Here is a 57671-nt window from a genome sequence, read left to right as displayed (position 1 = left end):
TGTTGAAAAAAGTATTGTTCATAATCCGAATAAAAATACTATTCAAGATATTTGTAAGTTTTTAGATGATAGAAAAATTCCCTATAAAATTTACAGACAAACTTTTGAATTTGGTCAACCGTTAAAAGATGATGAAGAAGTTATTAAGTACTTAAATAAATGGTATGGCGAAAAAGGAATTAATTTGATATCTAATGTAAAAGATATAGATTACAATTACAATGGGGAAATTTTTACAAAATATTATTGTAAACCTAAAAATACAGCCATTGTAGTAGTGGAAAAGGAGGAAATATGAAAAAATTTAAGAGAATTTTAGCTCTTTGTTTAACTTTCGGACTTCTTTTTACAGCTTGTTCGAAACCTGCTGAAAAGAAAAATGAACAAACAGAGACAAAGAACGAAACTAGAGTTTTTAAAGATGACTTGGGAAGAGAAGTTACTTTAAAACAAAACATTACAAGAGTTGCTCCATCAGGAAATCCTGCACAAGTTATGTTGCATATTTTTGAGCCAAATAAACTTGTTGGGGTAGCATCAAAATTTTCAAAGAGTACAGAAAAGTATATTACCGATGAGTTGAAAAAATTACCTGAATTTGGAGCGTTCTATGGAAAGAAAGCCAATCTTAATATGGAAGCTGTTGTAAATGCAAAACCTGATGTAATAATTGATATGGGTGAAAAGAAAAAAGGAATTGAAGAAGATTTAAACAAGCTACAAGAACAATTAAAAATCCCTGTAGTTTTCATTGAGTTAACTCTTGACAAATTACCTGAAGCTTTTGACAGACTTGCTGAAGTTTTAGGTAATAAAGAAAGAGGAAAAGAACTTTCTGAATATATCAAGAAGACATATAAGGAAATTGAAGCAAATAAGGCAAAGATAAAAGATGTTAAAAAAGTTTACTACGGTGGAGGAAAAACAGGACTATTTGCAAATGCAAAAGGATCTATCCACGCTGATATTATTGAATTTATCGGTGCTCAAAATCCAATTACCGTAGAAAAAGTTAAAGGCGGTTCAGGAAATGAAATTCCTTTTGAAAAATTATCAGAAGTAAATCCTGATTTCTTGATTTTTGAATCAAAAGAATTAGCTGAACAAATTAAAGGAGAAGAAACTTTTAAAACTCTAAAAGCTGTAAAGGAAAATAAAGTTTTCTATACTCCTAGTGGTCCATATAATTTCTTCGGAAGACCACCTGCAGTTAATAGAGTAATTGGAATGAAATGGCTTGGAAATTTAGTTTATCCTGAAGTTTATAATTATGATATTAAAAAAGAAGTAAAAGAATTTTATAAATTATTTTATAATTATGAATTAAAAGACGAAGAAGTAAAAAATATTCTAGGTAGGTAAAAAAAGAAAGACTGTGTTTGTTGCACAGTCTTTTCGTTTAAACATTAAATCTAAAGTAAACTACATCTCCGTCTTGCATAATGTACTCTTTACCTTCAAGTCTTACAAGACCTTTTTCTCTTGCAGTAACCATACTTCCAAGTGAGATTAAGTCATCATAATTTACGATTTCTGCTCTGATGAAACCTCTTTGAATGTCTGAGTGAATTTTTCCGGCAGCATTAACGGCGCTTGTTCCGATTTTTATAGTCCAAGCTCTTGTTTCTTCAGGGCCTGCTGTTAAGAAACTCATAAGTCCTAAAAGGTTGTAGCTTTCTTTTATAAGCTTTGAAACACCACTTTCAGAAATTCCTAAATCATTTAAAAATTCCACTTGTTCATCATCTTCAAGTTCAGAAATTTCTTTTTCTATTTGAGCACTTATAACTACGATTCCAGAATTTTCATTTTTAGCAAAATCATCTAAAATTTTTACATATTCGTTACTCTTTCCTTCATCAATCATATCATCTTCATTTACATTTGCAACATAAATTATAGGCTTTACACTCAAAAGAGAAAAGTTTTTTAAAATTGCTTTTTCAGCGTCATCAAAAGTTAAAGTTCTAATAGATTTTCCTTCTTCTAAAACAGGTAATATTTTTTCTAAAAGGTCAACTTCTTCTTTAAAACTTTTGTTTCCCTTTAAAGATTTTCTAGCTTTTTCTAATCTTTTTTCCACAAGTTCTAAATCGGATAGAATAAGTTCTAAGTTAATAGTTTCAACATCTCTTAGTGGATTAACTTCTCCGTCAACATGAACGATATTTTCATCTTCAAAACATCTAATCACTTCTACGATTGCATCAACTTCTCTAATATGAGATAAGAATTTATTTCCAAGACCTTCACCTTTACTTGCTCCCTTTACAAGACCTGCAATATCATAAAATTCAATAACAGCAGGAATTGTCTTTTTTGAATTGTAAAGCTCGGTTAATTTATTTAATCTTTCATCAGGTACATTTACAAGACCTACATTCGGGTCAATAGTACAGAAAGGATAATTTGCCGATTCGGCTCCGGCTTTTGTAATTGCGTTAAATAATGTACTTTTACCAACATTTGGTAATCCAACTATTCCTAATTTCATTATAATCTCCTTTAATATAAACTACCATTTATTATATCATATTTATGACATTGTTGCTATGGATACAAATTAATTTTTATTATTTGAATGTATATTTAATTCGTGTTATAATATTAAGAAGATATGTGATATGATAATAGGAGGTTTTATGCTAGAGGTTAGTGCTGGTGGAGTTGTTATTCATAATGGCAATTTTCTTTTGTTAAAGAAGTTTAGCAATGAATGGGTTTTACCAAAAGGAAGACTTGAAGATAATGAAACTAAAGAAGTGGCAGCTGTTAGAGAAGTGCAAGAAGAATCTGGAATACTTGGTAAAATTGTAAAGTATTTAGGTTTTGTAAAATATGATTACCAACATAATGACGGTGAAAAAGTGAAAAAAACAGTTCATTATTTTTATATGGAGCCTGAAGATTTGAGCTTGAATCCACAGAGAGAAGAGGGCTTTGTAGAGGCGATATTTTTACCTTATGACAAGGCTATAAAATTAGTAAAGCATGATGCTGAAAGAAATATGCTAAAGAGTGCGAATTATTTTTACGAAAAGAGAAAAAGAAAATAATGGCATTTTCAACTGATTTAAAAAATGAACTTTCAAGAAGAGAAATAGTAGAAAAAAATTCTGCTATTTCTGAACTTTCTGCTTTTATAAGGACTAATGGAACGATTGTTTTTAGTAATTTTTCCTTTACGATTAGATTTGAAACTACAAACAATTCAATCATAAGAAGAATTTTTAAGCTTTTTAAATTTCTATACTCTTATGACGGAAAGATAATAGTTTCAAAAATTTCAAACTTAAGAAAAAACAATGTATATAAAATTGTAATTGAAAATGAAGAAATTTCAAAGAAGTTTTTAGAAGATACTTACTTTTCAGACCTTGATAGTCTTTTCTTAAAAGATGAGCTTTATGAAGATATTACAAAAAGTAAAGATTTTATTAAAAACTTTTTATGTGGAGTTTTTTTAGGTGCAGGCTCAATAGCAAATCCGGACAAGAGTTACCATTTGGAATTTACTTTAAATTCAGATGAATTATCCAAACTTGTTATAAGATATTTAAAAGTATTTGGAATAAAAGCGAAAAGTCTTGAGAAAAAGGGGCAATATATTGTCTATGTAAAAGATAGTGCGATGATCTCTGATTTTCTTTCGCTAATTGGAACGGTAAACAGTTTATTCAAATTTGAAGAAACTAAGATGATAAAAGAAATAAAGAACAATACAAACAGACTAACAAATTGTGAAACGGCAAATTTAGATAAAACTTTAAATACTTCATTTACACAAATTGATGCAATAAATACAGTTTATAAAAAATATGGAAAAGAAAATTTGGATAAAAATTTACTTGACTTATGTGAATTAAGATTAAAAAATCCAACTTTTTCATTAAAAGAACTTGCAGAAGTTTTAAACATAAGTAAATCCGGAGTAAATCATAGATTCAAAAAGATAATAGATATGGCGAATAAAATTTAATTTATTAGCCTTTTTTATGCAAAAAATATTCACATTCCATATATACATATATATAATGGTTACGATATTATTTTTATTTAGGAGGATTGCTTATGATGGCAGAGTTTAAAAAACGTATTGTATCTATAATGTTGGTAGTATTAGTTGTCTTGGGTATAGTAGGGGGATATTATTTTACTCATAGAGATAATGGAAAACCTAAAATTACAAATGAAACTGTTGGAGTACAAATTAAAGAATTAAAAGAATTATCTACAATTCAATATAAGTATAAGGAAGTTGTTAGTAGAGAAGACTGGAATACATTATTCAATTTTAAATTACCTTTTACTAAATCTAGTTTTATAGTTAGTTATACTGGAATATTGAAGATTGGAATTGATTTAGCAGAAACGAAGATAAATGTTGATGAGGGCAGTAAAACAATAAAAATTACTTTACCTGAATCGAAAATTTTATCTAATGAGTTGGATTTTAAATCTTTAAAGGTCTATGATGAAAAGAATTCTATATTTAATCCAATTAAGGTTGAAGATTATACAGAGTTTACTCAAGGTGGTAAGGAAAACGCTGAAAAGGATGCAAGAGAAAGTGGCGTTTTTGAGCAGTCAAAAGAAGTTGCAAAAAAAATTATTACAGAAATGTTAAATACAACCAAGGAAATAAAAGAAAATTATAAAATAGTATTTGAATAAATTAAAAGAGAGACTTTGTATATTAAAGTCTCTCTTTTGTGCTAAATAAACTGAACTATTTCTTTTTTATTTCCATTTTTAAAGTCGTCAAATGAAAAACTGTTTACATTTTTTGAATTTGTATATTTTAAATGATATTTTAAAGTTTTTGCGTTTGACATTGAGTAGTATAATGTTATATTTTGTGAGCTTTCTGAAATGTTTTCTAAATCTTTTTTTGTTATTGTGAATTTTTTTAGTGAATCAAATAAAATATCTTCGTTACTTTTTGAAAATTCATTTTGTTTTAAATTTTCCAACTCTATGTATGCTCTTATGAATCTTTTTGTTGGCGTGTGAATATTTCCTTTTAATTCTCTTTTTTCTAAATATTTTTGTAAATTTTTTATATGTTTTTCAAATCTTGGACTGTTTGTCATTATGTTATATTCATTTTCATAAACTTCTAAATTTCCGTCTTTTATTTCCATAATCAAACTTTTATTATCTTTATCTGTAAACATATAGTGGTAATGTCTTGAATAATTCGTTTCATCGACAAGAGATTTTTCTACGATATGTATCTTTGGAGCAAGTGCTTTTATATCTTCTAAAGTTTCACAATTTGTCAAAAATACATTTAATATCTTTGTTGATGTTAAATTTAATCTTGTATTGTCAGGCTCTTTTTTGAAATTAATTACATTTCTAAAAGAGTTGGTGCAACCCAAAAGACCTTTTTCATTTATTCCATCTATTAAATGGTCGTAATCTCTAAATGTTGTTCCCATAATTTTGTATTTTGTATATAATTTGTTTCCAAAAATATCTTCTTCATAATTATAATTGCTTGGGAAAAATTTAAATTCATATCTGTGATAATCTCTTAAGTCCATTGTTCTCCCGAGCAATGTTTCTCCATTTCTAAAAATAGAAAAAGTTGTGCACATAAAATCACCTCCTATGTATTATACCAAAAAAGTGGAACAAACCCAAATAAATTTGCCTTTTTTTCTAAATTAGATTAAAATATATGTATGTATTTTATGAGGTGATATGTTGAAAGAAATTAAACTTTTTTGGAAAATTTTAAAAAATAATAGATTAACTTATTTTCTTTCTATGATTTCTACAATTTTTATACAAATTTTTTCGGGGCTTACTCCGATTGTTATTATGATTACAGTTGACTCTATAATCGGAAATAAGGAGTATAAGTACGATATTTTAAGGAGAGCTGTTGACTTTATAGGTGGTAGAGATTTTTTAAGAGAAAATATATACATATTGGCTTTTGTAATAGTTATTTTAACAGGAATTAGCTGTATTTTTATTTTTTTAAGGAATTATTATTCAAATGTCGCTTGTGAAAATTTGATTTTTAATTTAAAAGAAAAAATGTATAATAAATTTTTAAATTTGGATATAAGATGCTTAAATGATTATTCTACTGGAGATTTGATTCAAAGAAGTTCTTCTGATATTGAAACGGTTAGAAAACTTTTTGCAACTCAGCTTGTAAATGCTTTTGGCTCTGTTGCAACAATTATTCTGGTAATTATAGTTATGTCTTTGATTAATTTTAAACTTGCGACTATAAGTATAAGTCTTTGCGTTGTTATTTCCATTTTGTCTTATGTTTTTTATGGTAAAATTGGAAAAATTTTCAAAAAAACAGATGAGGCTGAAAGTGAACTTATGGTATTCATAAAAGAAGTTTTATTCAATACTAGAGTTATTAAAGCTTTTAATCGTGAAAAGTATATTTTAAATCTTTTTAGAGAAAAAAATGAAACTTTTAATATTATGCAAAATACTTTTATGAGGACTTTTGCAAAGTTTAGGGCTGTAAATGACTTTTTAACTTTTTTACAACTGGCGATAGTTTTGGTTGTAGGTGGTTATGAAACAATTACAGGCAAAATGAATTTTGGAGATTTGATTGCTTTTGTTATCTATATTAATATGATTGTTTGGCCTATTAGACAGATTGGGCAGTTGCTTAGTGATATGGCGAAAGCAAGTGTTTCGATTTCCAGAATTTATGAAGTTTTGGATTTACCTGAGGAAGATTATGAATGTGGAATAAGTGATGTTTCATTTTCTGAAAAAATAGAATTTAAAAATGTATCTTTAAAAATTAATGAAAATTTAGTTTTAGATGATGTAAGTTTTGTAGTAAATGCAGGGGAAAGTTTAGGAATCATAGGAGCAACCGGAAGTGGCAAGAGTATGATAGTCTATCTTTTGCTTGGACTTTTTGAGGCTACAAGTGGAGAAATTTTAATTGACGGAATAAATATAAATGAGATAAATAAAAGGTACATTAGAGAAAAAATTTCTGCGATTATGCAAGATAGTGAACTTTTTAATATGTCAATTATGGATAATGTAAAAATTGTTGATGACAATATAGGGGAAGACTCTGTTTATGGGGCGACTAATATTTCTTCAATTCACAACGAAATTTTGAATTTTTCTTCAAAATATGAAACCATAGTTGTCGATAATGGTGTAAATCTTTCTGGTGGACAAAAACAGAGAATTTCCATTGCGAGAAGTTTGTTAAAACCGTTTGAAGTGTTGATTTTAGATGACAGTTTAAGTGCTGTTGATATGAATACGGATTTGAAGATAAATAATGCTTTAAAATCAATGGATAGAAAATTTACGTCAATTTTTATTTCACATAGAATTTCAACGATAAATAATTGTGATAACATAATTGTTATTAATGAGGGAAAGATTGTTGAAAGCGGAAAGCATAATGAATTGATACAAAAAAATGGAATGTATAGCAAGATAAATGAAATTCAAAGTAAGGAATATGATGTAAATAATGGATAAAAAGAAAATTGTAAATATAAATGTTTTTAGAGATTTAATAAAATTTTATAAAATTGAATATAAAAAACTTTATATGTTGATGTTTGTAGTTGTAATTGCAGGTGTTTTACAAGCAGTTGTTCCTTTGTCTATAAAACTACTTACAGATGATTTTATAACAAGACAGAACTTAAAAGGTTTTGTTTTAGCTGGAATTGCATTTTTTTCGCTTGTAATAATTTCAACTCTTGCAATTTACAGTTTTTATGTTTTAGGTGGAAAACTGGAATATAAAGTTTCAAAGGAAATTAGAAAATCCGTTTTTGAAAAAATTGAAAGATTTTCATTGACAACAGTAAAGAGATATGAAACGGGTGAATTGATTTCAAGATTGACTTCAGACGTTCAAAAACTTAGCGAAGTTTTTAGTTGGGGAGTCATAGATGCTTGTCATAGCATTATTGTTTTGTTGTTTTCTGTTTCGATTATGCTTTATTTAAGCTATACATTGACTTTAATGCTATTTTTAATGCTACCTGTAATTTATATAGTTACGATGATTTTTCAAAAAAATATTTTGAAATTTCAAAGAAAAGTAAGAGATTATAATTCAAAAATCATTAAAAGTTATACAGAGTCTTTAAGCTATATAAAGACAATTAAAGCTCTTGGAATTGAAAATAAAAAGCGAAGAGAATTTTTAAGTTTCAATGAAAAATATAGAAAATATAATTTAAAATCTATATTAATATCTGCAATTTTTGTTCCTATAGTTATGTTTGTTGCAAGTATTGGTGTAGGTTTTGCATTTAATTTTTCGTCAATTTCAGTTATGAAAAATGTAATGACATACGGAGCGTTTTTAAGTTTTTTAACTTATAGTTTTCAAATATTTGAGCCTTTTAAAATGCTCGCTCAAATTTTTACAGATTTAAAATCTGCACAGGCATCAGCTGAAAGAGTTTTTCAAATTTTGTATGAAGAAGATGAAGTTTTACAAGAAAAGAAAAACAATTTGGAATTTGAAGGAAATATTAGATTTGAAAATGTAAATTTTCATTATTTTGATGATGAAAAATTAATTTTAAAAGATTTTAATTTTGAAATAAAAAAAGGTGAAAGTGTTGCTTTTATAGGAAGTACGGGAAGTGGAAAATCTACAATAGTAAATTTGATTTGTAAATTTTATGATGTAACTTCTGGAAATATCTATCTTGACGGAATTGATTATAAAAATGTTGATAAAACTTTTTTGTATGACAATCTTGGATATGTTTTGCAACAGCCACAACTTTTTTCCATTTCAATAAAAGAAAATATAAAATTTGGAAATGTAAATGCAAGTGATGAGGAAATTTTTGAAGTTTGTGATTTGCTTGGAATAAATGACTTTATAAATAAGTTACCAAATGGAATTGATACAATCATTGGCGAAAATGGGTATAGTATATCCAACGGTCAAAAACAATTAATCTCTTTTGCAAGAGCTTTGATAAAAAATCCGAAATTATTGATATTAGATGAGGCAACTTCTTCGATAGATACTGAAACGGAAAAAATCATTCAAAATAAGATGAAAGAAATTTTAAAAGGAAAGACGTCTATAATTGTTGCACATAGATTGTCAACGATTAAGGATTGTGATAAGATTGTTTTAATTGAAAATGGGATTATTCTTGAACAAGGAACTCATTTAGAATTGATAAATAAAAAGGGAATATATTATAAAATGTATATTTCTGAAGAATTAAAAATATAGGAGGAACAATATGAGTAGTGGTTGTAGTTCAGGTGGTTGTTCTGGTTGCTCAAGTGCATCAAGCTGTGGGGTATCAGAAGAATTTGAAAGCTTGTTGGTTGAACAAAATCAATTTAGCGACATAAAAAAAGTTATAGGTGTAATTAGTGGTAAAGGTGGAGTTGGAAAATCTTTAATCACTTCTATGCTTGCGAGTGGAATGATGAAAAGAGGAAAAGAAGTTGGTATTTTAGATGCCGATATTACTGGACCATCAATACCAAAATCTTTTGGGATTGACAAAAAAGCTAGAATAGATGAAAGAGGAATCATTCCTTCAACAACTGAAAATGGAATTAAAATAATGAGTATAAATTTATTACTTGAAAAAGAAACAGACCCTGTTATCTGGAGAGGACCTGTTATCGCAGGAGTAATAAAACAATTTTGGACAGATGTTGTTTGGGAAAATGTAGATTATATGTTCGTTGATATGCCACCAGGAACAGGTGATGTGCCACTAACAGTTTTCCAATCACTACCTGTTGATGGAATTATAATTGTAACCTCACCACAAGATTTGGTTTCTATGATTGTGGAAAAGGCAGTTAAAATGGCAAGAATGATGAATATTCCAATTATAGGAATTGTTGAAAATATGAGTTACTTTAAATGTCCTTGTTGTAACGAAGAATTAAATATATTTGGAGAAAGCGACTTACCTTACATATCAAGAAAATTTGGACTTACAAATGTTGCAAAAATTCCACTTGATAAAAAAATACCTGAAATGGTTGATGAAGGGGAAGCCGAAAAATTAGATACAGATTGCTTAACAGATATATTAGATGCAATAGAAAAATTATAGATAAAGTGTGTTCTTAACGGACACACTTTTTTAGGTTCAATAACTAATAAATACTGACTAAATATTTTAAAAAGCACCTAAAACGTCACCTCGACAAAACGTAGTGCTTGGAGAGGTCTTCAAGCAGGTACTTTATTTAACTTTAGTAATTTTAATTAGTGTTTAGTATCAAAATTGAAATTTACTCTTTTTTTTGGTATAATTACTTTAAAGATTAAATGAAAAAGGGGTTTTTATGGAGCATTTTAAATTGAATTTGGAAAGTGATTTTAAATTTGATAATATTGTTGTAGCTCTGGGAAATTTTGATGGTTTTCATATCGGTCATCAAAGTTTGATTTCTGAATTAAATAATATAAAGATTAAAAAGGGATATAAGACTGTTGTTTTTCTTTTTGAAAGCCATACTAAGGATTTTATTTTTAATCAGAGTTCAAGTAGGATAATGTCCTTTTATGATAAATTAAAAAGGCTTGAAAGTTTTAATATAGATTATGTTTTTAGCATTGAGTTTTCTGAAAAGATTAAAAATTTAACTCCATTAGAATTTTTGGAGTTTTTAACTGAAAACTTAAATGTAAAACATATCGTTGTTGGAAGTGATTATAGATTTGCAAAAAATCGTGGGGGAAATACTGATTTTATTAAATCATATATGAATAATAAAAATTTATCTTGTACTATTGTTGATAAGATAAGTTTAGATAATATGGAAATTAGTAGTACAAAAATTATTGAATACATAAGAAATGGAAATGTTGAACTTGTAAAAGATTTGCTTGGTAATTTTTATTCTATAAAGGGTAAAGTTGTTTCTGGTTTTCAAAGAGGGAGAAATCTAGGTTTTCCTACTGCAAATTTGGATATTTCTTTTAATTATGTTATTCCAAAAGAGGGAGTTTATTTTACAAAGACGATAGTTGATGAAAAAGAACTTTATAGCTTTTCAAGTATTGGTTACAATCCAACTTTTGATAATAAAAAATCTACAATAGAATCACATATTTTTGATTTTGATGAAGATATTTACGGAAAAGATATTGAGCTTTGCTTTTTAAAAAGATTAAGAGATAATATTAAGTTCAATTCAGTTGATGAACTGATAGAACAATTAAAAAAAGATGAAATTATATGTAGAGAATTGATTAAAAATATAAAATAGGAGATAAATATGAAACAAATTTTAGTTACAGGAGGAGCCGGATATATTGGCTCTCATACTTGTATAGAACTTTTAAATGAAGGATATGATGTAGTAATAATTGATAATTTTTACAACTCAAGCGAAAAAGTTTTAAGAAGAATTGAAGAGCTTAGTGGCAAAAAATTCAAATTCTACAAAGGTGATATTAGAGATAAAGAAATACTTAGAAAGATTTTTTCAGAAAATGATATTTATGGGGTAATACATTTTGCAGGACTTAAGGCTGTTGGAGAATCAGTTGAAAAACCTATAGAATATTATGATAATAATATTAACGGAAGCATAAAACTTATAGAAGTTATGAGAGAATTTAATGTAAAAAATTTAATTTTCAGCTCTTCTGCTACTGTTTATGGAAAGCCGAAGTCTGTTCCTATAAAAGAAGATTTTTCACTTTCTGTTACAAATCCTTACGGAAGAACAAAATTATTTTCAGAAGAAATTTTTACGGATTTGTATATTTCCGATAATGATTGGAATATTGTTCTTCTTAGATATTTTAATCCGATTGGAGCTCATAAGAGCGGTAGAATAGGTGAAAATCCTAATGGAATTCCTAATAATTTAGTTCCATATATAACTCAAGTTGCAGTTGGTAAATTAGACTATGTTAGAGTTTTTGGAGATGACTATGAAACAAAAGATGGAACAGGTGTAAGGGATTATATTCATGTTTTGGATTTAGCATTAGGTCATATAAAAGCAATTAAAAAATTTGAAGACAGTAAAGCTGTTAGAATTTATAATCTTGGAACAGGTGAAGGTTATAGTGTTTTTGATATGATTAAAAATTTTGAAGAAGTTACAGGGAAAAAGATAAAATATGTAGTTACTCCGAGAAGAAGCGGAGATATTGCAGAATGTTTTGCTGATTCTACTAAGGCAAAGGAAGAACTTGGTTGGGAAGCTAAATATGGAATAAGAGAAATGTGTGAAGACAGTTGGAGATGGCAATTAAATAATCCAAATGGATATGAGGATTAAGGAGGTTTATAACGATGGACACCAAGAGTGTTTATTCTGAAAATAATATTATTAAAGCGCTTTTGCATTTTGCAATTCCAGGAATTTTGAGTATTTTGATTGCAGAGCTATACAATATGGTCGATACTTTTTTCGTTGGAAAATATGTTGGAGCAAATTCGATAGGCGCTTTGAGCGTTGTTTTTCCTTTGCAAAGACTCGTTATTGCAATTTCAATTTGTCTTGGAATTGGAGTTTCAAATTTAATATCAAGAAGGCTTGGAGAAAAGCGTTCAAAAGAAATAACTAAATATACAACGGCTGTAACAGGACTAACTTTGATTATAATTTTTTTAGTTACAACAATCTCTCTTTTGTTTATTAAGGATATTTGTATGTTTTTAGGAGCAAGAGATGAAATACTCATACATTCAGTTGGATATTTAAGAATAGTTATGTTTGGGAATGTTTTTTTAGCATTTACAACAGTCTTTGGTTATATGAATATTGCTTATGGAAAGATGAAAGTTATGTTGTTTTCTTCAAGCATCGGAGCTTTTATAAATATAGTAATCGACTTTGTTTTAGTTAAACATTTTAATATGGGCGTTGAGGGTGCAGCAATTGCTACCGTTTTTAGTCAAATTATTTCTTTTGTATTTGCATTTTTCTATGTAAAAAAATTGCAAAGAGAAAATGGTTTTAGTTTGATCCCGAGATTTGATATAAAAATTTCTTGCAATATTTTAGCAATAGGTTTTTCTTCATTCATAATAGAGTTTTCGGATGCGATTTTGATTAGTGTGCTTAATCATTTGCTTTTACCGGTTGGTGGAAATGATGCAATTATTTTAGTTGGCGTAGTTACAAAGGTATCTATGTTTATGTTTGTGGCTATGATTGGAGTGAGTAGTTCAATTCAACCATTAATTTCTTATAATTATGGAGCAAAAAACTTTTTTAAAATGAAAAAAATTATAAAAACAGGTTTTGTATTAGTTTTTTCTCTATCTACGATAATCTGGATATTTATGATTTACAATGTAAAATTTGTTATAAATTTATTTTTAAAAGATGAAAGGCTTTTAGAGATAGCTACTAAAAGTTTTAAATATGTTATCTTAGTTTTTCCACTTCTTAGTTTTTATTATATTTGTATATACTTTTTCCAATCTATCGGTAAGGAAAGATACAATTTTTTATTATCGATTTATAGAGAAACACTTTTATATATTCCAATAGTTATAATTATGGTAGGTGAATTTGGAGTTTTAGGAGCATGGATTAGTTATCCAATAGTTGATGCTATTTCAGCTGTAACGGGTTTTATATTGCTTTTTAGAACTCTAAGGAAGATAGAGGTTTAAGGAGGTTTCTTATGGACTTAATGAAAATTAAAGAAGATTTACAAATTTGTATGGACGAGCTTATTGAAAAGGCAAAGTTTGAAGAGGGCGATATTTTTGTTTTGGGTTGCAGTACAAGTGAAGTAAAAGGAAAACATATTGGAAAAGATACAGATATTGAGGTTGGCAAACTGATTGTTGAAACTATAAAAGAAAAATTGGATAAAATAAATGTGAATTTTGCAGTTCAATGTTGTGAGCATTTGAACAGAGCGTTGGTTGTTGAAAAATGTGTTGCAAGAAAAAATAATTTTGAAATAGTAAATGTTGTACCACAAAAAAATGCGGGTGGTGGAGTCGCAACCTCAGCTTATGAATTATTTAAAAATCCGGTAGTTGTAGAAAAAATAGTTGCGAAAGCAGGACTTGACATAGGCGACACTTCCATTGGTATGCATGTAAAATTTGTTCAAGTACCGGTAAGATTATCAATAAAAGAAATAGGGAATGCTCATTTAACGGCATTGACTTCAAGGCCAAAATTAATTGGTGGAAGTAGAGCGGTATATCAATAATAATTAAAAAAAATAAAGGCTATTCGCTTTAAAACGAATAGCCTTTTTCTATATAACTATTTAGAATAGTTTGGAGCTTCTTTTGTTATTTGAACATCATGTGGGTGAGATTCTATAAGACCAGCACCTGTCATTCTAACAAATTGAGCAGTTTCTCTTAAAGTTTCTAAGTCTTTTGCTCCTGTATATCCCATACCTGCTCTAATTCCACCAACGATTTGGTAAATTGCATCTGCTAATGTTCCTTTGTAAGGAGTTCTTCCTTCAATTCCTTCTGGAACAAGTTTTTTGCCATCTTCTTGGAAGTATCTATCTTTTGAACCTTTTTCCATTGCGGCAAGAGAACCCATACCTCTATAAGTTTTGAATCTTCTTCCTTGGAAAATTTCAAATTCTCCTGGTGATTCGTCAGTACCTGCAAGCATTGAACCTAACATTACAACATTTCCACCTGCAGCAAGTGCTTTAACAACATCTCCTGAATATTTTAATCCACCATCAGCGATGATTGTTTTTCCCATTTCTCTAGCAACAGTTGCACAATCATATACAGCTGTAATTTGAGGAACACCAACTCCTGCAACAACTCTTGTTGTACAGATTGAACCTGGACCTACACCAACTTTAACAACATCTGCACCTGCCTCAAAAAGAGTTCTAGTTGCATCAGCTGTTACAACATTACCTGCGATAATATCAAGTTCAGGATATTTTTCTTTGATTTCTTTAACTTTTTTAACAACTCCCATTGAATGACCATGAGCAGTATCGATAACCACAGCATCAACTCCAGCGTTTACAAGAGCCTCTAATCTTTCAAAAGTATCAGCACCTGTTCCAACTGATGCAGCTACAAGTAATCTTCCTTGAGCATCTTTTGCAGAGTTTGGATATTTAACAACTTTTTCAATATCTTTAATAGTTATTAATCCAGTTAAAATTCCCTTGTCATTTACAAGAGGTAACTTTTCGATTTTGTGATTTCTTAAAATTTGAGCAGCCTCATTTAAAGTAGTATTTGAAGGAGCTGTTACAAGATTTTCTTTTGTCATTACAGTATCAATCTTTACTGAATAATCTTCTAAAAATCTTAAATCTCTATTAGTCAAAATTCCAACTAATTTTTTTTCTTCTAAAGAATTTACAATAGGGACACCTGAAATTCTATATCTTCTCATTAAGTCCTCAGCCTCTTGAACTTTATGTTCCGGAGTTAAGAAGAATGGGTCATTTATAACACCGCTTTCTGAACGTTTAACTTTTCTAACTTCTTCAGCTTGTTGTTCAATAGGCATATTTTTATGTATTACCCCAAGACCACCTTCTCTTGCCATTGCTATTGCCATTTTGTGTTCTGTTACAGTATCCATTGCAGCAGAAACAACCGGAATATTTAATTTGATTTTTTTAGTAAGTTGTGAAGATAAATCAACGTCCTTTGGTAAAACTTCACTTCTTGCTGGAATTAAAAGTACATCATCAAATGTTAAGCCTTCTTTTTGGAATTTTGTTTCCCACATATTATTTTTTCTCCTCCTGATAAAATTATTTTTTGTCCTAATTATTTTTTTGAAAAATTTAAAAAGCAATCAAATTAAAATTTATCAAAAAATATATTAACATATATTATACAACAATAAAAAAAAAAATCAATTAAAAAACGGCAAAAAATAAAAAAAATTTTAAAAAAATTTTATTTTTGTTCAAAATTTTAAATTTACAGCAATTTGAGATTAATTAATAGCAACAATATTTTTAGAAAAATACTTGACAATGTTATATTAATATTGTATAATATCAAGGTACTTATGAGTTAAGATTATTTTGTTTTTTATTGATTTATATTTCAATATTATCAAAGAAAAAATTGAATATTATATGCCCAGATAGCAAAAAGTCGGTATAAGGAAGTGGCAAAAACAACGAAGTTGTTTTTAGGCAATGCCTTAGTTTAGTGCGAAGCACGAGAGAATGAGCTATCAAAGGTAAAAATAAAAATTATGTAAAAAGTGAACGTATCAAAAAAAAAGAATAATTTATATGCCCAGATAGCTCAGTCGGTAGAGCAGAGGACTGAAAATCCTCGTGTCGGTGGTTCGATTCCGCCTCTGGGCACCAAATATGCGGGAGTGGCTCAGTGGTAGAGCATCGCCTTGCCAAGGCGAGGGTCGCGAGTTCGAATCTCGTCTTCCGCTCCATTTCAATTTGGCGACATAGCCAAGTGGTAAGGCAGAGGTCTGCAACACCTTCATCTCCAGTTCAAATCTGGATGTCGCCTCCAAGGTCTCTTATGAGACCTTTTTTTGTTATTTAGTTTTTTGTTTTGAAAGGAGTATGTTATGAAATTAAAAACTCTTTTAGAAGATTTAGAAATTTTAGAAGTAAAAGGTAATTTAGATATTGAAAAAGAAATTGAAAAAATAGAATATAATTCAAAAAATATTTCAGGAAATGATATTTTTGTAGCGATAAAAGGATATAAAACAGATGGACATATCTATATAGATTCAGCTAAGGAAAAAGGCTGTTATGCTTGTATAGTTGAGGACTTTGTTGATACAGATATAATTCAAATTAGAGTTAAAAATTCAAGGTCCGCTCTTTCAAAAATTTCTCATAATTATTATGGTAAGCCGAGTAAAGATTTAGATGTTATTGGAATTACTGCTACAAATGGTAAGACTACAACAAGTTTTATGCTTAAAAATATTTATGAAGAGGCAGGACTTAAGGTTGGAATTATTGGAACGGTTTTTGTAAAAATTGATGATTTTATGATTCCGTCTTATTTAACAACTCCTGAAAGTTTAGATTTACAAAAGTATTTGAGTATTTTTAGAGAAAAAAATGCTGATAAGGTAATTATGGAAGTTTCTTCTGCAGCTTTAGAGTTGGATAGAGCAAAGGATGTTGATTATAATATTGTAAGTTTCCATAATTTAAGTAAAGAACATATGGAGCAACATGGTAGCTATGAGGCATATAAAAGAGAAAAGTCCAAGTTGATAACTGAGGCTAAGGAGCATCAAATAGCTCTTTTGAATTTTGATAATTTGGAGATAAAAGAATTAGCCTCAAAAACTAAGGCTAAAGTTTTTTCTTTATCATTGGATAGTTTAGAAGAAAATTTTTCAATGAAAAATCTAGACTTATCAACTGGTCGTGGTAAATTTGATTTTATCATAAATAGAGATATTGAAACTAAAAACGGAATTTTGAAAAAAGGTGAATTTTATATTGAATTAAATACAGCTGGTTTTAGTTCTGTTATGAATTCAATGGTGGCGATAGGAATTGCTCTTTTGGACGGAATAAGTATTCCAACAATTCAAAGTGCTTTGAAAAAATTTAGAGGCGTTGAAAGAAGATTTGAAATTATTTTTGAAAAAGATTTTAAAATAATTGATGACCATTTTGCAAATGAAGTTAATATCGATGTAACTCTTGAAACACTTTGTAAAATGAAGTATAACGATATAAAATTTTTATACGCAATAAGAGGAAATCGTGGAGTTGAACTTAACGAAGAAAATGCTTTAAAAATTATCGAATGGAATGATAAATTAAAATTAAAAGAAATATATGCAACTTTAAGTAAAGATACGGTTACTTGGAAAGATGAAGTTTCTAACGAAGAAAGAGATATATTTTTAAAAATTATGAACGAAAACAATATAAAGGTTCATTTGTTTGATACTTTAAAAGAGGCTGTTGAAACTGTTATTGACCTTGCACAAAAAGACGATGTTGTTATGTTTGCAGGTTGTCAAGGAATGGATAAGGCAGGTAGAATTGGACTTAACTATATTTTGGAAAAAAACAGCTCTTATGATAGAGAGGAAATTTTATTTCCATTAAAGGATAGAATTGTTTAAAATTTGTAAAATGAGATATAATATGTTACAATAAAATTTACAGTAAAAAAGAAATTTTGAATTATTCTTAAGGAGAAAATATGTGTGGATTTGTAGGATTTTATAGTAAAGATATAAAAGACGAAAATATAATAAAAGAAATGAATAGTCAGATAGTTCATCGTGGACCTGACAGTGATGGCTATTATTTTGATAAAGGAATTAATTTTGGTTTTAGAAGACTTAGTATAATAGATTTAAATGAGGGATCTCAACCAATTTTAAATGAAACTGATGATATTGCTATAATTTTTAATGGAGAAATTTACAACTACCAAGAAATTAAAGCTGATTTATTAGAAAAAGGATATAAATTTAAAACAAATACGGATACAGAAGTAATTTTGCATGGTTATGAAGAATATGGCGAAGAAGGTATTTTAGCTAAACTAAGAGGTATGTTTGCTTTTACTATCTGGGATAGCAAAAAAGAAAAACTTTTTGGAGCAAGAGACCACTTTGGAATTAAACCATATTATTACACAATGATAGACGGAGATTTTGTTTTTGGCTCTGAAGTAAAATCATTTTTGAAATATCCAAAATTCAAAAAAGAAGTAAACGAAAAAGCTCTTAAACATTATCTTGTTTTTCAATACAATCCTTTAGAGGAAACTTTTTTCAAAGGGGTAAAGAAACTTAGACCCGGACATTATTATATCTTTGAAAATGGAAAGTTGGAAATAAAAAGTTATTACAATATAAGTCTTGACTATAAGGAAATGACTTTTGATGAGGCTGTAAGTAAGATTGAAAAAGAAGTTGAAGAGTCAGTTAGATACCATAAGATTAGTGATGTTGAAGTTGGTTCTTTCCTTTCAGGAGGTGTTGACTCAAGTTATGTAGTTGCGACTGCGATGCCAAATAAGACTTTCTCTGTCGGCTTTGACAACAAAGGATTTGACGAAACTGTTTATGCAAAGGAGCTTTCTGATAGTCTTGGAATAGAAAATTATTCAAAAATAATTACTCCGGACGAATTTTTTGAAGGAATAAATAAAGTTCAATATTATTCAGATGAACCACATGCAAATCTTTCATCTGTTCCACTATACTTTTTATCAAAACTTGCAAGAGAACAGGTAAAGGTAGTTTTATCCGGAGAAGGCGCTGATGAATTATTTGCAGGATATAATGAATATGAAGAGGCACTTCCACAAAGAATTTATAAAAAATTACCATTTTGTTTAAGAAGTAAATTATACAAAAAATTCAAAGACAAAAAACATTTTAGTGGTAAAACTATAATTATGAAATATGGACAAAAGGTTGAAGACAGATATATTGGACAAGCTGATATAATGTCTGATGAACAAGCCAATTCAATTTTGAAAGAAAAGTATAAAAATTCTGAAACTTCAAGAGATTTAACTAAAAAATATTATGATAAAGTTAAGGATATGGACGATGTTTCAAAAAGATTGTATCTTGATATGAATATGTGGATAATTGATGATATTTTGCTAAAGGCAGACAAAATGACTATGGCAAATTCTATCGAGCTTAGAGTTCCACTTTTGGATAAAAAAATGTGGGAACTTGCAAGGTCAATTCCTGTAAAACATAAGGTAAACGGAACAACTACAAAATATGCTTTTAGAAAGGCTGCTAAAAACAAATTGCCGGAGGATTGGGCGAAGAGAAGAAAAGCAGGTTTCTTAGTTCCTTTTGTAAATTGGATTAAAGAAGAAAAATATTATAATATAGTTAAAGAAGTTTTCAATAAAGAATTTGTCGGTGAATTTTTTGATGTTGAAAAGATAAATACACTTATTGACAATCACTTTAATAATGTAGAAAATAATGGACGTAAGGTTTATACAATTTATACATTTTTAAAATGGTATGAACAATATTTTAATTAAGAGGTAGAGTTATGAATAAAGCGGTTGTTTTAGGCTGTAATTATTATATAGGACTTAGTATGATAAGATGTTTGGGTCGTGAGGGAGTTCATGTTGTTGCTTGCGATTATGATTTTGAAACTTATGGTGCGAAGTCAAAATATATTTGTGAATTTCTTAAAGTTTATGATTTGAATAAGAATGACGAACAAACTTTTTTAGATTTAATTGAATATGGTAAAAAGCAAGATGAAAAACCGGTTATATTGCCATCACATGATAAATATGTAGAGTTTATAGATAAATATTATGATGAGCTTGAAAAATATTATTTGATTAGTCAAGTTAGGGGTCTTAATACTAAGTTGATGGATAAGTGGATTTTATACGATATTGCCAAAGAAAACGGAGTAAAAATTCCTACTACAATTAATGCAAATGATGAAAAATTAGTTGAAAAAGTAAAAAATGAAGTTGGATTTCCTTGTATCATCAAGCCTGTTGATACTGTAAAGTTTACTAAGGTCTTTAGAAATAAAGTTTTTATCTGTAATAATGTTGAAGAAATGGAAAACGGAATAAAAAAAGCGAAAGACAATGATATAGAAATTTTTATTCAAGAAATTGTTCCGGGTTTTGATGATTGTATGTTGACTTATGATTGTTATATTGATAAAAATGGAAAAACTACTCATTATATGACTGCTCAAAAACAAAGACAATGGCCGATAAACTTTGGAGCATCTTGTTTTACGATTCAAAAGTACAATCAAAAATTAATTGATATTTCAAAGCCTTTTTTAGAAAAAATCGGTTATAGAGGTTTTGGAGAAATAGAATTTAAAAGACACGAAAAAACGGGAGAAATCTATCTGATAGAAATAAACGCAAGGACTACTAATTTTAATAATTTGATTTATAAAATTGGAATAAATACGCCTTACATTGCATATCTTGATTTAACCGGAAATTTAAAAGAAAGTGATTGTAAATATATCGACTATGATACAAACTATGCTTTTATTTACGGCTTTGAAGATATGGTTGCAATTTGGCGTTATAAGAAAACTAAACAAGTTGGAATTTTAAAATCTTTAAAGATTTCATTTTCAAGTAAATGGGCTCCTGCAATTTTTGCTATTTATGATTTGAAACCTTGGTTTTTCTTTAATAAAATTCTATTAGGAAAAGTTTTTAGAAAAATATTTAGGAGGAAATAGTGTATAAACTGGGTGTTATTGGAGGTATGGGACCTTTAGCAACTGTTAATTTTTATGAAAAAATAGTTTTAAATACAGATGCACATAAGGATAACGAACATATTAATTTGATTGTATTAAATCATTCAACTATGCCTGACAGGACAAAATGTATTATTGAAAATAGAAAAACTGAATTTTTAGATGCAATAAGAAAAGATTTTGAAACTCTTGAAAAAATTGGAGTTAATACAGTTGCTATTCCTTGCAATACAAGTCATTACTTTTATGATGAATTTAAAAATTTTACAAATTTAAAAATCATAAATATGATTGAAGAAACTATTTTAGAAATAAAAGATAGAGGAATAAAAAAAATAGCTGTATTTGGAACACTTGGGACACTAAATTCAAAAGTATATGAAAAGTATGCCGATAAATATGGAGTTGAAGTTAAAGAAATTTCTTTGGAAGATAAAAATTCCGTTATGGATATAATCTATAATATCAAAGAAACAAATAATTTAGAAAATACAGATTTTATTGAAATTTTAAATAGATATTGTGATGATGAGACTATTGGAATAATAGCTTGTACTGAACTAAGTCTTTTAGATATTGATAAAAAAATAAATACAATTGATGCGCTTAATGTTCTTGTGAATAAAAGCATTGAACTAAGTGGAGCGAGTGTAAAAAAGTAATTTAAAAGGAGCATTACGCTCCTTTTTTTATGTGTTTACTTAATTCTGTTTTTAATAATTCTGTGTATTCTTTTGCGCCTTTTTCATTCGGGTGAGTAGCATCTTTGTAAAAAATTTCTTTTTTGTTTTTAGCAACAGAATACCAGTCTATCATTTTAACATTTTCCATTTCATCTGAAATTTCTTTTATCGTTATATTTACTTGTTCTTCCCAAGGTTCAGGAACAACGCAGTTAATTAAAAAGATTTGTCTTTTTTCTAAAGATTTTAAATATTCTTTAAACTTTTCTTTGTCTATTTTGTAATTAGTTCCTAAGTGGATTACAACAATATCTTTTATATTATTCTTTTTATTTAAATCTTCTAAAACTTTTGGTAAATCCCAAGCTTGCCTACTAACCTTTGCATCTATAACAGAATTTTTAAACTCTTCCTTCATTTTATCGGCAGATGATAACATTACACTATCTCCGATAAATGTAATACTTTCTTTTGAAATATCTACTTTATTTTCTTCTTTATCTTTAGCTACTTCTCTTACAACTTTTTTGTCAGGAATTTCTAAATAATTTTCTTTTTCTTCATTATTTTTTTGTATATTTTCAAGTTTATTCTTTAACTCATCAATATCATTTGATTTTTGTGAAAGAGATAAAATGGAAGTAGAAAATATTATAAAAATCGCTAAAATGCCAACAGATGCAAAAAGATTTTTATTTGTTATATCTTCTTCACATTTTTTATTTATATACCTTAAATAATTCTTTTTACCTTCGAAAACTCTATAACTTATTTCTGCGAAAATAATTGAAAATATAAATTCAATAACAACTAAATATATAACAGAAATTTTACTCCACTTTAGAAAATCTCCTATAAATATAGTTATAGGGTATTGCCACAAATAAAGGCTATAACTTCTTCTTCCAACTACTGTAAAAGGAGTTAAACTTAAAAGTTTATTCATTATATTGTCTTTTAAAAGTATAAAAACTAAAAACAGACCAATAAGTAATGAGTAAAAATACATACCGAATTTATAAACTATATCTAATTTTGCATCCAGTATTATTGAAATATAAATTATAAAAGAAAATAGCATTACAGAAAAAATATTTATACCGATATTTCTTACTTTTGAAAATTCTAAATTTTGTACTTTTTTTCTTGGATATAAACAGCCAAACAATGAGCCTATTAAAAAACTGAATGCTCTAGTGTCTATTCCATAGTAGATTCTTGAAACATCTGTATTTGGACTATATAGTAAATACATTGTTAGAGCAGATAGTATAGATAGAATAAAAGTTATAATAGCTATATTTTTTCTTTTTAATTTTAAAGTTCCATAAAGTGTTGAAATCAAGATTGGCCATATTAAATAGAATTGCACTTCAAGACCCAAAGACCAAAGATGAGTAAATGGATTTGGATTTCCATGTGATTCAAAATAAGATAAGCCATGTATTATTTGGTAAATGTTGTTTATTCCAAAAAGTGAGCTGAATAAATTTCCAACATATCCATTTAGCATATCATTAAAGAAACATAATACTAATAAACTTACTATGCTAAGCATCGGTAACAAAGGAGTATATAGTTTTATAATTCTTTTTTTCCAAAAGTTTAAAATATCCAGATGAATATGTTCGTCCATTTCTTTTAAAAAATTATCGGTTACTAAATATCCACTTAAAACTAGAAAGATTACAACGCCGAGATACCCACCGGCAATTTTATGTGGAATTATATGATAAAGCATTACTAAAACTACGGCGATTGCACGAAGTCCGTCAAAACTTTTTATATAATTTGGATTTTGTATTAATTTTTCTTCTTTGTTTTTAGATAAATTTTCATCGCTTTTTAAATTTGTCTTTTTAATTTCACCATTTTGTAAATTTCTTTTTTTAGTGAAATTTTTTTTATTATTATCTATGTTAAAATTTTTCATTTTCTTCATTCCTTAATAAATTTGTCTATTAGAAATTATAACAGAAAAAAAAATAAAAGCAATTACAAAAATGTTACAATTTAGCCGTTTTTAAGATAATTATTGCTTGATAAAATTATCATTTTCCATTTAAGAAATAAATTCATAAAAAATTTTAAAAAGCACACCAAATATGTGATTTGAAATAGTTTTTTTGCTAAAATACTTACCACAAATATAAAAAAATTTTTTTGAAAAAATTTGAAAAAAAACTTTATTTTTTTTAAAAAATGGGTATATAATTATTGTAAATGATAATACACTTAGGAGGAATAAAAAAATGAAAGATTTTAAAAGTTTAAATGTTTATTTATCAAACATCGCAGTTATGACTACAAAATTGCATAACTTACATTGGAATGTAGAAGGAAGAAACTTCTATCAAACACATACATTCACAGAAGGATTATATGATACATTCTTTGAATGGTATGATGAAGTTGCTGAATCAATCAAAATGAGAGGTGGATTCCCTTGTGCATCATTAAAAGAATATCTTGAAATTGCTACAATTAAGGAATTAGAATCAAAGAAAGTAACAGTTGACGAAGTAAATGAAATAGTTATGAATGATTTAGTTTCTCTTAAAGAAGAAGCTACTAAAATCAGAGAAGAAGCTGATGAAGCTGGAGATTTCGTAATCGTTGGAATGCTAGAAGGACATATTGGCGAATTACAAAAAAATATTTGGTTCTTCAGAGCATCAAAACCTTGTTGCCATAATAAATAAAAATATTTTTAGCACCCGAAAGGGTGCTTTTTTTTTTGTGATTTTTTTCAATAATAATTATTAAGTATTGATTTATTTTCCATAAAACTATATAATAATTAAATAAGATTATTTAAGAGGGAGTGCTTTTAGTTTTTGCTAAAAGAAAAAATATATGAAGGTAAAAAGAGGCGATATTTTTTATGCTGATTTAAGTCCCGTTGTTGGTTCAGAACAAGGGGGAGTAAGGCCTGTTTTGGTCGTGCAAAATGATGTTGGAAACAAATATAGTCCAACTGTTATTATTGCAGCTATAACTTCTCAGATGAATAAAGTGAAACTTCCTACTCATGTTGAAGTTTCAGCAGAATTTGGACTTCCTAAAAATTCTGTGGTGTTATTGGAGCAAATAAGAACGATAGATAAAAAAAGGCTTAGAGAAAAAGTCGGTTTTACTGATGAGTTCTTTATGAAAAAAGTTAATGAGGCTCTTATAAAGTCTGTTGGAGTTTAATACATAGAGGGAAATTATGCTTGAATTAGTTAAAAATATAGAATTTATAAAGAATAAAAATTTAAGAGTAGAAAAAATAAATGACAAGGAATTTTTTTTAGAAAACGAAAAAGAAAAGTTTATTTTGAATTTATTTCCTTATGGAAAATTTTCCAAGATAAATAAAATTTTTGATTGTTTAAATAATTTATCAAATAATTTTTCCAATATTTCTTATGAGGATATTGGGATTTTGGACGATAAGTTTTGTTATAGAATTATTCCTTTTGTTGTTGATGAAAAAAATAGTTTAAGTGATGATGACGCTTATAAGATTGGTTTTGAAATAGGAAGATTTATTTTTGAATACCACAAGAGCTTTCAAGGAGCGGATTGTGGTAGGTGGAATAAGCATTATAATTATAGAATAAATAAATTTTTGCATAAGTACGGACTTGGAAAGTACAGGGGAAATTTAGAATATGTTCTTTTTGATTTTCTTGAAAGAAACAGATATTGTTTGAAGGAGAGAACTTGTACAACCATTATCGGAATTAATGGGCTTGAGGATATAAAAATTTCAAAAGACGGCAAGTTTCAAATAATCGAGGAGTACAAAATTTTAAGGTCAGATTCATATTTTGAATTTAGAAATATGAATTTATATCACGAAAATAATTCCAGTTTATTGACAGGTGTTGTTAATGGATATTTTGACAATAATGTTCCAAGAGCATTTTTTAAACTTTTAGGAGTATATACTATAATTGAAAATTTATATGATATTTTTGTAGAAAACAAGAATGTCGATGACGAATATATAACAGAGAAAATAAAAGAGATTAACGATGTTTATGACGGATTTTCAAGTATATATCCTATTTGGTATTTAAGACATAAAAATTTTTAGTAAAGTTGTGGGAAGATGAAGAAATTTAATAAAAGTATTATAGTTTTGTTATTATGTTGTTTAGTTTTTAGTGCTTGTTCGAAGAATACTGAAAAGGTAACAACTAAAAAAGAAGTTAAGGAAAATGAAAGTGCAAGTTTTAAAAAGTTTTCAAAGGGATTTTTTGGAGTTTTTGATACGGATATAGCTTTTAGTGCATATTGTGCGAGTGAAAAAGAATTTAATAAATATTTCAAATTTTTAGAAGAGGATATGAAAAGATATCATAACCTTTATAATTCTTTTGAAAATGCGAATGAAAATAATATAAAGACGATTAATGATAATGCAGGAAAAGAATCTGTAAAGGTGGATAAGGAAATCATAGAGCTTTTGGAATTTTCTATTGAGAACTATAAGAAGTTGTCTAATAAAACTAATATCGGACTTGGGAGTGTAACAACTCTTTGGAGAGCAGAAAAGGACTTGGCTGTTAATCTTAAAGGTAAATTACCTGATGCAAATAAGATAAAAGAGGGATTGAAACATACAAATATTGATAATATTGTAATTGATAAAGAAAAAAGTACTGTTTTTCTAAAAGATAAAGATATGCGACTTGATGTTGGAGCTATTGCAAAGGGATATTCTGTTGAAAAAGTTATGAATAAACTAAAAGAAATGGGACTTAAAAGTGCAATAATTTCAGCTGGAGGAAATGTAAAAGCTATCGGTAGTCCTTTAGAAAAAGACAAAAATAAATGGGGAATCGGTATTCAAGCACCTACTTTTGATTCAAAAAAGGTTGAAATTCAAGAAGTTATTTTTACAGATGAAACTTGTGCCGTAACAAGTGGAGATTACCAAAGATTTTATTTTGTAGATGATAAGGCTTATAATCATATTATTGACCCACAAACAGGTTATCCTAAAGATAAAATTAAAAGTGTTACAATTCTATGCAAAGACTCAGGACTTGCCGATTTTATTTCAACAAGTTTATTTTTAATGGACGTTGAAGAAGGAAAAAAACTTTTAGAAAAAGTTGAAGGTACAGAGGCTTTTTGGATACTTGCAGACGGAAGTGTTCATTATACTAAAAATATGGAAAAATTATTGCAAAGTAAAGGTGCTACAAATAAATAGATTATGAAAAAATTTTTTGTAAATTTAATTAAAGACATATTTTTACAAGAACTTGATGAATTTCCAAAGAAAAAATTTGACATTTAATTTTGGGTACTTTATTTAATCATATCATTGTTTTTGTACTTTATTTTAGTTGTATAAAAAAGCTAGGTTTTTCCTAGCTTTTTCTAATTTCTTCGTGCTTGCAATGTGGACAAGTAACTTTTATCTTTCCTTTTCCTCTTGGGATTCTTAGTTCTTGTTTGCAATTTTTACATTTGAAATATATGTAATTTTTTCTATCTTTTGATGCGAACTTTAAAAGTTTTGAATATATTGGAGAAATTAAATTGAAAAATTTTAGTTGCTCCATTGCTCTTTTTCTTTTATTTTTTGAAAATGCTCTAAAAAATACAATAGCAATTAGCAAAATAGAAATAATTGTAAAAATATCACTTCTTTTAAATAGATTAGCAATAGAAAAACCTATTGCAAAATATAAAATTATTCGGTTTAAAATATCTCCACCATATCTGTCTTTCATAAAGTTTAAAAATTTTTCTTTCATAACAGCCCCCTCTTTTATAAAATATTTTTATACTAAATAGATTATACCACAAAAATAACTCTATTTAACAGTTTGATATTGTTTGAAATTTATGATAAAATAAGTTACAAATGTGATTAAATATACAGAGGTGTTTTATGGAAAATTTTGGAATAAGTGTTAAATTTCAATATGATATAGATGGATTTTTAGAAAAAGTTGATGAATTTGCAGAGGACGATAATTATGGATATTCATTAGAAGAGAGTGATGGAGCAATAGTTTTAAATTTTGAAATTTTACCTTATCTTTCTTTAAATTTTAAAATTGATGAAGAAATAGAGATGAGAACGGAAACTTGCTATTATGGAGCAGGTTATCATTGTCTAGTTGTTGATTTTCTAAATGAATTTTTTGCATTTTTAGGTTGCAAATTTGAAATTAAAGATGATACAGGTTTTTATAAGGATAATGATTTTGAAAAACTTAAAGTATTATTTACTACTTGGATGAAAGAAAGAGTAGAATTTATCTTGAATAATAAAGATGATATTAGAGCAAGGTCAATACTTATGGATAATCAAAAAACTTTTCCGATAACAACAGAAGATTATATTTGTGCATATACAGGAGTGATTTCTCTTTTTGAGTTTGAAAAGTTAAATGAAGAGGGAACAGATGCTGTTTGCGAAAGATTGTTCTTGTTTAATGAAAAAGTTGAAGATGCTTATTCAAATGAAAATTATTTATTATACCATGTTTGGAATAATTTAAAAGATTTGACATTGGTTGATGATTTTGATGAAAGATTGTCTATGGTTATGTTTATGTTCGATAATTTGATTGAAAATAATGTACAAATACATCTGCCACAAAAATATTCAAGAGAGATATATAAATACTTAGGTGTTGATAAATTCTCATCATCAAACTTTGCATACAGAAAAGTTAGATATGAAGTAGGATACCATTTTTACGATAAATTCTTAAAAAATTTAGATTTTAACTTGAGAATACCAAGTTGGTTTGAATACAATAGTAAGGTTAAAGGATATTTAACAACTGATAATGCGATATTTTTAAGTGAATATGAAAACTTTAAAAACTTTGAATTTGACGAAAAACATTTATCTGAAAATAGTTCAAAAGATTTTAAAATTTTAATTTCAGATACTGCTAATAAAAATAAATTTTTTATGGGATTTGAAAATATGGACGATGAATATGGATATGTTTCTATCGAAAATCAAAATGATATGAATTGTGAAGAAACAAATTGTCAAATTATTGATGTAAAAAGAAATAAAATGTATGAAATTTCTGTTTTAGGCACAGAATCTATGGATATAATAAAACATATGACTGAGCTAATGTAGGAGAGATTTTTTATGAAGGAAAAAGGAAAAACTAAAGAAGAAATTTTTAACATATTAAAAGAACGTATAGTAACTTTGGAATATGAACCCGGAAAGATTTTAAATGAAATTGAACTTTCAGAAGAATTTGGTGTTAGCAGAACGCCGATAAGAACTGTATTTCAACAATTAGAGGCCATAAAGTTGGTGGATATTGTTCCAAGATATGGGGTACAGGTTGCGACACTAAACTTTTTAAATATAAAATCACTTTTTGAAGTTACTAAAGTTTTAGATCCATTAGCGACAAAACTTGCAGTTTCAAAATTGACAGATGAAAATATAAAGAGATTAAAAGAAATTGTTTCAACATTAGAAACTTATGATACAACTAAAAATTATCAAGAGGCAATTTTGCTTGACGAAGAATTTCATAAAATAGTTACTAAATCTTGTGCTAATACTTGGCTTATAGATATATTAACAGATTTACATTGTCAAACAGAAAGATTATGGCATTATTGTGATATATATTTTAGTGATATGGAAATCTTTACAAGAACTTTCAAAAAAATTGTAGAGGCTTTTGAAAAGAAAGATGAAGAAATGGCTGAAAAGTATGCAAGAGAACATATTGAGGACTTTGTAGAAAAAATAAAATCAGCATTATTGTAAAATGTAAAAGTGATTAGACTAGCTAATCACTTTTTTTTGTTGTTATTATGTTTAAACCATAGTAAAGATGCAATTACCACAAATGGAACAAAACCTAAACTCCATGCTAAAGATTTTATTAAACTTAAATTGTCTAAAGAATAAAAAATTATGAACATTATTGTAAATTCAATAGCAAAGGTTAAAAGAAAGTTTAAATCCTTAGTTTTTTTAAAAACTATTCCAATGCAAAAAATATCTATTAATAGTAATAAAAATATTATATAAAGCATATAATCATCTCATATTTATTATAAACTATTTTTAAATTTATATCAAAATATTTTTTTAGTATTTTATCGTGAACAAATAAATAGTTTTTAACATTAATAAATTTAATTGCTAAAAAAATAAATAATAAATTTATCTTAAAAAATTTTAAAATAATTGTTTCATTTTTGAAATTTTTTGTTGTGAAAATGTATGTTTTCATAAAAAAATTTTATATTTTTTTAAATGTTTAAAATTAATAGTTTTTTAATAATTTTACAATAAAAAACATTTTCAAATAATAAAAAACTTATAAAATACTTTTGAAAAACAAAAAATAATATATTATAATACAATTAACAAAGGAAGTGATTTATTTGAGTTTAAAAATTGTATCTAATAATTCTTTGGTAAAAGAAAAATTTGATTGTGTTGAGTTTGTTGAAGGAAGTTATATAGATGTTTTAACTACTACAAGGGACTTAATACATAAAGGATGTTCTTTGATAAGTCATCCTTTGCCAGCTAGTATCAGAATGGTTTTTTCATCAATTCGTAGCATTGTTATTGAAGATGAAAATAATTTTGATGAAAATAGCGTATTAATCATTGAAGAAGCAATTGACAAATATAATCTTACTATGAAAAACCGGAACATTGATTTCAAAAATGTTAAAGATTATGAATTTGTCGATTTAATGCTTGTGGAAAGTGCATTGGAAGAATATAAAGCACTTAGCAAGTTAGAAATATAAGTGGAGGTGGTATTTTGAAACTTCAAATGAACAGAATCTTCATTAAAGATTTAGCCTTTGGTGAAGAAACTAAAGTTGAAAATCATACTTTATTTATTAACAAAGAGGAAATCGTTAATGAATTAAAGAAGGAACCGGGAGTTAAGGATATTGATATTGATTTTGCAAAACCCGGTGAAAAAGCAAGAATTATACCTGTAAAGGACGTTATTGAACCAAGGGTAAAGATTCAAGGAGCTAAAGGATTTGCAGGAGTTACAACTGATGTTGCTCAACTAGGAGAAGGAATTGTTAATGTGCTTTATGGTGCAGCAGTTGTTACTATTGGAGATATAGTTGGTTTCCAAGAAGGTGTTATTGATATGTGGGGAGAAGGAGCAAAATGGACTCCATTTTCAAAGACATATAATATCGTAATTGACATTAAGGTTGTTGACGGATTACATCCACATGAACATGAAGAAGTTGTTAGACTTGTTGGACTTAAAGCAAGTGAATTGATTGGAGAAGCAGGAAGAAATGCTACAATTGATGAAACTGTTGAATATAATATCGGAGATAATGACGAAGAAACTAAAAAATATCCAAATTTACCAAAAGTTGTTTATGTTGAAATGATGATTTCACAAGGATTACTTCATGATGGATATATTTATGGAACTTGTACAAGACAAACTCTTCCTACATTAATTCATCCAAATGAAGAATTAGACGGAGCGGTAATAAGTGGTAACTGTGTAGCCGCTTGTGATAAGATTACTACTTATCAACATCAAAACAATGCTTGTATCTTAGATTTATATAGCAGACATGGAAAAGACATTAACTTTGTAGGAGTTGTATTAACTCCGGAACTTACAACTTTAGCTGGAAAATTCAGATGCTGTGATTACACTGCTAAACTTTGTAAATTACTGGGAGCTAATGGTGTAATAGTTAGTGAAGAAGGTTACGGAAATCCGGATTCAGATTTAGTAATGATTTGTACTAGACTTGAAAAACAAGGTATCAAAACTGTTCTTGTAACAGATGAATGTTCAGGTTGGGACGGAATGAGTCAACCATTAACAGACACATCTAAAGAATCAGTAGCAGTTATTTCAACAGGTAATGTAAGCCATGTTGTTCATTTAGAAAAAGCTGATAAAGTTTTAGGAGATTCAGAAGCTATCGCTAATTTAGCCGGCGGTTGGGACGGAGCATATAATCCGGAAACTGGAACTCTTGATTGTGAATTAAATGCCGTTATAGGAGCAACTTCTGAAATAGGTTATCACAACGCAACTGTTGAATTATACTAAGAGAGGTGAGAGTTTTGAGTAAAAAAGTTTTATATTATATAAACCAATTCTTTGGACAAATTGGTGGTGAAGAAATGGCTCATGTAGCTCCAACTTTTGAAGAAAAAGCAGTTGGACCTGCAATGGGTTTTGAAAGAAGTTTAGGAGAAGATGCAAAAGTAGTTGGAACTGTTATTTGTGGAGATAACTATTTCAATGAAAATTTAGAAAGCTCTTTGAAATTTATAGAAGAAGTTATGGAAAAAGTTCAACCGGATATTGTTGTAGCAGGACCCGCTTTCAATGCCGGTAGATATGGTATGGCTTGTGCCGGAGTTGCAAAATTTGTAACTGAAAAATATAATATTCCGGTTGTTACAGGAATGTTTGAAGAAAATCCTGGACTTGATGCTTGTAAATCAATAGCTTATGTTGTTCCTACAAGCAATGTAGCAAGTGCTATGGGTAAAGCTCTACCTGTTATGGCTAAATTAACTTTAAAATTATTAAATGGCGAAGTAGTTAAACCTTTAGTTGACGGATATTTTGCTCAAGGTAAAAGACTTACTGTTATCTCTGAAAAAACAGGCGCTATTAGAGCAACTGAAATGTTGATGAAGAGATTAAACGGAGAAGAATTTGAAACAGAACTTCCAATGCCGGTTTTCGATAAAGTTGAACCTGCAAAGGCAATAGCTGACTTATCAAAAGCAACTATCGCAGTTGTTACATCAGGTGGTATTGTTCCATTAGGAAACCCTGATAAGATTCAATCAGCATCTGCACAAAAATGGGGCAAATATGATGTTTCAGGATTAAGTGAATTAGGAAAAGATTATTGTACAATCCATGGTGGATATGACCCTGTTTATGCAAATGAAATGCCTGATAGAGTTGCTCCTGTGGATATTCTTAAAGAAATGGAAAAAGAAGGAAAGATTGGAAAAGTTTATAAATATTTCTATACTACAACAGGAACAGGAACAGCTGTTGGTAATTCTATAAAATTCGGTGTTGAAATTGGTAAAGAATTAAAAGAAGCTGGAGTTGACGGTGTTATCTTAACTTCTACTTGAGGTACTTGTACACGTTGCGGTGCAACGATAGTAAAAGAAATTGAAAGATATGGCATTCCAATCGTTCATATGGCTACAATAGTTACAATTTCAAAATCTGTTGGAGCTAACAGAATCGTACCGACAGTTGCAATTCCTTACCCGGTAGGTAATGCAGCTTTAGAAAAAGACAAAGAATATGCAGTTAGAAGAGATTTAGTTGAAAGAGCAGTTGACTCTTTAGCAACTGATATACAAGATGCAACATTTTTTTAAAAAATAATTTACATTGCTTTTTGTATAATTTGAAAAAAATTAATATTCCACTTGCAAATTTGCAAGTGGAATAACCTAAAATTTGATAGGAGGACAAATTTATGGAAGAAAATAGAAGTAGTTGGAATAGTAGATTTGGTTACATAATGGCTGCGGCCGGATTTTCAATTGGGTTAGGAAACGTTTAGAGATTTCCGTATCTAGTTGGAACTAACGGTGGTGGAGCATTTGTATTGATTTATTTGGCAATCTGTATAGTTATAGGTATTCCTCTATTCTATATGGAAGTTACATTAGGTAGAAAAGCAATGGCAAGTCCAATTGTTGGTATGAGAAAATTAACTAAAAAAGGTAGCCCATGGGTAAGTTTTGGTTGGTTAGGAGTTTTAAGTGCATTCTTCATATTAACTTATTATATCAATATAATGGGTTGGATAATGGCGTATATGTTTAAGATGTTATCAGGAAGTATGAAAGGGTTTACAGCAAAAGAATTCTCAGCTACTTTTGATTCATTAATGGCAAATCCTACACAACTTATAATTTGGACATTAATTTGTACAATTATAATTGGAGTAATTGCTGCTAAGAACTTAAACTCAGGACTTGAAAAAGCTTGTAAATTTATGATGCCGGCATTATTCATAATGTTAATCATAGTAGTTATAAGGTCAATAACTTTACCTGGAGCAGGTGAAGGTATCAAATGGTATTTGAATGTTGACTTCTCAAAAGTAACACCTCAAACATTCCTTACTGCACTAGGACAATGTTTCTTCTCAGTTGGTATAGCAAGTGGTGGAGCTTTCGTATATGGTTCATATTTAAGAAAAGACTCTAACATTCCGGAAGATGGTTTAATGGTAGTTGGTTTTGATACATTAGCTGCATTAATAGCTGGTTTTGCAACATTCCCTGCAGTATTTGCATTAGGATTAAAACCTGACTCAGGTTCAAACTTATTATTCGTTACAATGTCAAATGTATTTATGCATATGCCATTTGGACAAATATTTGGATTTATGTTCTTCTTGTTAATGTTCTTCGCAGCATTATCAAGTGCATTAGGATACTTAGAACCAATCAGTTCTTCATTCTCAGATATGTTAAAACTATCAAGAGCAAAAGGCGCAGTTTATGCTTTAGCATCTATCTTCGTAGTTGGATTATTTACAATATTTGGATTAAATGTAATGAGTGGAGTTAAGATTATAGGAAAGAACTTATTTGACTTTGCAGATTACTTATCAGGAAATATTATGATGCCACTTGGAGCAATCTCATTAATACTTTATGTATTATTCGTTTGGAAATTTGATAACTTCAGAGAAGAAGTTAATGCCGGAGCAAATGGAATTAAAGTTCCTGCATTCTTTAAACCGATAGCTTATATATTACCAGTAGCATTAATCATAATATTTATTACAGGACTTGGAATATTTTAATTATTTAATATACACAACTCACCTATAAAATTTATGAAAAAAGAACTCAAAGTTTACTTTGAGTTCTTTTGCTTTTTACATTTCGTTAAAAATCATATCGTTATTTATTTTTGTGTAGAATAGTTTTTTTACTGTTTCAAAATTATTTTCAAAATTTCCAAGTATCCACATTATTTTTGTAACTGTTGCCTCTGTTGTCATATTGTGAGATTCAAGGTAAGAGATTGAACTTATTCTCTTTCCGACCTCATAAACACCAACGTCGGAGCCTTCTTGTGGTACTTGTGTTGTCATTATGATAGTCTTTTTGTTGTCATACTCTACAATTAACTTTTTTAATTCGGTTTCTATTGTCTTTGGAATACCACCAACACCGAAACTTTCAATTATTATTGCATCATAATTTTTAAAAATTTCAGGTAAAATTTTTGCAGTCATTGAAGGTATTAGCTTTAAGACAAATACATTTGTGTTAAGAAAATCATAAAATTTTACTTCTTTTTCTGTTTCTTCATTGTTTATATATCTGTAAATCTTTTCATCTTGCATAATTGCTAAGAAGGGGAAGTTTACAGATGCGAATGCATCAAAGCTCTTTGTTCTTTCTTTTCTTGCTCTGGTTCCTGCAATTACTTTTCCGTCAAAAACAATACTTACACCTTTTGATTTGCTTTTTGATGCGTATAAAAGACTATTTAACAGATTATTTTTTGCATCTGTTATATGCATATCTATTGATTTTTGTGCGCCGGTCAATACGATTGGCTTTTGACTGTTTTGTATCAAATATGATAGGGCAGATCCTGTATAAGCCATAGTATCTGTTCCATGTGTTATAACAAAACCGTCATATTTTTCATAATTATTTTTTATTTCATCTTTTATCTTTAACCAATGTTCAGGTCTCATATCAGTTGAATCTACATTTAATAAATTGATAGTTTCAACTTCAAAATCAAGTGTTGTAAAGTTTAAATATTCAAGTAATTTTTTTGAGTCGATTTTTGGTGTTAAACCTTCATCAGTTGGCATTGATGCGATTGTTCCACCGGTTGAAATTAATAAAATTTTTTTCATAACAAGCCCCTGTTTTTTTATTTTTTTATCAGCTATATTATAAACCACAAATATAAAAAATACAATGTTTTTACTTAAATGTATAATGTGAAAAAATTTGTGGATAAAGGAGTAGGACTATATTGACAGCAATTCACTTCTGTTCTTTTTTGCTCAAAATGACGCATAATTTTGTTTAATGTAAAAATTATTGTTTTAATAAATTTTTTATCAGTAATGTTCCGTTTGGGCTTACATAAAGTCCTTGTATATTATTGTGAACTAAAACGGAAAATGAACGTTTATATAGTGGAAAAATGAAATTTTCTTTTTGTAAGTCCTCAACTGATTCATACATTTTTGAAAAATCATCATTTTGGTAATAATGATTTATATAGTATTTTATATCTGTTTCATCAGTTGTTCCAATGTTAAATGTTGAATGAGTAACTGCACTTTCTCCTTCATTTTTTATACTAACTTTTATTTTGTATTTGTCAATCCACTCTTTTGAAAGAGAGGCTAAAACTCTTTCAGATAATTTTGTTCCATTATATTTTAATGTTATTATTTTTTCTTGTAATTTTGAAGAGTTTATAATTCCTTCTACTTCTTCTTTCAATTTTGCTAGTTTTTCTGAAAGTAATTGTTCTTTTGCAATTAAAGGTGTTGAGTTATTATACAATACAAATTCAGCAATAAATTTTGAATCTATTACAGTTTCTAAATCTTTTCTTAATGTTTCATTTTTTAGAATTTCATTTTTTGTATCTAAACTTAAAAATTCAAAAATATTTGTTTTAAAGTTTAAAAATTCCGGTTTTTTGCTTGAGTCGGCACGTCTTTCATAAGGAATTTCGTAAAAAGGAAGTCCAAAAAAATCTACCTGTTTTAAATCAAAAAGTTGATAAGCAAGTATATCATTTTCGACTAATTTTAAAGTTACTTTTTTTACTTTCGTATTTACATTATCCCAGTAATTTTCATTTTTTTCTAAAACTATTTCTTCATCTCCATAGCTTTTGATTTTAAAAGCGCTGTTAGTTATAAGATTTTCTTTTTCAATTTTAGTATCTTTTTTTGTAGGGAACATAAAAACATTTGAAAGTATTTCGTCAAAGTTTTTAACTGGATATTCCATATTTACTTCAATTGTGTTTTTATCTAAAATTTTAATTCCGTTAAATTCTTTTAATTTTGCCTTTCCGTCATAAATTGTTTTTGCATCTTTTATAAAAAATAATTTAAAGGCATTTGGATTTTTATTTTCACTACTTAAAATGCTAAGCCAAGATTCAACATAATCTTCGACAGTTATGTCTGAACCGTCTGACCATTTTAAATTTTTTCTTAAAGTTATTTTCCATTTTTTAAAATCTTCACTTTTTTCTATATTTTCAGCTTGATTTAAGGCAATTTTTCCATGTGATGAATATTCTGTAAGACCTTCGAAAAGTTGAGAAACAACAGCATCATTATTTAAACTGTTTGAAAGTTTCGGGTCAAGATTATATTCCTGCTTTTTTATTGCCGTTGTTATTTCTGTGTTTGAAGTTTTAGTTTCATCCTTTTTTTCTTTTTTATTATTTGAACAGGCAACTAATGTAAGAGCCATTAACATTAAAAATAATTTAAAAAATTTTTTCATAACATTCTCCTTGATTAATTTATCTAATAGATATATTTTATCATAATTTGATAAAAAAACAAAATAATTACAAAAATGTAATAAAAATTTTTGAATTTATCGTGATTTGAATCACTATAATTGAATACTTGAAAATTTTTTGTTAAAAACTTGAATAAGTTTTGATATTTATGAAAAAATTGAGGTAAAATATTGATACAAAATATTAATTGATAGAAATTAATTTTGATATTTAATTTGGAGGTTTATTGTGAATAATTCAAAAAATTTAACAAAAAAAGAACTTTTGGAAATGTATGACAAAATGTTACTTATAAGACATTTTGATATGGAGCTTAGTAAATTATATTCAAGAGGCTTTATTCATGGAATGACACACTATTCTGTTGGAGAAGAGGCTGCGAATGTAGGTGCTATTTATCCTATGAGAAAAGAAGATTTAATGTATTCAAATCATAGAGGACATGGTCAAACAATTGCAAAAGGTATTGATATAAATAAAATGATGGCAGAAATTTTAGGAAAGGCTACTGGACAATGTAAAGGTCGTGGAGGTAGTATGCACCTTTATAATCTTGAAGTAAATAATATGGGTTGTAATGGTATCGTTGGTGGTGGACATGGTTTAAGTACCGGTGCTGCACTTGCTCAAAAGATGAAAAAGACAGGCAATGTTGTTGTTTGTTGTATGGGTGAAAGTGCTACTAACGAGGGAAGTTTCCACGAATGTTTAAATATGGCATCAATTTGGAAATTACCTTTAATATTTTATGTAATAAATAATAATTATGGTATCTCAATGTCTCAACAAAGATCAATGACTGCCAAAAGAGTTGTTGATAGAGCAGAGGCTTATAAAGTAAAATCAATTTATGTTGAAGACGGAAATAATGTTTTAGATGTTTATGACGCTATGAGTGAGGCTATTGAATATGCAAGAGAGGGAAATGGTCCTGTTTTAGTTGAATCAAAGAGTTATAGATGGTTTGGACACTCTGCATCAGATGCCGGTAAGTATAGAGATAAGGCAGAGGTTGATGCTTGGAAAGAAAAAGATCCGAATGTAGCATATAAAAAATATTTAATTGAAAATGAAATTGCAACTGAAAAAGAACTTGACGATATGGAAGAAAATGTAAAGAAAATTATTGCTGATGCAATAACTTTTGCTAAGGAATCACCTTTAGCTGACGAAAAAGATGCTTTTACAGATAATTATGCTTAAAATTTATTAAAATAGGAGAAGATTATGGCTAGTGAAATAAAGATTATGACTTTGCGTGAGGCAATAAAAGAAGCAATGTCTGAAGAAATGCGTAGAGATGAAAATGTGTTTTTAATGGGAGAAGATGTTGGTATTTTCGGTGGAGACTTTGGAACTACTGTTGGAATGTTAGAAGAATTTGGAGAAGAAAGAGTTAGAGATTGTCCTATTAGTGAGGCTGCTATCGCAGGCGCTGCTGCAGGTGCTGCATCAGTTGGTATGCGTCCTATCGTTGATTTAACTTTTATGGACTTCGTTACAATCGCTATGGATGCAATAGTAAATGAGGCTGCTCCAATGAGATATATGTTAGGTGGAGAAGTTAGTTTACCGGTTGTTTATCGTTGTGCGTCAGGTTCAGGTACTGGAGCCGCTGCTCAACATTGTAAGGCTCTTGAATCATGGTTCTGCCATATTCCTGGCTTAAAGGTTGTTGCACCAGGAACTGTAAATGATGCTTATGGAATTTTAAAGGCATCTGTTAGAGATAACAATCCTGTAATTTTTATCGAATCAAAAGCACTTTTTGGAAGAAAAGGCGAAGTTAAAGTTGGAGAAATTGTAGAGATTGGAAAAGGTGAAGTTAAAGTTGAAGGGAAAGATGTAACTTTAGTTTCTTGGGGAAGAATGTTAGAAAGAGCTTTACAAGCATCAGAAGAATTAAAAGCTGAAGGAATTAGCGTTGAGGTTGTTGACCCTATTACTTTAGTACCTTTAGATGAAGAAATAATTGTTGAATCTGTAAAGAAAACGGGAAGACTTGTACTTTGCCATGATTCATTCAAGACTGGTGGATTTGGTGGAGAAATTTCTGCAAGAATTGCTGAAAGTGATGCTTTTGATTACTTAGACGCTCCAATTTATAGAGTGGCAGGTGCTGATACAAATATTCCTTCTGCTAAAAACTTGGAGGCAGTTATCGTTCCAAGTGTTGAAGATATAAAAAATGCGATTAGAAAAGCGGTTAATAGATAGGAGGAAATTATGTCTGATATAAAATTTAGAGCAACTCCCGTTGCAAGATTTTTATCTAAACAAAATAATATCGACTTATCATTACTAAAGGGAACAGGTCCTAAGGGAAGAATACAAAAAGAAGATGTTTTAAATTTTAAAAATTTTGGAATTATTAGAGTTTCAGCTCTTGCAAAGAAAATTGCAGAAGTTGAAAATATAGATTTATCAAAAGTTGTTGGAACCGGTGTTAATGGAAAAATTTTAAAAGACGATGTTTTAGATTTCTTGAGAAATGAAAATGTAGTTGCACAAGAAGCTAAGATAGAAGTTCTACAACCTGAAGTTACAGAAGTTCAAAAATCTTATGGCGAAATTACAGAAGTTCCAATGTCAATGATGAGAAGAACTGTTGCTAAGAGAATGAGTGAAAGTTATTTCACAGCTCCGGTTTTTGTTGCTAATATAGAAGTTGATATGACAGAAGTTAAGACTTTAAGAGCAAATATTATGGAGCAATTAAAAGAAGAAACTGGATACAAACTTACTATTACAGATATAATTTCTTTAGCAACTGTTAAGAGTTTAATGAAACATCCTTATGTAAATTGTAGTTTGTCAAAAGACGGAACTAAGATTTTACTTCATAAATATGTAAATCTTGCTATGGCTGTTGGTCTTGAAAATGGACTTTTAACTCCGGTAGTTAAGAATGCAGAAAAGATGAGTTTAAGGGAACTTATGATTTCATTGAAAGATTTAACTAAAAAAGCTGTTGAAATGAAATTAGAATCAGAAGAGTTAGAAGATAGTACATTTACTATTAGTAATTTAGGAATGTTTGGAATAGATTCATTTGCTCCAATCATCAATCAACCAAATAGTGCTATTTTAGGTGTTAGTGCAACTGTTGATAAACCGGTTGTGCTTAATGGAGAAATAGCTATAAGACCTATTATGAAGTTGTCAATTACGGTTGACCATAGAGTTGTTGATGGAATGGAGGCTGCAAAGTTTTTAAATACTTTGAAAAATTATTTAGAAAATCCTATTTCAATTTTAGTTTAGTGTGAGGAGAAAATTATGTTAACAGAAATAATAATGCCAAAAGCTGGTAGTGAAATGGAAGAAGGCCAAATTGTAAAGTGGCTAAAAAAAGAAGGAGATAAGGTTGAGGCTGGCGAAATAATTTTAGAAATAATGACTGATAAAGTTAATATGGAAATTGAGGCAGAGGCATCAGGAACCTTATTAAAGATTTTAAAACAAGACGGAGAAATTGTTCCGGTTATAACAACTATTGCATATATCGGTGATGAGGGAGATGTAATTCCTGAAAGTGCATCAGAACCTGTAAAAGAAGAAGTTAAGGAAGAAGTAAAAGAAACTCCAAAAGAAGAAAAAGTTGAGGTTAAAACAGAAACTAAAAAAGAATTAAAAGACGGTGAATATGATGTAGTTGTAATCGGTGGAGGCCCTGCCGGTTATTATTCAGCTATCAAATCTGCTCAAAAGGGAGCAAAGGTTGCTATCGCTGAAAATAATAAGTTTGGCGGTACTTGCTTAAATAGAGGTTGTATCCCTACAAAGACATATTTACAAAATGTTGAAGATATAGAAAGAATTAAAGCCTCAAGTAAAAGAGGAATTGTTTTAGAAAATGATAATGCAACTGTTGATGTAGCTAAGGCATTGAAATTTAAAAATTCAATCGTTAAAAAACTTACTGCAGGAGTTGAATTCTTATTAAAGAGCAATTCAGTTGAAATGTTTAAAGAAACTGCTTATATAAATGCAAATGGAAATGTAACTTTAGAAAGTGGAAAAGAACTTGTTTGTGGTTCAATCATTTTTGCTGGTGGTTCAAAATGTGTTAAAAATATTAAAGGCTCTGACTCTAAAAATGTTATAGATACAGATGAGGCATTAGACTTAAAAGAAGCTCCTAAAACTTTAACAATAATCGGTGCAGATTATATTGGAGTTGAAATGGCCCAAATCTTTAATTCATTCGGTACTAAGGTAACAGTTGTTGAAAAGAAAGACTTTGCTATTGAAGTTATAGATAAAGAAGTTTCTTCAATTTTAATTAAATCTTTAGAAAAAGCCGGAGTTAAATTTATTTTTGGAAAAGAAATTACAGAAATTTCCGGAGAAAAAGTATTAGCAGGCTCAGAAGAAATTTCAAGTTCAGAACTTGTTTTAGTTACAACAAGAGAGGCTGATTTAACTGCATTAAAAGATGTAAAACTTGAATTATCAAATGGAAATGTTGTTGTAAATGAAAAAATGCAATCAAGTATGAAGAATGTTTATGCTCCGGGAGATTCAAATGGAATAAATCTTCTAGCACATTCAGCATTTAAAATGGGAGATATTGTAGCGTCTGAAATCGTTGAAGGAAAGTCAGATAAATATAATAATAATATCATTCCAAGAGCAATTTACACATATCCTGAAATTGGTAGTGTAGGATTAACAGAAGAAGATGCTAAGAAATTATATGATGTAAAAGTTGGTAAATTTAACTATGGAGCAAACGGAAGAGCATTAGCTCATGGAGATTCATCAGGAATGGTTAAAATTATTTCAGATGCAAGATATGGAGAAATCTTAGGAGCACATATCGTTGGACCTAGAGCGAGTGAATTAATCAACGAAGTTTCAGTTTTAATGCAATCAGAAATTACAGTTGAAGAGGCAATTAAAATGGTATTCGGACACCCAACATTCTCAGAAGCAATCTACGAGGCAATCGCAGATGTTGAAGGAGTTAGTGTACATTTACCAAGAAAATAGAAATTTATTTTTAAAAGGATAGAAAAAATTCTATCCTTTTTTCATTGAATGTGATAAAATAATTGTAAGTTTATTTATGATTTATGGAATTAAGGAGAAAATATGATTTTTATAAAAAATAAAATTACAGATGTCTATTTCAACTTGGCAATGGAAGAATATATCTTTGAAAAATTTAAAGAAGATGAAATATTCATGCTTTGGATTAATGAGCCTTCCGTTGTTATTGGAAAGCATCAAAATTTAGTTGAAGAAGTAAATATGAAATACTGTTTTGAAAATAAAATAAAAATTGCAAGGAGAATTTCGGGAGGGGGAACTGTTGTTCACGATTTTGGAAATCTGAATTATACCTACATAACAAATACGACCGGAGATACAGAACTAAATTTTAAAGAATTTTTAAAACCGATGCATAATGCTCTTTTAAGTTTGAATATAGATGCTTATGTTTCTCCGAGAAATGATTTTAGAGTTGGAGAAAATAAAATTTGTGGACATTCTCAGTTTATGCGAAAGAAGAGAGTTTTACACCATGGTTGTATTTTGTTTAATAGTAATTTAGAGGATTTAAGAGGCGCTTTGAATGTAAAACACAAGCAAGTTGTTTCAAATTCCGCCAAGTCTGTTAGAAGTAGTGTTGCAAATTTAAAAGATATTTCAAATTTGAATTATGAAATTTCAGATTTTATTGAAAAGTTGAAAAATGAAATTTTAAAAATGAGAGAAGATTTTAAAATTTATGAATTGACAGAAGAAGATATTTTAAATATTGATAGAATAAAAGAAGAAAAATATTCTACAAAAGAGTGGATATATGGACAATCTCCAAAATGTACTTTTGTGTTAAATGAAGAAAAAGATTATAATGTTGAAATAGTTAATGGAAAAATTGCCGAAATAAATGCAGAAAATAGTTTTGAAGAACTTATTGGAAGTTATTTTGAATACGAAGAAATAAAAAATAAAATAGAAATTTTAGAAATAAAAGATGAGGAAATTTTAAAACTAAAAGAAATATAAGACTTATATAAAAGGTGATTATATGTTATTTTTAAAAGAGATGAATATTGAAGATGCAAAGAAAGAATATATTGCAATAACTTCAATTCCTGAGGATGAAAATGGATTTGAGAATAAATTTTATAATGTTTCATTTGAAGATTTTGTAAACGAGGTAATTCCAACTTGTGAAAAACAATCTAAGGGAATTGACTTAAAACCTAATAGAGTTGCTCAAAATTATTATTTTCTATGGGATAATGGTGAAATTGTGGGACTTTTTAAAGTACGCAAAAAACTTAATGACTCTTTAAGAGATGGAGCAGGGCATATCGGTTATGGAATTATAAAAAAATATAGAAATAAAGGCTATGCAACTAGAGGACTTAAACTAGTAATCGAGCTTATAAAAGATGAAATAGAAGAAGACGAAATTTATATGAGTGTAAATAAGGATAATCCTTACTCTTTAAAAACTCAGCTAAACTGTGGAGCATATATATTTAGCGAAAATGAAGAGCAATATTTTACTAGAATAAAAATTTAAGATTTAAGTTTTAAAATAGCAGTTCAAAATGGATTGCTATTTTTTGTGTAAAAAATTACTAAATTTATTTTACTTTTTTATGTTTATATGCTATAATTAATTGTTATGCGTTGAATTTTAAATTTAGAAAGGAAAATATATGAGAAAGATTGAAAATATAAGAAATGTTGCAATTATTGCACACGTTGACCATGGTAAGACTACTCTTGTTGACTGTTTATTAAAGAGTAGTGGTGCGTTTAGAGAAAATCAAGATGTTAAAGAGAGAGTAATGGACTCCAATGATATTGAAAGAGAAAGGGGAATTACAATTCTTTCAAAGAATACAGCTATTGACTATAAGGGAGTTAAGATAAATGTAATTGACACTCCGGGACATGCTGACTTCGGTGGAGAGGTTGAACGTGTTTTAAAAATGGCTAATGGTGTTGTTCTTGTTGTTGATGCTTTTGAAGGACCTATGCCACAAACAAAATTTGTTTTGAGAAAGGCATTTGAACTTGGACTTCCAACTATTATTTGTATAAATAAAATTGATAGACCTGAGGCTAGATGTGAAGAAGTTGTTGATGAAGTTTTAGATTTATTTATTCAACTTGAGGCATCAGAGGAATATTTAGAAAGTCCATTTGTTTTTGCATCAGCAAGAGCCGGCTATGCAACTATGGATTTCAACGAAAAAACTGAGGATATGAAAACTCTTTTAGATGTTATCGTGGATTATGTTCCTGCTCCAAAGGGAGATGAAAATGCACCTTTTAAACTACTTATTTCAACAACAGATTATAGCGAATATGTTGGTAGAATAGGTATTGGTAAAATTGAAAGTGGTAGTGTTAAACTTGGTGATGATGCAGTTATTGTAAACTATAATGACAGTAGCGTAAATAAAAAAATAAAGATAACTAAGATTTATGAATTTGAAAATTTATCAAGAAAAGAAATTGAAAGTTCATCAGTAGGAAATATTATTGCCGTAACCGGCGTTGAAGGAATTAGCATTGGAGATACTTTGTGTTCTTTAGATGATGTTACTCCTGTTCCTTTTGTAAAGATTTCTGAACCAACTCTTGCAATGAACTTTATAGTAAATAATTCTCCTTTTGCAGGTAAGGAAGGAAAATTTGTTACAAGTAGGCAAATTCGTGCAAGATTATATAAAGAACTTGAAACAGATGTAAGTTTAAGAGTTGAAGACACAGATTCAACAGATAGTTTTAGAGTTTCAGGTAGAGGTGAATTGCATCTTTCTGTTTTAATCGAAAATATGAGAAGAGAGGGATATGAATTCCAAGTTTCTAAACCAGAAGTATTATATAAAAAAGATGAAAATGGTAAATTGTTAGAGCCGATAGAAACTGTAACAATTGACGTTGACCAAGAGTTTGTAGGCTCAATCATAGAAAAATTAGGACAAAGAAAAGCGGACTTAATTGATATGAATCCATCACAAGCAGGTTATACTAGACTTATATTTAATATTCCTGCAAGAGGTCTTATTGGATACCGTTCAGAATTTTTAACTGATACTAGAGGAAGTGGAACTTTAAATACTGAGTTTAAGGCTTATGAACCATTTAAAGGAGAAATTCCAAAGAGAAATGTCGGTTCATTAATTTGTTTTGAAACAGGCGTTGCTACTGCTTATGGATTAAACGCTGCACAAGAAAGAGGAATATTATTTATTTCTCCACAGGCAGAAGTGTATGAAGGAATGGTTGTAGGTTCTAATGCAAAAGGTCTTGATATTGAAGTTAATGTTTGTAAGAAAAAACAACAAACAAATATTAGGTCTTCAGCATCAGACGATGCTTTAAAACTTAGTCCTCCAAAAATTATGAGTTTGGAAGAAATGTTGGAATTTATCGAAAGTGATGAATATATCGAAATTACACCTAAGAGTTTAAGAATGAGAAAGAAGATATTAGATTCACAATTAAGATATAAGTCCAAGAAAAACAATAAATAATTTGAAAATATACCATAAAATCAGAAAATGTGATATAATTAAATTTACACTAGTGTAGATGTTAAAAGATAATTTAATTTCATCATATTTAACCTTATAAAAATTTTTCTAAATTGAAAAATGTGATATAATTAAATTTACAGTAATATAAATATTAGAAAATAATTTAATTAATGAAATTGTAATAAAAAAATATTTTGGAGGGATTTGTTTGCCTAAGATATTAGTAAAAAAGAGTGGACCTTTAGAAGGTACTGTTAAGATAGATGGAGCGAAGAATGCAGCACTTCCTATTATAGCTGCGTCATTATTGGGAACTGAGCCGATAATTTTAGAAGATGTTCCTAATTTGGTAGATGTAAAAATAATTTTAAAAGTTTTAGAAAGTTTGGGAGCAAAAGTTGAATTTTTATCTGAAAATAGAGTTTCAATAGATTCCAGTCATATAAATTCATTTGTAACTGATAGAGATCTAATGGAAAAAATGAGAGCGTCATTTTTAGTTATGGGTCCATTACTTGCAAGATTTGGAAGAGCAGAGGCGTTTTTACCTGGTGGCTGTGCAATAGGTTCACGTCCTATTGACTTGCACTTAAAAGGATTTAAAATTTTAGGAGCATTAATCGATGAAGAACCTGATAAGATTTCAGCAAGATGTGAAAAACTTTATGGAGATACTATTTATTTAGATTTTCCTTCAGTTGGTGCGACTCAAAATATAATGATGGCTGCAACTTTGGCTAAAGGCGAAACTATAATTGAAAATGCAGCAAAAGAACCTGAAATTGTAGATTTAGGCAACTTTTTAAATAAAATGGGAGCTAAGATTACAGGTGCCGGAACTTCTACGATTAGAATTGTTGGAGTTGAAAAGTTAAAAGGTACTGTTCATACAATTATCCCTGATAGAATTGAAGCTTCTACATTTATGATAGCTGCTGCAATTACAGGTGGAAAAGTTGTTGTTCAAAATTGTATTTCAAGTCATATTAAACCGGTTATTGCAAAACTTAAAGAAACTGGTGCTTATGTTGTTGTAAATGAAGATGAAGATTCAATTTTTGTAAAGGGTGCTGATAAGATTAAAGGAACAGATATAAAAACTTTACCTTATCCCGGTTTTCCAACAGATGTTCAAGCACAATTTATGGCTTATTTATGTGTTTGTGAAGACCAAGCAAAAGTTACAGAAACAGTTTTTGAAAATAGATTTATGCATGTTGAAGAACTTAATAAAATGGGTGCAATCATTGCTACAAGTGGTAAAGAGGCAAGAATTGCCGGTGTTAGACAACTTGTTGGTGCTGAAGTGAAAGCAACTGATTTAAGAGCAGGAGCTGCTTTAGTGTTAGCAGGACTTGTTGCAGATGGTACAACAACAATCGGAAATATCTATCATATAGATAGAGGATATAATGATTTTGTTGGCAAAATGAAGTCTTTAGGTGCGAATATTGAAAGAATAGAAGATTAATTTTTTTAGGAAACTACTTGTAGTTTCCTAAATTTGTATGCAGGAGAAGTTATGAAAGTAACAGGAGAAGTTATAAAGGTTAGATATGTAAATGAAGAAAATGGATATTCCGTTTTTGACTTGAATACAACTGATGGAGAATTGAAAATTGTAGGTATTTTTGATTCAATTAACGTTGGAGAAACTTTAGAAATAGAGGGAGAATTTACATACGATAATAAATATGGCGAACAATTAAATATGTCTTCTTACGAAAAGAAACTTCCAAGCTCTGTTGCTGAGATTGAAAGATATTTAGCTAGTGGTATTATTTCAACGATTGGTCCAAAGAATGCAAGATTTATAGTTGAAGAATTTGGAAAGAAGAGTTTGGATATTGTCTTTGATGAAACTGATAGATTGATTGAAGTTAGAGGAATCGGAAAGAAAAGTATCGAAAAAATAAAAAAATCCGTTGAAGAATTAAGATTTAGTAAAAATATTTTATTTCATCTTAGTGGACTTGGGATAAGCCTTAGTTTATCCAAAAAAATTTATAGCATCTTTAGAGAAAATACTTTAGAAATTATTAATGAAAATCCGTATAAGCTGATTAAGAATGTAAAGGGAATTGGATTTTTGAAAGCTGATGAGATTGCTTTGAAAAACAATTTGGATAAAAATAGTCCATACAGAATTGAATCGGCGATACTTTATGTTTTAACTCAAAAAGCTATTAATTTCGGTCATGTTTATTATCCGAAAGATAAACTTACTCTTGAAGTGTCTAAGTTGATTAATGTTGAAACAGACCTTATTGAGCCTGTTTATATGAACTTACTCTTATCTTCTGATATTGTTATTGATAATTCTTTTGAAGAAACAAATATTTATTTAGATTATCTTTATGTTTCGGAAAGTTATGTTGCAAGTAAACTTGCAAAAACGGCTTTAAATGAAGATATGGAAATTTTATTTGATGTTGATAGTGAAATAAAAAAATCTTTAAAAGATTTATCCATAAAACTATCAAAAATTCAAATTGATGCAATAAAATCTTGTTTTGAAGAAAATGTTACAATAATAACCGGAGGACCCGGTACCGGAAAGACTACAATAATAAATACAATAGCAAAAATATTTATGAATAATGGATATAATATATCTCTTTGTGCTCCTACCGGAAGAGCGTCTAAAAGAATTGAAGAAACGACAGGTTTTGAGGCGAAAACAATTCACAGAATGTTAGGATATATTCCAAGTAGTTATGATGATATTGGACATTTTGAATACAACGAAGATAATCCTTTAGATACGGATTTAATCATAATTGACGAAATGAGTATGGTTGATATCGTACTTTTTGAAAAACTTCTAAGAGGAATAAAGGACAGTACAAAGTTAATTATAGTTGGAGATGTTGACCAGTTGCCAAGTGTTGGTTCTGGTAATGTTTTAAGGGATTTGATAAATTCAGAAAAAATAAAATATACAAAGTTAGTTGATATTTTTAGACAGTCTGAAAATAGCAATATAATAGTTAATGCACATAAAATAAATAACGGACAAGAACCGATTTTAAATGAAAAAAATAGTGATTTTTTCTTTTTAAAAACCGAAAGTCCGATGCGAACTAGAAATATAGTTGTGGATTTGATAAGTAAAAGACTTCCAAAGGCTTATGGTTATAATTTTTCTAAAGATATTCAGATTTTAACTCAAAGCAGAAAAGGTATCTGCGGAGTTATGGAGTTGAATAGGTTATTACAGGATATTTTAAATCCAAAAACTGAAACAAGTGATGAGCTTTTGGTTGGAAATAAAATTTTTCGTGTAAATGATAAAGTTATGCAGACTAAGAACAATTACAATCTTTCTTTTTTGGACTCCGACGGAGAAGAGGCTTTTGGAGTTTATAACGGAGATATGGGACATATAATTTTTATAGATAAATCTAGTAAAAAAGTTACGGTTGAAATGGACGATAAAAGAGAAATTGAATATAGTTTGGAAGATTTGGATAATTTAGAACTTGCCTATGCGATAACTATACATAAGTCGCAAGGTTCTGAGTTTAAAGCTGTAATCATTCCTATGTTTGATGGATATAGATTACTTCAAACCAGAAATTTATTATATACTGCAATAACTAGAGCTAAAGAAAATATTGTTTTGGTTGGAGATAAAAATGTTATGAACAATATGATTCAAAACAATACGATAAACAGTAGATATTCAAATTTAGAAAATAGAATTAAACACTTTTTTGGACTTGTAGAGGAATTGTTGTAATGCTTAGAAAATTTTTTAAAACATTTTTTTATAATGAAGATTATTGCTTTTTCTGTAAAGAAAATGTGATTAAAAACTCATATCTATGTGAAGAATGTATATCTGAAATTAGAAGATATGACAAAGAGATTTTTAATGATTATGGAGAAGAAATTTTTAAAAAAGATATTTTATTTTACTATTCTGGAATAATTAAAGAAAAAATAAAGGAATTTAAGTTTGAAAATGGAGTTTATCTTAAAAATCCTTTTGGTGAATTGATGTTTGAAAACTTAGATAAAACTTTGCTTGAAAAAATGGATTACATTGCCTATGTTCCGTCAAGCAAGAAAAAATTAAAATTAAGAGGATATAATCATTCAAAGCTTTTGGCTGAAGAAATATCAAAATATTCAAAAATACCATTGTTTGATGATTTACACAAAGTAAAAAATACAAAATCACAACATTTTTTATCATTAGAAGAAAGAAGTGTAAATTTGAAAAATTCTTTTTCAGTCGAAGGAGATTTAACCGGAAAAAATATTCTATTAGTTGACGACATACATACAAGTGGGGCAACAGTTAACGAATGTTATAAAGAATTAAGAAAAGCAAATTGTAATTTTGTTTGGGTTGTTTGTCTGTGTGGCGTTTTTTAGTTATTAATTAATATTGATGTTATGATATAAGCGAGTTTGTTTTACTCGCTTTTTTGTTGATTAAATTTTATAAATTTTTTCGATTTATTATATAGTATAAGTATAATTGTAAATTTTTTAATAAAAAAATATCAAAAAAATTGAATAGAAGTCATATTTGTAATTGTAAACACTTGTTCGAAATGATATAATATAAGGGTAAATCATACAATTTATATTTCACTAATATACAGGGGGAATTATGAAACTATTTAAGAAAATTTTAATTTCATCTTTAGCGCTTGTTTTAAGTGCCGGACTTCTTGTGGGCTGTGGCTCTAAAAAAGAAGCAAAAAAATCTTCTGATGGAAAAACTGCTATTGAAAAGATTTCAATCGGTTTTGTACCTTCAAGAGAACCATCAGAGATAGTTACTGCAACTGAACCTTTAAAAAAATTATTGAAGGATCAATTATCAAAAGAAGGATTTGACGTTAAGAATGTTGATATAACAGTTGGAACAAGTTTTGAGGCAGTAGGGGAAGGACTTAATGCCGGAACTTTGGATATTGGATTTATTCCAGCCGGAACTTATGTTTTATATAGAGATGGGGCAGAAGTTCTTTTGACTGCAACTAGAAAAGGGCTTTCAGTAAATGATGATTCTGCTAAGGTTTGGAATGAACAAAAACCAACAAAGAAAACTGATAATCAAGTTACTTCTTATAGAGCATTAATGATTGCCGGACCATCTGAAAAAGGTCAAGCTATCGCTAAGAAAGTAAATGCCGGAGAAAAGTTAGCATGGGAAGATGTTAAAGATTTAAAATGGAGTGTTATGAATCCAACTTCACCTGCAGGTTATATTTATCCAACTCTTTGGTTAAATGAAACTTTTGGAAAGACAATTAAAGATTTAGGAAACAATGCAATTTTAAGTGATTCTTATGGTTCTGCATTCGCTAGACTTGCTTCAGGACAAGTAGATGTGCTTTGTACATACGCTGACGCCAGACTTGACCAAGAAAAGAAATGGAATGAAACTTATGGAAGAAAAGCATCTATTTGGGATGAAACAAATCTTATAGGTGTAACACCTGCTATCTATAATGATACAGTAAGTGTTTCTAAAAAATCTAAAAATGTAACGCCTGAATTTAAAAAAGCTTTAGAAAAAGCATTGATTGAAATTGCTAAAACAGAAGAAGGTAAAAAAGTTATAGCTGTTTATAGTCATGAAGGTTATCAACCGGCAAAAGATGCTGATTATGATAATGAAGCTAAAGCTCAAGAAATTGTAAAAAAATTAAAATAATGTTGAATTAATTAAATTGTGTGAGAGTTAGGGAGAGAGAAATCTCTCCCTTTTTTAACAAATTATATGGAGAAAATTATGATAGAATTTAAAAAAGTTAGCAAGGTTTATCCTAACGGAACTAAGGGTTTAGTAGATGTAGATTTAAAGATTGAACAAGGAGAATTTGTTGCGATTATAGGGCTTTCCGGTTCAGGAAAATCTACATTAATCAGATGTGTCAATAAGATGCATGAAATTACGTCAGGAGAATTAATTGTAAATGATGTCGATGTAAAAAAATTAAGTGGTTCAGAAATTAGAAAATTTAGAAGAAAAATTGGTATGATTTTTCAATCTTTTAATTTAGTTACAAGAACAACCGTTATAAAAAATGTTTTAACTGCATTTGTACCTGATTTAACAGGGTTTAGAAAATTTTTTGGAATATTTCCAAAGGAATGTAAGATGAAGTCTTTAGAGGCTCTTGATAAAGTTGATATGTTAGAAAAGGCTTATGTTAGAGTTGATCAACTTTCAGGTGGACAACAACAAAGAGTTGCTCTTGCCAGAGCTTTAGGACAAAATCCACAAATTATTTTAGCAGATGAGCCGGTTGCAGCTCTTGACCCGGTAACTTCTAATCAAGTTATGGAAGATTTTAGAAAAATTAATAAAGAAAATAAAATTACTATTTTGATTAACATTCATGATGTTGATTTAGCTTTAAAATATTGTGATAGAGTTGTTGGAATAAATAAAGGTAGAATTGTTTATGACGGAAAATCAAGTGATATTACAAAAGAAATTTTAGACAAAATTTACCAAAAAGATTTATTTTTAGCTGGAGAATAATATGAAAAATATATTTGATAAGATATTTCCTAAAGAAAAAATTACTCTGGGAAATGGAAAAGTAGTTTTTAGACCTCGTTCAAAAACTCCTTTAATTACAATCATCGTAATTTTGTTGATGTATATTTCAATAAATGTTACAGGTTTTAATTTTGAAGTTTTTGAAAATTTTGGTAACTTTTTTAATATTTTAAAAGGAATGATTCCGCCGGACTTTAGCTATAGTGGAGAGGTTTTAACTCCTCTTTTTGACACTATAAAAATGTCATTAATGGGCTCATTTTTAGGAGCTTTGGTATCACTTCCTATTGCTATTTTAGCATCTAGCAATATAACAAAAAATAAGTTTGTAAATGGATTTTTTAAATTATTTTTAAGTATTTTAAGAACTTTACCTTCACTTGTTTGTGCTTTAATAGCAACTTATATATGGGGACTTGGAACTTTTGCCGGAACAGTTGCAATTTTTATTTTCTCATTATCTTATGTTGGAAAGTTACTTTACGAATCAATAGAAACTGTTGATATGGGAGCTTTTGAATGTATGGAATCAATGGGATTTACAAAATTTTATGCTTTTAGATATGCGATACTTCCAGTTGTATTACCTTCATATATTTCTACTGCTTTGTTTAACTTTGAAGGAAATGTAAGATACGCTGCAATTTTAGGTTATGTTGGAGCAGGTGGTATTGGAATGATTTTAAATGAAAAACTTGGCTGGAGAGAATATTCAAAAGTTGGTACCATAGTATTTTTATTACTTGTAACTGTTTTTGTAATTGAAATTATAAGTGAACATTTTAGAGGAAGATTGGAGTAATTGGTATGAAGAATTTAAAAGTAGAAGAAAAATTAAATAAAGAACCAAAATCATATACTTATATCATAGCAGTTATTGTGATTGTTTTAGGACTTTTAGTTTGGTCTGCAATGTCTATCAAAAAGGGTGATGATGTTAAGGACTCTATGAGTATTGCAAAAAATATTATAAATGGTATTTTGCATCCGGATATGGAATTTCTTTTTAGACTTGATAATAAAGGTGTAATTTACTTGCTTTTTGAAACAATGTGTATTGCATTTTTAGGTACAATAATCGGTGCGATTATATCAATTCCTTTTGCGTTTATTTCTGCAAAGAAAATTGTTTCAAAATATGTAGCTGTAATTGGAAGATTTTTTACAATGTGTGTTAGAACTGTTCCTGCGTTTATATATGGACTTATGTTTATCGGCGTTACAGGTCCGGGTGCGTTAGCTGGAGTATTTACAATGTCAGTTGTATCTATCGGAATGGTTACTAAATTGTATATTGATGTTATAGAGGATTTAGATTTTGGAATTATCGAATCACTTTCAGCTATTGGTTGTACAAAGATTGAGCAAATAAGATATGGAATTTTACCACAACTTTACTCAAAATTAATCTCAATTGTAATTTACAGATTTGATATGAATTTAAGAGATGCATCTGTACTTGGTCTTGTTGGAGCAGGTGGTATTGGTGCGCCACTTATATTTGCGATGAATAATTATCGTTGGAATGAAGTTGGATCTATTTTAGTTGGAATTATAGTTTTAGTTTTAATTATAGAAGTATTTTCAAACAAAGTTAGAAGAAAATTAGCGAGGGGATATTAATGGCTTTTAAAATTTTATCAACAACAGATGTTCATGGAAATTTATTAGCATATAACTTTGTAAACTCAAGTATTGCAAGTAAAGGACTTTCCAGATTTTCGAGCTTTTTAAAAGAAGAAAGAAAAAAAGGAAAAGTAATTTACGTTGATAATGGTGATATTAATCAAGGGACTCCTCTAGTAACTTATGCTAATTCAAATGTTAAAAAAAATATTGTTGCAAAAGCTCTTAACCGTTTGAAATGTGATTATATAAATATAGGAAATCACGATTTTAATTATGGAAATGAATTTTTATATAATTATGTTGAAGAAAATAATGCAAAATGTATTACTTGCAATGTAAAATATAAAAATGAAAATCTTGGAAGAACAGATATAGTTGAAATAGATAATAAAAAAGTTGCATTAATTGGAGTTGTGACTGATTATATTGACCATTGGGAAAATCCTAAAAATTTAGAAAATTTAGAGGTTTTAAATGTTTTTGAAACTGTAAAAAATTCTGTTGAATATGTTAGAGATAAGGTTGACTATGTAGTTGTATTTTATCATGGGGGCTTTGAAAGAGATTTAGAAAGTGGAAATCCTACTGAAAACTTGACAGGAGAAAATGTCGGCTATGAGATTTGTGATAAAATTTCCGGAATAGATGTTTTAGTTACAGGACATCAACATAGGACTCTAACAGGTAAGATAAAAGATACACTCGTAATACAATGTGCAGACGGTTGTTCAACTTGTATGGAAATTGTGTTTGACGATAAAATTTCTGTAAATATAAAAGACATTTCAGGATATGAAATAGATACTGAAGTGGAAGAAAAATTTAAAGAGATTTTAAATGAAACGGAAAAATGGTTAGATATTGAAATTGGAAGTTGTAACAAAGAAATGTATATTTCCGATATAAAAAAAGCACAACTTGAAAAACATTCAATTACAACTTTTATAAACAAAATTCAAAAAGAAACTATGGGTGCAGATATTTCTGCTTGTTGTCTTTTTGAAGTAATGCCCGGTTTTGGTAAAAAATTAAGATATAGAGATATAATTTTAAATTATCCATTCCCAAATACATTAGTTCTAAAAGAAATGAGTGGACAAAATATTTTAGACTATTTAACACAATTATCGACATACTGGATTGTTAAAGATAATGAAATTGATATAAATCCTAAATTTTTATATCCTAAAAGAGAAATGTATAATTACGACATGCTTGACGGAATAGAATATACAATGAACATTTCAAAAAATGGTACAAATTTCGTAACAGATGTAAAAGTAGATGGAGAAGAGTTAATTTTAGACAAAAAATATAAACTTGTATTGAATAATTATAGAGCAACAGGTGGTGGAAATTTTTCTTTTTTTCCTGAGCTTAAAACTTTAAAAGAAGATACAAGAGATATTGCTGAAGTTTTGATTGATTATGTAAAAGAAAATAATTATGTTGAAGTTGAAGACAAAAACAATATAAAATTAAAAATTGTTGAATAGAAAAAGACTATTGCGTTTTGCAATAGCCTTTTTTAATTTATTTTATTTCTAAGTAAACAGGGCAATGATCGCTACCTAAAATGCTTTGATGAATTTGTGCATCTACAAGTCTGTTATCCATATCTTTTGAAGTTAGAAAATAGTCGATTCTCCAACCTGTATTTCTTTCTCTTGATTTGCCGAAGTAACTCCACCAACTGTATTCATTTTCTTTATCCGGATAGAAAAATCTAAAAGTGTCTGTAAAGCCACTATCTAAAAGAATAGACATTTTTTCTCTTTCTTGATCTGTGAAACCGGCATTTTTTCTGTTTGTCTTTGGATTTTTAAGGTCAATTTCCTTATGAGCAACATTTAAGTCGCCACATACAATTACAGATTTAGTTTTATTTAATTCATGTAGATATTCTCTAAATGCATCTTCCCAAACCATTCTGTAATCAAGTCTTAAAAGTTCTTGCTTTGAATTTGGAGTATAGCAAGTTACTAAAAAGAAATCATCATATTCTAAAGTTATAAGTCTGCCTTCATTGTCGTGTTCTTCAATTCCCATTCCATACTTTACACTTAAAGGTTTGTGTTTAGTGAAAATAGCAGTTCCACTATATCCCTTTCTTTGTGCATAATTATAAAAAGTTTCATATCCATCAAGTTCAAGGTCAAGTTGTCCTTCACTCATTTTAATTTCTTGTAAACAGAAAAAATCTACATTAATATCGTTAAAATAATCTAAAAATCCTTTTTTAATACAAGCTCTAAGCCCATTTACATTCCAAGAAACAAATCTCATTTAATCACCTCATATTTATTTTGTTTAATTACTTACTTATTAATTATACCATAGTTCCATTTTTATAATCAAACAGAAGTAACTATGGTGAAATTAAATTATTTTTTATACTGAATTAATGTGAATTTAATTATACCATAGTTCCATTTTTATAATCAAACAGAAGTAACTATGGTGAAATTAAATTGTTTTTTTGTTGAAAAAAAGAGTTTATAATTAACTATTGTAACAGAGATATATTTTGATAAAAAGAGTAAGGAAACATTTCAAGATAAGCTGTTTAAGGTAATACATTCTAATGGAAATAGTAGCGAGCGAGTAGAAAAAAAGCCTTAAAAATGCTATAATATCATTAGTTAATTTTGGCTAACTTTTGGCTGTTAGATGTCTGGTTGGTGTAATAATTTTTGAAAAAAATATGAATCTAAACTTGTAGAAAAATTAGTGGGGCGATTTTAGTGAAATATAAAGGTATGTATTTTAATTTAATGAGTTTATTTTTGAAAAGACCAATGGTTAGAAAATTTGGCAAGAATAAAACTATGGAAAGCTTAAAAAAGGCACGTAGTCTATATAAACAAATGATTGAAAAGACCGAAGATATTGGTGCGAATAATCCTATGTCAGGTAATATTTACTTAGGCTATGTATTTATGGCTGTATGCAGAGCGGGCGATTTTAAGATAGATGATTTTAAAGAAGTAATCGTTGAATTTTTAAATAATAAATTAATTAACAAAGCTATAAGTAGATTTGATTTAAATAATCCTAAAGATATGGAAAAATTTGCCGGACAAATGTATAAAATGAGAGAATGGGCAGATAAACATCAGAAATATAAGAATAATACATGGGATTTTAATTTTGATAAAAATCTTCATAAGGATGGCTTCTATTATCACTTTACAAGGTGTCCTATGGAAAAATTTGCTAGAGAAAATGGTTATCTTGATTTATTGCCTTTGTGCTGTGATATTGACCACATTGTATTTGAGAAAAGGAAAGCAGTTCTTCATAGAAAACAGACATTAGCATCCGGGGGAGAAATATGTGATTACTGGATTGTTGGAGATAAGACTAAGAATCCGATGTGAAAAATTAGGATTATATGAAGGAGGTTGATTTTATGGATTTCATACGAGCAATTCTTGACGGAATTGCAATAGCAGCTATTTTTAATGGAATAGTGGCTAGTTTGGTACTAATAAATCCAAGATTGTTTTTTGATTCCTATCCAAAGGCTATCCAGAAAACAGCTCCGAAACAAATGACAAAACAAGAGAAAAAGATAAATACGAT

The 57671-nt window shown here is 28.6% G+C and carries 50 protein-coding genes, 3 tRNA genes and 1 pseudogene (1 of these 54 running past the window's edge); 46 read left to right on the top strand and 8 right to left on the bottom strand.

The annotated features are described in order from the left end of the window. Both HMPREF3181_RS05130 and HMPREF3181_RS05125 read left to right on the top strand, forming a co-directional pair. Positions 1 to 298, top strand: partial view of a methyltransferase domain-containing protein gene (locus tag HMPREF3181_RS05130; protein WP_068473958.1) — the end only. The gene continues 404 nt to the left of window position 1, outside the view; the window shows 298 of its 702 coding nt (coding positions 405-702); its start codon lies off the left edge, out of view; the stop codon is at positions 296 to 298. Beyond that, entirely contained in the window at positions 295 to 1362 is a 1068-nt protein-coding gene (locus HMPREF3181_RS05125; RefSeq protein ID WP_068473956.1) for an ABC transporter substrate-binding protein, read from the top strand. The genes HMPREF3181_RS05130 and HMPREF3181_RS05125 overlap by 4 nt, the downstream gene beginning before the upstream one ends. Before the next feature lie 37 nt (positions 1363 to 1399). Here HMPREF3181_RS05125 and ychF read toward each other — a convergent pair whose 3' ends face one another. Further along, a complete protein-coding gene (gene ychF, locus HMPREF3181_RS05120) occupies positions 1400 to 2494 on the bottom strand; it encodes a redox-regulated ATPase YchF (RefSeq protein ID WP_068473954.1) in 1095 nt (364 codons plus the stop codon). A gap of 148 nt (positions 2495 to 2642) precedes the next feature. On the opposite strand from ychF, the gene HMPREF3181_RS05115 reads away from it, so the two are divergent. The 3 genes from HMPREF3181_RS05115 (at position 2643) to HMPREF3181_RS05105 (ending at position 4674) form a co-directional block, all read left to right on the top strand. Continuing rightward, positions 2643 to 3056 (top strand): NUDIX hydrolase, encoded by a 414-nt coding sequence (locus HMPREF3181_RS05115; RefSeq protein WP_068473953.1) that lies wholly within the window; start codon positions 2643 to 2645, stop codon positions 3054 to 3056. Next, entirely contained in the window at positions 3056 to 3979 is a 924-nt protein-coding gene (gene whiA / locus HMPREF3181_RS05110) for a DNA-binding protein WhiA (protein WP_068473951.1), read from the top strand. The genes HMPREF3181_RS05115 and whiA overlap by 1 nt, the downstream gene beginning before the upstream one ends. Before the next feature lie 92 nt (positions 3980 to 4071). Further along, positions 4072 to 4674, top strand: a complete 603-nt coding sequence (locus HMPREF3181_RS05105) for a DUF4230 domain-containing protein (protein WP_231723270.1) — start codon at positions 4072 to 4074, stop codon at positions 4672 to 4674. A gap of 41 nt (positions 4675 to 4715) precedes the next feature. On the opposite strand, the gene HMPREF3181_RS05100 is transcribed toward HMPREF3181_RS05105, so the two are convergent. Next, positions 4716 to 5603, bottom strand: coding sequence for a linear amide C-N hydrolase (locus HMPREF3181_RS05100; protein ID WP_068473948.1), 888 nt, complete (start codon positions 5601 to 5603; stop codon positions 4716 to 4718). 106 nt (positions 5604 to 5709) lie between these two features. On the opposite strand from HMPREF3181_RS05100, the gene HMPREF3181_RS05095 reads away from it, so the two are divergent. The 7 genes from HMPREF3181_RS05095 to HMPREF3181_RS05065 all read left to right on the top strand — a co-directional run bounded on the left by HMPREF3181_RS05095 (position 5710) and on the right by HMPREF3181_RS05065 (position 14173). Then, on the top strand, positions 5710 to 7500 hold the full coding sequence (locus tag HMPREF3181_RS05095; protein ID WP_068473945.1) for an ABC transporter ATP-binding protein: 1791 nt from the start codon (positions 5710 to 5712) through the stop codon (positions 7498 to 7500). Then, positions 7493 to 9238, top strand: coding sequence for an ABC transporter ATP-binding protein (locus HMPREF3181_RS05090; RefSeq protein WP_068473942.1), 1746 nt, complete (start codon positions 7493 to 7495; stop codon positions 9236 to 9238). The genes HMPREF3181_RS05095 and HMPREF3181_RS05090 overlap by 8 nt, the downstream gene beginning before the upstream one ends. 10 nt (positions 9239 to 9248) lie before the next feature. After that, positions 9249 to 10085 carry an Mrp/NBP35 family ATP-binding protein gene (locus HMPREF3181_RS05085; protein ID WP_068473939.1) on the top strand — a complete coding sequence of 279 codons (837 nt, stop codon included), beginning with the start codon at positions 9249 to 9251 and terminating at the stop codon, positions 10083 to 10085. A gap of 235 nt (positions 10086 to 10320) precedes the next feature. Continuing rightward, positions 10321 to 11247: a bifunctional riboflavin kinase/FAD synthetase gene (locus HMPREF3181_RS05080; protein WP_068473936.1), complete on the top strand. Its 927-nt coding sequence runs from the start codon at positions 10321 to 10323 to the stop codon at positions 11245 to 11247. Positions 11248 to 11256: 9 nt separating this feature from the next. Then, positions 11257 to 12273: a UDP-glucose 4-epimerase GalE gene (gene galE, locus HMPREF3181_RS05075; protein ID WP_068473933.1), complete on the top strand. Its 1017-nt coding sequence runs from the start codon at positions 11257 to 11259 to the stop codon at positions 12271 to 12273. A 14-nt stretch (positions 12274 to 12287) separates the two neighbouring features. Next, complete coding sequence (locus HMPREF3181_RS05070) at positions 12288 to 13619, top strand: MATE family efflux transporter (RefSeq protein WP_068473929.1); 1332 nt, start codon at positions 12288 to 12290, stop codon at positions 13617 to 13619. Between the two features lie 11 nt (positions 13620 to 13630). Next, positions 13631 to 14173: a TIGR01440 family protein gene (locus tag HMPREF3181_RS05065; protein WP_068473926.1), complete on the top strand. Its 543-nt coding sequence runs from the start codon at positions 13631 to 13633 to the stop codon at positions 14171 to 14173. Positions 14174 to 14229: 56 nt separating this feature from the next. Here HMPREF3181_RS05065 and guaB read toward each other — a convergent pair whose 3' ends face one another. Beyond that, positions 14230 to 15693, bottom strand: coding sequence for an IMP dehydrogenase (gene guaB / locus HMPREF3181_RS05060; RefSeq protein ID WP_068473923.1), 1464 nt, complete (start codon positions 15691 to 15693; stop codon positions 14230 to 14232). A 522-nt stretch (positions 15694 to 16215) separates the two neighbouring features. On the opposite strand from guaB, the gene HMPREF3181_RS05055 reads away from it, so the two are divergent. The 7 genes from HMPREF3181_RS05055 to HMPREF3181_RS05025 all read left to right on the top strand — a co-directional run bounded on the left by HMPREF3181_RS05055 (position 16216) and on the right by HMPREF3181_RS05025 (position 21834). Beyond that, positions 16216 to 16291, top strand: a tRNA-Phe gene (locus HMPREF3181_RS05055). Positions 16292 to 16296: 5 nt separating this feature from the next. Continuing rightward, positions 16297 to 16371, top strand: a tRNA-Gly gene (locus HMPREF3181_RS05050). 9 nt (positions 16372 to 16380) lie between these two features. Then, positions 16381 to 16454: transfer RNA gene (locus HMPREF3181_RS05045), tRNA-Cys, on the top strand. A 58-nt stretch (positions 16455 to 16512) separates the two neighbouring features. Continuing rightward, positions 16513 to 18048, top strand: a complete 1536-nt coding sequence (locus HMPREF3181_RS05040; RefSeq protein WP_068473920.1) for a Mur ligase family protein — start codon at positions 16513 to 16515, stop codon at positions 18046 to 18048. An 80-nt stretch (positions 18049 to 18128) separates the two neighbouring features. Further along, positions 18129 to 19952: an asparagine synthase (glutamine-hydrolyzing) gene (gene asnB, locus HMPREF3181_RS05035; RefSeq protein WP_068473917.1), complete on the top strand. Its 1824-nt coding sequence runs from the start codon at positions 18129 to 18131 to the stop codon at positions 19950 to 19952. Positions 19953 to 19963: 11 nt separating this feature from the next. Continuing rightward, entirely contained in the window at positions 19964 to 21151 is a 1188-nt protein-coding gene (locus tag HMPREF3181_RS05030; RefSeq protein ID WP_068473914.1) for a carboxylate--amine ligase, read from the top strand. Further along, positions 21151 to 21834, top strand: a complete 684-nt coding sequence (locus HMPREF3181_RS05025; RefSeq protein ID WP_068473911.1) for an aspartate/glutamate racemase family protein — start codon at positions 21151 to 21153, stop codon at positions 21832 to 21834. The genes HMPREF3181_RS05030 and HMPREF3181_RS05025 overlap by 1 nt, the downstream gene beginning before the upstream one ends. Before the next feature lie 13 nt (positions 21835 to 21847). Here HMPREF3181_RS05025 and HMPREF3181_RS05020 read toward each other — a convergent pair whose 3' ends face one another. Beyond that, complete coding sequence (locus HMPREF3181_RS05020) at positions 21848 to 23788, bottom strand: acyltransferase family protein (protein WP_068473907.1); 1941 nt, start codon at positions 23786 to 23788, stop codon at positions 21848 to 21850. A 319-nt stretch (positions 23789 to 24107) separates the two neighbouring features. Between HMPREF3181_RS05020 and HMPREF3181_RS05015 the strand changes: the two genes are divergently transcribed. The 4 genes from HMPREF3181_RS05015 (at position 24108) to HMPREF3181_RS05000 (ending at position 27064) form a co-directional block, all read left to right on the top strand. Continuing rightward, complete coding sequence (locus HMPREF3181_RS05015) at positions 24108 to 24557, top strand: Dps family protein (RefSeq protein ID WP_068473904.1); 450 nt, start codon at positions 24108 to 24110, stop codon at positions 24555 to 24557. A gap of 154 nt (positions 24558 to 24711) precedes the next feature. Then, positions 24712 to 25050, top strand: coding sequence for a type II toxin-antitoxin system PemK/MazF family toxin (locus HMPREF3181_RS05010; RefSeq protein WP_068473901.1), 339 nt, complete (start codon positions 24712 to 24714; stop codon positions 25048 to 25050). A gap of 16 nt (positions 25051 to 25066) precedes the next feature. Next, positions 25067 to 25939 (top strand): hypothetical protein, encoded by an 873-nt coding sequence (locus HMPREF3181_RS05005; RefSeq protein WP_068473898.1) that lies wholly within the window; start codon positions 25067 to 25069, stop codon positions 25937 to 25939. Positions 25940 to 25954: 15 nt separating this feature from the next. Continuing rightward, entirely contained in the window at positions 25955 to 27064 is a 1110-nt protein-coding gene (locus tag HMPREF3181_RS05000; RefSeq protein ID WP_068473895.1) for an FAD:protein FMN transferase, read from the top strand. A 160-nt stretch (positions 27065 to 27224) separates the two neighbouring features. Here HMPREF3181_RS05000 and HMPREF3181_RS04995 read toward each other — a convergent pair whose 3' ends face one another. Then, positions 27225 to 27614 (bottom strand): hypothetical protein, encoded by a 390-nt coding sequence (locus HMPREF3181_RS04995; protein WP_068473892.1) that lies wholly within the window; start codon positions 27612 to 27614, stop codon positions 27225 to 27227. A gap of 137 nt (positions 27615 to 27751) precedes the next feature. Here HMPREF3181_RS04995 and HMPREF3181_RS04990 point away from each other — a divergent pair, with 137 nt between their 5' ends. The 6 genes and pseudogenes from HMPREF3181_RS04990 to HMPREF3181_RS04955 all read left to right on the top strand — a co-directional run. Further along, the gene (locus HMPREF3181_RS04990) at positions 27752 to 28969 is read left to right on the top strand and encodes a hypothetical protein (protein WP_068473889.1); all 1218 of its coding nucleotides are present in this window, start codon (positions 27752 to 27754) and stop codon (positions 28967 to 28969) included. A gap of 12 nt (positions 28970 to 28981) precedes the next feature. After that, complete coding sequence (locus HMPREF3181_RS04985; protein WP_068473886.1) at positions 28982 to 29623, top strand: GntR family transcriptional regulator; 642 nt, start codon at positions 28982 to 28984, stop codon at positions 29621 to 29623. 626 nt (positions 29624 to 30249) lie between these two features. Further along, on the top strand, positions 30250 to 30627 hold the full coding sequence (locus tag HMPREF3181_RS04975) for a GrdX family protein (protein ID WP_068473879.1): 378 nt from the start codon (positions 30250 to 30252) through the stop codon (positions 30625 to 30627). Positions 30628 to 30641: 14 nt separating this feature from the next. Next, a complete protein-coding gene (locus tag HMPREF3181_RS04970; protein WP_068473876.1) occupies positions 30642 to 31928 on the top strand; it encodes a glycine/sarcosine/betaine reductase component B subunit in 1287 nt (428 codons plus the stop codon). Between the two features lie 14 nt (positions 31929 to 31942). Further along, a complete protein-coding gene (locus tag HMPREF3181_RS04965; protein ID WP_082713915.1) occupies positions 31943 to 33238 on the top strand; it encodes a glycine/betaine/sarcosine/D-proline family reductase selenoprotein B in 1296 nt (431 codons plus the stop codon). A gap of 200 nt (positions 33239 to 33438) precedes the next feature. After that, positions 33439 to 34683, top strand: a pseudogene (locus HMPREF3181_RS04955) (sodium-dependent transporter); the annotation flags it as partial. Between the two features lie 75 nt (positions 34684 to 34758). Here the strand turns inward: HMPREF3181_RS04955 and HMPREF3181_RS04950 are convergent. Next, complete coding sequence (locus HMPREF3181_RS04950; protein WP_068473869.1) at positions 34759 to 35760, bottom strand: asparaginase; 1002 nt, start codon at positions 35758 to 35760, stop codon at positions 34759 to 34761. A 187-nt stretch (positions 35761 to 35947) separates the two neighbouring features. Next, positions 35948 to 37387, bottom strand: coding sequence for an ABC transporter substrate-binding protein (locus HMPREF3181_RS04945; protein WP_068473866.1), 1440 nt, complete (start codon positions 37385 to 37387; stop codon positions 35948 to 35950). A 250-nt stretch (positions 37388 to 37637) separates the two neighbouring features. Here HMPREF3181_RS04945 and HMPREF3181_RS04940 point away from each other — a divergent pair, with 250 nt between their 5' ends. The 15 genes from HMPREF3181_RS04940 to HMPREF3181_RS04870 all read left to right on the top strand — a co-directional run bounded on the left by HMPREF3181_RS04940 (position 37638) and on the right by HMPREF3181_RS04870 (position 55582). After that, positions 37638 to 38612: a thiamine pyrophosphate-dependent dehydrogenase E1 component subunit alpha gene (locus tag HMPREF3181_RS04940; RefSeq protein WP_197415924.1), complete on the top strand. Its 975-nt coding sequence runs from the start codon at positions 37638 to 37640 to the stop codon at positions 38610 to 38612. A gap of 24 nt (positions 38613 to 38636) precedes the next feature. Beyond that, the gene (locus tag HMPREF3181_RS04935; RefSeq protein WP_068473861.1) at positions 38637 to 39626 is read left to right on the top strand and encodes an alpha-ketoacid dehydrogenase subunit beta; all 990 of its coding nucleotides are present in this window, start codon (positions 38637 to 38639) and stop codon (positions 39624 to 39626) included. 9 nt (positions 39627 to 39635) lie between these two features. Next, positions 39636 to 40673, top strand: a complete 1038-nt coding sequence (locus HMPREF3181_RS04930; protein ID WP_068473858.1) for a dihydrolipoamide acetyltransferase — start codon at positions 39636 to 39638, stop codon at positions 40671 to 40673. Positions 40674 to 40688: 15 nt separating this feature from the next. Continuing rightward, positions 40689 to 42404 (top strand): dihydrolipoyl dehydrogenase, encoded by a 1716-nt coding sequence (gene lpdA, locus HMPREF3181_RS04925; protein ID WP_068473855.1) that lies wholly within the window; start codon positions 40689 to 40691, stop codon positions 42402 to 42404. 102 nt (positions 42405 to 42506) lie between these two features. After that, positions 42507 to 43427, top strand: a complete 921-nt coding sequence (locus HMPREF3181_RS04920; RefSeq protein WP_068473852.1) for a lipoate--protein ligase family protein — start codon at positions 42507 to 42509, stop codon at positions 43425 to 43427. 22 nt (positions 43428 to 43449) lie between these two features. Then, a complete protein-coding gene (locus HMPREF3181_RS04915; RefSeq protein ID WP_068473849.1) occupies positions 43450 to 43953 on the top strand; it encodes a GNAT family N-acetyltransferase in 504 nt (167 codons plus the stop codon). A gap of 139 nt (positions 43954 to 44092) precedes the next feature. Next, positions 44093 to 45922 carry a translational GTPase TypA gene (typA, locus tag HMPREF3181_RS04910; protein ID WP_068473846.1) on the top strand — a complete coding sequence of 610 codons (1830 nt, stop codon included), beginning with the start codon at positions 44093 to 44095 and terminating at the stop codon, positions 45920 to 45922. A gap of 211 nt (positions 45923 to 46133) precedes the next feature. Further along, positions 46134 to 47396: a UDP-N-acetylglucosamine 1-carboxyvinyltransferase gene (murA, locus tag HMPREF3181_RS04905; protein ID WP_068473843.1), complete on the top strand. Its 1263-nt coding sequence runs from the start codon at positions 46134 to 46136 to the stop codon at positions 47394 to 47396. Positions 47397 to 47447: 51 nt separating this feature from the next. Further along, complete coding sequence (locus HMPREF3181_RS04900; RefSeq protein ID WP_068473840.1) at positions 47448 to 49667, top strand: SF1B family DNA helicase RecD2; 2220 nt, start codon at positions 47448 to 47450, stop codon at positions 49665 to 49667. Next, the gene (locus HMPREF3181_RS04895; protein WP_068473835.1) at positions 49667 to 50308 is read left to right on the top strand and encodes a ComF family protein; all 642 of its coding nucleotides are present in this window, start codon (positions 49667 to 49669) and stop codon (positions 50306 to 50308) included. Before HMPREF3181_RS04900 ends, HMPREF3181_RS04895 begins: the two co-directional genes overlap by 1 nt. Before the next feature lie 241 nt (positions 50309 to 50549). Then, on the top strand, positions 50550 to 51602 hold the full coding sequence (locus tag HMPREF3181_RS04890; RefSeq protein WP_068473831.1) for a phosphate/phosphite/phosphonate ABC transporter substrate-binding protein: 1053 nt from the start codon (positions 50550 to 50552) through the stop codon (positions 51600 to 51602). Positions 51603 to 51680: 78 nt separating this feature from the next. Further along, complete coding sequence (gene phnC, locus HMPREF3181_RS04885) at positions 51681 to 52436, top strand: phosphonate ABC transporter ATP-binding protein (RefSeq protein ID WP_068473829.1); 756 nt, start codon at positions 51681 to 51683, stop codon at positions 52434 to 52436. Between the two features lies 1 nt (position 52437). After that, complete coding sequence (gene phnE, locus HMPREF3181_RS04880; RefSeq protein WP_068473826.1) at positions 52438 to 53259, top strand: phosphonate ABC transporter, permease protein PhnE; 822 nt, start codon at positions 52438 to 52440, stop codon at positions 53257 to 53259. Between the two features lie 5 nt (positions 53260 to 53264). Then, on the top strand, positions 53265 to 54080 hold the full coding sequence (phnE, locus tag HMPREF3181_RS04875) for a phosphonate ABC transporter, permease protein PhnE (protein WP_068473823.1): 816 nt from the start codon (positions 53265 to 53267) through the stop codon (positions 54078 to 54080). Next, positions 54080 to 55582, top strand: a complete 1503-nt coding sequence (locus HMPREF3181_RS04870; protein ID WP_068473820.1) for a bifunctional metallophosphatase/5'-nucleotidase — start codon at positions 54080 to 54082, stop codon at positions 55580 to 55582. Before phnE (HMPREF3181_RS04875) ends, HMPREF3181_RS04870 begins: the two co-directional genes overlap by 1 nt. Positions 55583 to 55619: 37 nt before the next feature. Here HMPREF3181_RS04870 and HMPREF3181_RS04865 read toward each other — a convergent pair whose 3' ends face one another. Further along, positions 55620 to 56372: an exodeoxyribonuclease III gene (locus tag HMPREF3181_RS04865; protein WP_068473817.1), complete on the bottom strand. Its 753-nt coding sequence runs from the start codon at positions 56370 to 56372 to the stop codon at positions 55620 to 55622. A 222-nt stretch (positions 56373 to 56594) separates the two neighbouring features. Here HMPREF3181_RS04865 and HMPREF3181_RS08125 point away from each other — a divergent pair, with 222 nt between their 5' ends. Continuing rightward, positions 56595 to 56708: a hypothetical protein gene (locus HMPREF3181_RS08125; protein WP_082713917.1), complete on the top strand. Its 114-nt coding sequence runs from the start codon at positions 56595 to 56597 to the stop codon at positions 56706 to 56708. Positions 56709 to 56830: 122 nt separating this feature from the next. Beyond that, complete coding sequence (locus HMPREF3181_RS04860; RefSeq protein ID WP_068473814.1) at positions 56831 to 57466, top strand: L-2-amino-thiazoline-4-carboxylic acid hydrolase; 636 nt, start codon at positions 56831 to 56833, stop codon at positions 57464 to 57466. Positions 57467 to 57671: the final 205 nt, after the last annotated feature.

This window comes from Parvimonas sp. KA00067 (assembly GCF_001553085.1).
GTDB lineage: Bacteria > Bacillota > Clostridia > Tissierellales > Peptoniphilaceae > Parvimonas > Parvimonas parva.
The sequence above is the reverse complement of the archived record's forward strand: the minus strand, read 5'-3'. Positions and strand labels throughout refer to the sequence as shown.

Coding starts and splice junctions, on each gene's coding strand:
- HMPREF3181_RS05125 (WP_068473956.1), top strand. CDS start 295: ATGAAAAAATTTAAGAGAATTTTAGCTCTTTGTTTAACTTTCGGACTT.
- ychF (WP_068473954.1), bottom strand. CDS start 2,494: ATGAAATTAGGAATAGTTGGATTACCAAATGTTGGTAAAAGTACATTA.
- HMPREF3181_RS05115 (WP_068473953.1), top strand. CDS start 2,643: ATGCTAGAGGTTAGTGCTGGTGGAGTTGTTATTCATAATGGCAATTTT.
- whiA (WP_068473951.1), top strand. CDS start 3,056: ATGGCATTTTCAACTGATTTAAAAAATGAACTTTCAAGAAGAGAAATA.
- HMPREF3181_RS05105 (WP_231723270.1), top strand. CDS start 4,072: ATGATGGCAGAGTTTAAAAAACGTATTGTATCTATAATGTTGGTAGTA.
- HMPREF3181_RS05100 (WP_068473948.1), bottom strand. CDS start 5,603: ATGTGCACAACTTTTTCTATTTTTAGAAATGGAGAAACATTGCTCGGG.
- HMPREF3181_RS05095 (WP_068473945.1), top strand. CDS start 5,710: ATGTTGAAAGAAATTAAACTTTTTTGGAAAATTTTAAAAAATAATAGA.
- HMPREF3181_RS05090 (WP_068473942.1), top strand. CDS start 7,493: ATGGATAAAAAGAAAATTGTAAATATAAATGTTTTTAGAGATTTAATA.
- HMPREF3181_RS05085 (WP_068473939.1), top strand. CDS start 9,249: ATGAGTAGTGGTTGTAGTTCAGGTGGTTGTTCTGGTTGCTCAAGTGCA.
- HMPREF3181_RS05080 (WP_068473936.1), top strand. CDS start 10,321: ATGGAGCATTTTAAATTGAATTTGGAAAGTGATTTTAAATTTGATAAT.
- galE (WP_068473933.1), top strand. CDS start 11,257: ATGAAACAAATTTTAGTTACAGGAGGAGCCGGATATATTGGCTCTCAT.
- HMPREF3181_RS05070 (WP_068473929.1), top strand. CDS start 12,288: ATGGACACCAAGAGTGTTTATTCTGAAAATAATATTATTAAAGCGCTT.
- HMPREF3181_RS05065 (WP_068473926.1), top strand. CDS start 13,631: ATGGACTTAATGAAAATTAAAGAAGATTTACAAATTTGTATGGACGAG.
- guaB (WP_068473923.1), bottom strand. CDS start 15,693: ATGTGGGAAACAAAATTCCAAAAAGAAGGCTTAACATTTGATGATGTA.
- HMPREF3181_RS05040 (WP_068473920.1), top strand. CDS start 16,513: ATGAAATTAAAAACTCTTTTAGAAGATTTAGAAATTTTAGAAGTAAAA.
- asnB (WP_068473917.1), top strand. CDS start 18,129: ATGTGTGGATTTGTAGGATTTTATAGTAAAGATATAAAAGACGAAAAT.
- HMPREF3181_RS05030 (WP_068473914.1), top strand. CDS start 19,964: ATGAATAAAGCGGTTGTTTTAGGCTGTAATTATTATATAGGACTTAGT.
- HMPREF3181_RS05020 (WP_068473907.1), bottom strand. CDS start 23,788: ATGAAAAATTTTAACATAGATAATAATAAAAAAAATTTCACTAAAAAA.
- HMPREF3181_RS05015 (WP_068473904.1), top strand. CDS start 24,108: ATGAAAGATTTTAAAAGTTTAAATGTTTATTTATCAAACATCGCAGTT.
- HMPREF3181_RS05010 (WP_068473901.1), top strand. CDS start 24,712: ATGAAGGTAAAAAGAGGCGATATTTTTTATGCTGATTTAAGTCCCGTT.
- HMPREF3181_RS05005 (WP_068473898.1), top strand. CDS start 25,067: ATGCTTGAATTAGTTAAAAATATAGAATTTATAAAGAATAAAAATTTA.
- HMPREF3181_RS05000 (WP_068473895.1), top strand. CDS start 25,955: ATGAAGAAATTTAATAAAAGTATTATAGTTTTGTTATTATGTTGTTTA.
- HMPREF3181_RS04995 (WP_068473892.1), bottom strand. CDS start 27,614: ATGAAAGAAAAATTTTTAAACTTTATGAAAGACAGATATGGTGGAGAT.
- HMPREF3181_RS04990 (WP_068473889.1), top strand. CDS start 27,752: ATGGAAAATTTTGGAATAAGTGTTAAATTTCAATATGATATAGATGGA.
- HMPREF3181_RS04985 (WP_068473886.1), top strand. CDS start 28,982: ATGAAGGAAAAAGGAAAAACTAAAGAAGAAATTTTTAACATATTAAAA.
- HMPREF3181_RS04950 (WP_068473869.1), bottom strand. CDS start 35,760: ATGAAAAAAATTTTATTAATTTCAACCGGTGGAACAATCGCATCAATG.
- HMPREF3181_RS04945 (WP_068473866.1), bottom strand. CDS start 37,387: ATGAAAAAATTTTTTAAATTATTTTTAATGTTAATGGCTCTTACATTA.
- HMPREF3181_RS04935 (WP_068473861.1), top strand. CDS start 38,637: ATGGCTAGTGAAATAAAGATTATGACTTTGCGTGAGGCAATAAAAGAA.
- HMPREF3181_RS04930 (WP_068473858.1), top strand. CDS start 39,636: ATGTCTGATATAAAATTTAGAGCAACTCCCGTTGCAAGATTTTTATCT.
- lpdA (WP_068473855.1), top strand. CDS start 40,689: ATGTTAACAGAAATAATAATGCCAAAAGCTGGTAGTGAAATGGAAGAA.
- HMPREF3181_RS04920 (WP_068473852.1), top strand. CDS start 42,507: ATGATTTTTATAAAAAATAAAATTACAGATGTCTATTTCAACTTGGCA.
- HMPREF3181_RS04915 (WP_068473849.1), top strand. CDS start 43,450: ATGTTATTTTTAAAAGAGATGAATATTGAAGATGCAAAGAAAGAATAT.
- typA (WP_068473846.1), top strand. CDS start 44,093: ATGAGAAAGATTGAAAATATAAGAAATGTTGCAATTATTGCACACGTT.
- HMPREF3181_RS04900 (WP_068473840.1), top strand. CDS start 47,448: ATGAAAGTAACAGGAGAAGTTATAAAGGTTAGATATGTAAATGAAGAA.
- HMPREF3181_RS04895 (WP_068473835.1), top strand. CDS start 49,667: ATGCTTAGAAAATTTTTTAAAACATTTTTTTATAATGAAGATTATTGC.
- HMPREF3181_RS04890 (WP_068473831.1), top strand. CDS start 50,550: ATGAAACTATTTAAGAAAATTTTAATTTCATCTTTAGCGCTTGTTTTA.
- phnC (WP_068473829.1), top strand. CDS start 51,681: ATGATAGAATTTAAAAAAGTTAGCAAGGTTTATCCTAACGGAACTAAG.
- phnE (WP_068473826.1), top strand. CDS start 52,438: ATGAAAAATATATTTGATAAGATATTTCCTAAAGAAAAAATTACTCTG.
- phnE (WP_068473823.1), top strand. CDS start 53,265: ATGAAGAATTTAAAAGTAGAAGAAAAATTAAATAAAGAACCAAAATCA.
- HMPREF3181_RS04870 (WP_068473820.1), top strand. CDS start 54,080: ATGGCTTTTAAAATTTTATCAACAACAGATGTTCATGGAAATTTATTA.
- HMPREF3181_RS04865 (WP_068473817.1), bottom strand. CDS start 56,372: ATGAGATTTGTTTCTTGGAATGTAAATGGGCTTAGAGCTTGTATTAAA.